Origin of the sequence: Pseudomonas sp. R25(2017), from assembly GCF_002112565.1 — a bacterium.
Taxonomy (GTDB): domain Bacteria; phylum Pseudomonadota; class Gammaproteobacteria; order Pseudomonadales; family Pseudomonadaceae; genus Aquipseudomonas; species Aquipseudomonas ekonensis.
The window spans coordinates 1-43464 of record NZ_NEHZ01000031.1; the positions used below are offsets into that span (position 1 = coordinate 1).

Annotated in this window: 41 protein-coding genes; 30 read left to right on the top strand and 11 right to left on the bottom strand. The window is 66.4% G+C overall.

Annotation, left to right across the window (positions count from 1 at the left end; all coding sequences use genetic code 11):
• The 6 genes from CAG31_RS27235 to ycaC all read left to right on the top strand — a co-directional run.
• Positions 1–1734: Ig-like domain-containing protein (locus CAG31_RS27235; protein ID WP_085586842.1), on the top strand; the 1734-nt coding region annotated here is incomplete at its 5' end.
• Between the two features lie 495 nt (positions 1735–2229).
• Entirely contained in the window at positions 2230–2601 is a 372-nt protein-coding gene (locus CAG31_RS27240; protein WP_085586843.1) for a DUF6124 family protein, read from the top strand.
• Positions 2602–2815: 214 nt separating this feature from the next.
• Positions 2816–3232 carry a DoxX family protein gene (locus tag CAG31_RS27245; RefSeq protein WP_085586844.1) on the top strand — a complete coding sequence of 139 codons (417 nt, stop codon included), beginning with the start codon at positions 2816–2818 and terminating at the stop codon, positions 3230–3232.
• Positions 3225–3851: an antibiotic biosynthesis monooxygenase gene (locus CAG31_RS27250; protein WP_085586845.1), complete on the top strand. Its 627-nt coding sequence runs from the start codon at positions 3225–3227 to the stop codon at positions 3849–3851. Before CAG31_RS27245 ends, CAG31_RS27250 begins: the two co-directional genes overlap by 8 nt.
• Before the next feature lie 45 nt (positions 3852–3896).
• Positions 3897–5735 carry an amidohydrolase gene (locus CAG31_RS27255; RefSeq protein ID WP_085586846.1) on the top strand — a complete coding sequence of 613 codons (1839 nt, stop codon included), beginning with the start codon at positions 3897–3899 and terminating at the stop codon, positions 5733–5735.
• Between the two features lie 69 nt (positions 5736–5804).
• On the top strand, positions 5805–6431 hold the full coding sequence (gene ycaC, locus CAG31_RS27260) for an isochorismate family cysteine hydrolase YcaC (protein WP_085586847.1): 627 nt from the start codon (positions 5805–5807) through the stop codon (positions 6429–6431).
• A 55-nt stretch (positions 6432–6486) separates the two neighbouring features.
• Here the strand turns inward: ycaC and CAG31_RS27265 are convergent, their stop codons facing one another.
• Positions 6487–7503 (bottom strand): alpha/beta hydrolase, encoded by a 1017-nt coding sequence (locus tag CAG31_RS27265; protein ID WP_085586848.1) that lies wholly within the window; start codon positions 7501–7503, stop codon positions 6487–6489.
• A gap of 158 nt (positions 7504–7661) precedes the next feature.
• Between CAG31_RS27265 and CAG31_RS27270 the strand changes: the two genes are divergently transcribed.
• Positions 7662–8561: a LysR family transcriptional regulator gene (locus tag CAG31_RS27270; protein WP_085586849.1), complete on the top strand. Its 900-nt coding sequence runs from the start codon at positions 7662–7664 to the stop codon at positions 8559–8561.
• Positions 8562–8832: 271 nt separating this feature from the next.
• On the opposite strand, the gene CAG31_RS28815 is transcribed toward CAG31_RS27270, so the two are convergent.
• The 3 genes from CAG31_RS28815 to gspG all read right to left on the bottom strand — a co-directional run bounded on the left by CAG31_RS28815 (position 8833) and on the right by gspG (position 11141).
• Positions 8833–9429 carry a hypothetical protein gene (locus CAG31_RS28815; protein ID WP_085586850.1) on the bottom strand — a complete coding sequence of 199 codons (597 nt, stop codon included), beginning with the start codon at positions 9427–9429 and terminating at the stop codon, positions 8833–8835.
• A gap of 75 nt (positions 9430–9504) precedes the next feature.
• Positions 9505–10692, bottom strand: a complete 1188-nt coding sequence (locus tag CAG31_RS27280; protein WP_085586851.1) for a type II secretion system F family protein — start codon at positions 10690–10692, stop codon at positions 9505–9507.
• Positions 10693–10706: 14 nt separating this feature from the next.
• Positions 10707–11141: a type II secretion system major pseudopilin GspG gene (gspG, locus tag CAG31_RS27285; RefSeq protein WP_085586852.1), complete on the bottom strand. Its 435-nt coding sequence runs from the start codon at positions 11139–11141 to the stop codon at positions 10707–10709.
• 216 nt (positions 11142–11357) lie between these two features.
• Here gspG and CAG31_RS27290 point away from each other — a divergent pair, with 216 nt between their 5' ends.
• The 21 genes from CAG31_RS27290 to CAG31_RS27390 all read left to right on the top strand — a co-directional run bounded on the left by CAG31_RS27290 (position 11358) and on the right by CAG31_RS27390 (position 35041).
• Complete coding sequence (locus tag CAG31_RS27290) at positions 11358–11981, top strand: lytic transglycosylase domain-containing protein (protein ID WP_085586853.1); 624 nt, start codon at positions 11358–11360, stop codon at positions 11979–11981.
• Positions 11982–12184: 203 nt separating this feature from the next.
• On the top strand, positions 12185–18031 hold the full coding sequence (mnxG, locus tag CAG31_RS27295) for a manganese-oxidizing multicopper oxidase MnxG (RefSeq protein WP_085586881.1): 5847 nt from the start codon (positions 12185–12187) through the stop codon (positions 18029–18031).
• 343 nt (positions 18032–18374) lie between these two features.
• A complete protein-coding gene (locus CAG31_RS27300) occupies positions 18375–20240 on the top strand; it encodes a cytochrome D1 domain-containing protein (protein ID WP_371856136.1) in 1866 nt (621 codons plus the stop codon).
• Positions 20241–20253: 13 nt separating this feature from the next.
• Positions 20254–20904, top strand: a complete 651-nt coding sequence (locus CAG31_RS27305; RefSeq protein ID WP_085586855.1) for an SCO family protein — start codon at positions 20254–20256, stop codon at positions 20902–20904.
• Positions 20901–21521 carry an SCO family protein gene (locus CAG31_RS27310; RefSeq protein WP_085586856.1) on the top strand — a complete coding sequence of 207 codons (621 nt, stop codon included), beginning with the start codon at positions 20901–20903 and terminating at the stop codon, positions 21519–21521. Before CAG31_RS27305 ends, CAG31_RS27310 begins: the two co-directional genes overlap by 4 nt.
• Positions 21522–21572: 51 nt before the next feature.
• Complete coding sequence (locus tag CAG31_RS27315) at positions 21573–23105, top strand: ABC transporter substrate-binding protein (RefSeq protein ID WP_256575604.1); 1533 nt, start codon at positions 21573–21575, stop codon at positions 23103–23105.
• Positions 23106–23120: 15 nt separating this feature from the next.
• Positions 23121–24074 carry a peptidylprolyl isomerase gene (locus CAG31_RS27320; protein WP_085586858.1) on the top strand — a complete coding sequence of 318 codons (954 nt, stop codon included), beginning with the start codon at positions 23121–23123 and terminating at the stop codon, positions 24072–24074.
• A gap of 233 nt (positions 24075–24307) precedes the next feature.
• Positions 24308–24841, top strand: coding sequence for a response regulator (locus CAG31_RS27325; RefSeq protein ID WP_085586859.1), 534 nt, complete (start codon positions 24308–24310; stop codon positions 24839–24841).
• Positions 24842–24925: 84 nt separating this feature from the next.
• Complete coding sequence (locus CAG31_RS27330; RefSeq protein WP_085586860.1) at positions 24926–26647, top strand: GspE/PulE family protein; 1722 nt, start codon at positions 24926–24928, stop codon at positions 26645–26647.
• Complete coding sequence (locus tag CAG31_RS27335; RefSeq protein ID WP_085586861.1) at positions 26628–27431, top strand: hypothetical protein; 804 nt, start codon at positions 26628–26630, stop codon at positions 27429–27431. The genes CAG31_RS27330 and CAG31_RS27335 overlap by 20 nt, the downstream gene beginning before the upstream one ends.
• A 1-nt stretch (position 27432) precedes the next feature.
• Positions 27433–27978 (top strand): pilus assembly protein, encoded by a 546-nt coding sequence (locus tag CAG31_RS27340; protein WP_085586862.1) that lies wholly within the window; start codon positions 27433–27435, stop codon positions 27976–27978.
• Positions 27965–28513: a GspMb/PilO family protein gene (locus CAG31_RS27345; RefSeq protein ID WP_085586863.1), complete on the top strand. Its 549-nt coding sequence runs from the start codon at positions 27965–27967 to the stop codon at positions 28511–28513. Before CAG31_RS27340 ends, CAG31_RS27345 begins: the two co-directional genes overlap by 14 nt.
• Positions 28513–29031, top strand: a complete 519-nt coding sequence (locus tag CAG31_RS27350; protein WP_085586864.1) for a hypothetical protein — start codon at positions 28513–28515, stop codon at positions 29029–29031. The genes CAG31_RS27345 and CAG31_RS27350 overlap by 1 nt, the downstream gene beginning before the upstream one ends.
• A complete protein-coding gene (locus tag CAG31_RS27355) occupies positions 29028–30875 on the top strand; it encodes a secretin N-terminal domain-containing protein (protein ID WP_085586865.1) in 1848 nt (615 codons plus the stop codon). Before CAG31_RS27350 ends, CAG31_RS27355 begins: the two co-directional genes overlap by 4 nt.
• Positions 30876–30877: 2 nt before the next feature.
• Entirely contained in the window at positions 30878–31348 is a 471-nt protein-coding gene (locus tag CAG31_RS27360) for a type II secretion system protein (protein ID WP_085586866.1), read from the top strand.
• A 5-nt stretch (positions 31349–31353) separates the two neighbouring features.
• The gene (locus tag CAG31_RS27365) at positions 31354–31728 is read left to right on the top strand and encodes a type II secretion system protein (RefSeq protein ID WP_085586882.1); all 375 of its coding nucleotides are present in this window, start codon (positions 31354–31356) and stop codon (positions 31726–31728) included.
• Entirely contained in the window at positions 31703–32242 is a 540-nt protein-coding gene (locus CAG31_RS27370; protein ID WP_085586867.1) for a type II secretion system protein, read from the top strand. The genes CAG31_RS27365 and CAG31_RS27370 overlap by 26 nt, the downstream gene beginning before the upstream one ends.
• On the top strand, positions 32239–32631 hold the full coding sequence (gene csgE, locus CAG31_RS27375; protein ID WP_085586868.1) for a curli production assembly/transport protein CsgE: 393 nt from the start codon (positions 32239–32241) through the stop codon (positions 32629–32631). The genes CAG31_RS27370 and csgE overlap by 4 nt, the downstream gene beginning before the upstream one ends.
• Positions 32628–33059, top strand: coding sequence for a curli assembly protein CsgF (locus tag CAG31_RS27380; protein ID WP_085586869.1), 432 nt, complete (start codon positions 32628–32630; stop codon positions 33057–33059). The genes csgE and CAG31_RS27380 overlap by 4 nt, the downstream gene beginning before the upstream one ends.
• A 29-nt stretch (positions 33060–33088) precedes the next feature.
• Positions 33089–33949 carry a CsgG/HfaB family protein gene (locus CAG31_RS27385; RefSeq protein WP_085586870.1) on the top strand — a complete coding sequence of 287 codons (861 nt, stop codon included), beginning with the start codon at positions 33089–33091 and terminating at the stop codon, positions 33947–33949.
• 720 nt (positions 33950–34669) lie between these two features.
• The gene (locus tag CAG31_RS27390) at positions 34670–35041 is read left to right on the top strand and encodes a DUF6124 family protein (RefSeq protein WP_085586871.1); all 372 of its coding nucleotides are present in this window, start codon (positions 34670–34672) and stop codon (positions 35039–35041) included.
• Positions 35042–35218: 177 nt separating this feature from the next.
• Here CAG31_RS27390 and CAG31_RS27395 read toward each other — a convergent pair whose 3' ends face one another.
• A complete protein-coding gene (locus tag CAG31_RS27395; RefSeq protein ID WP_085586872.1) occupies positions 35219–35410 on the bottom strand; it encodes an antitoxin in 192 nt (63 codons plus the stop codon).
• Between the two features lie 609 nt (positions 35411–36019).
• Here CAG31_RS27395 and CAG31_RS27400 point away from each other — a divergent pair.
• Complete coding sequence (locus CAG31_RS27400) at positions 36020–36391, top strand: DUF6124 family protein (RefSeq protein ID WP_085586873.1); 372 nt, start codon at positions 36020–36022, stop codon at positions 36389–36391.
• Between the two features lie 71 nt (positions 36392–36462).
• On the opposite strand, the gene CAG31_RS27405 is transcribed toward CAG31_RS27400, so the two are convergent.
• Both CAG31_RS27405 and CAG31_RS27410 read right to left on the bottom strand, forming a co-directional pair.
• Positions 36463–36732, bottom strand: coding sequence for a type II toxin-antitoxin system RelE/ParE family toxin (locus CAG31_RS27405; RefSeq protein ID WP_085586874.1), 270 nt, complete (start codon positions 36730–36732; stop codon positions 36463–36465).
• Complete coding sequence (locus CAG31_RS27410) at positions 36722–36928, bottom strand: antitoxin (protein WP_085586875.1); 207 nt, start codon at positions 36926–36928, stop codon at positions 36722–36724. The genes CAG31_RS27405 and CAG31_RS27410 overlap by 11 nt, the downstream gene beginning before the upstream one ends.
• A gap of 418 nt (positions 36929–37346) precedes the next feature.
• Here CAG31_RS27410 and CAG31_RS27415 point away from each other — a divergent pair, with 418 nt between their 5' ends.
• A complete protein-coding gene (locus CAG31_RS27415) occupies positions 37347–37544 on the top strand; it encodes a hypothetical protein (protein WP_085586876.1) in 198 nt (65 codons plus the stop codon).
• A gap of 117 nt (positions 37545–37661) precedes the next feature.
• On the opposite strand, the gene CAG31_RS27420 is transcribed toward CAG31_RS27415, so the two are convergent.
• The 4 genes from CAG31_RS27420 to CAG31_RS27435 all read right to left on the bottom strand — a co-directional run bounded on the left by CAG31_RS27420 (position 37662) and on the right by CAG31_RS27435 (position 43284).
• Positions 37662–39113, bottom strand: a complete 1452-nt coding sequence (locus CAG31_RS27420) for a curlin (protein WP_085586877.1) — start codon at positions 39111–39113, stop codon at positions 37662–37664.
• Positions 39114–39140: 27 nt separating this feature from the next.
• Positions 39141–39602: a curlin gene (locus CAG31_RS27425; protein WP_085586878.1), complete on the bottom strand. Its 462-nt coding sequence runs from the start codon at positions 39600–39602 to the stop codon at positions 39141–39143.
• Positions 39603–39673: 71 nt separating this feature from the next.
• Positions 39674–41902: an Ig-like domain-containing protein gene (locus CAG31_RS27430; protein ID WP_085586879.1), complete on the bottom strand. Its 2229-nt coding sequence runs from the start codon at positions 41900–41902 to the stop codon at positions 39674–39676.
• Between the two features lie 35 nt (positions 41903–41937).
• A complete protein-coding gene (locus CAG31_RS27435) occupies positions 41938–43284 on the bottom strand; it encodes a hypothetical protein (protein WP_085586880.1) in 1347 nt (448 codons plus the stop codon).
• Positions 43285–43464: the final 180 nt, after the last annotated feature.

Genomic DNA, 43464 nt, shown 5'->3' on the forward strand with positions numbered 1-43464 from the left:
CAGCACTTCGAGGCCCGGCGCGGGGAGACGCTGACGGCGAGCTACAGCATCCGGCGGGCCGAGACGGGCAAGGTGAGCTATTCCAATCCGCTGGGGTTCGTGATCGGCGTGGCGCTGCAGCTGCAGCCGCCGCGCATCCAGCAGGCCGAGGCCGACGGCCAGACCCTGCAGCCGGTGAAGGCCAAGGACGCGCTGACCGCCGTCATCCCCGCCGAAGGCCTGCAGCCCGCCGACCTCCTCAGCGTCACCTGGCAGGGCGCGCCGGGCAGCCACGCCGAAGGTTCCCACACCACCGAGGCCAAACCGATCAGCCAGAGCGGCTACAGCATCGCCCTGCCGCCCACGGTGCTGGCCTTCGCCCTGGGCAAGACCGTCACCGTGACCTACAGGATCGAGCGCGGCGGCAAGGTGTTCGACTCGCCGCCGCTGAGCCTGAAGGTCGGCACCTTGCCGGCGACGGCGCTGAACTCGCCGGTCATCACCGACGCCGACGCGGGCAACGTGCTGGACCTGGCGGCGCTGGGCAGCAAGGACGTGACGATCCGCGCACAGGACTGGGCGCTGATCGCCACGGGCCAGCAGGTGTGGATGAGCCTGCTCGGGCGCAAGGCCGACGGCGCGGCGCATGACCTGACGGTGTGGAACGGCGGCGCTTCCTACGTCAACGCCACGTGGTTCCAGCAGAAATACTGGAACCGGAGCGTGGCCAACAGCTACTTCAAGGCGCTGGCCGACGGCAGCCAGTTGACCCTGAAGTTCAAGGCAGCGCTGGACAAGAGCAACGTGGCGGCCAATGCGGTGGTGTTTGCGGATCGGGTGTATACGGTGAAGGCGGTGCCGTTGGTGGTGCCGACGCTGACCAACGTGCTGGACGCCAACAACGTCGAGGTGCCGGAAGGCACCTACACCGTCAGCACCACGCTGACCCTCAAGGGCACCGCCAGCAAAGGCTTGCAGGTCGAGGTCTACGACGGCAACGGCTCGACGGCTGTGTCCAAGGGCAAGGCCACCGCTGACGCCACAACCGGGCGCTGGGAGCTCAAGATCAGCGTGCCGGTGGGGGCGCGGCGGCTGTACGCCAAGTCGCTGTATCACAGTACGGCGACTTATTCGAATGTGCGGCTGCTGACGGTGACAAGTCCGATGTCCATCGACCCATCGCCTATGACATTGAATGGGTTCGCGCTAGTTACGCCTACGGGCTGGGAGGTCAATCCTGCGTACGATTTCCCGGGAAATACTTCCACTCGCACGCCGAAGACGGGGATTCCGCCCTACACCTACAGCTCGGCGAATCCCGCAATTGCAAAGGTGAGTAATACTGGCAAGGTAGAAGGGCTCCAAAATGGTCGCACGGTCATTAGCGTGCGGGACGCATCGGGTCAGACTCGTGAATACAGCGTTACAGTTTCGAATGTGTATCGCCTTGTGACGCGTGACACGACGCTGGCTGGTAACACGGCAACCCTTTGGGCTTCACTCGGTTGGGTTCGCATCACACAAGCACATGCATTGAGCTTTGCCAAACGATACCAACCACCTTATGAGCGTTACTTCCCCACGCACATAACATATAGAGACGGAGTAGCGCTCGGCCCTTTGGTTGTGTTTGATGGGTGGTGCTATGAATTCGCACCGATAATGTACCCCCAATTTCTGTGGCGCTCGGAGGCTTCTGCTTGCACTTCCGGTAACAACACAGCACAAATGTGGGGATTGCTACCCACTCCGTAAACTCTGAATGAGCCGTGCGCTTAAAACCCTTGCAAGCTCCGCAGCAGCAGTAACTTTTGCCATGTCTATGCTGAAAAAATGGGGACGGATTTATTTATACGTCCCCATTTCAATCGAAATGGCTATGCACTTCATTTTTCAGCCACTTCGTTTACTTCCGTTTAAAACCACTTCCACCACCCCACGCCACCTTGCGCCATTGCCTACAGCTACGCCAGAATCCGCTGGCTTGTGTGCCTTAGGGGCTGGTTTTATTGTTTGCCGGTCACTGACGAATCAGTGATCGGGTTTAGCGATCCGACTCCCCACAGACGCAACAATGCCCTGTCTCATATGCAGTCAACTGCCTGCATTTGCGTAATGGTGGCTGTGCGCGGGAGACCTTCGGGTCTACCCGGGGTTTCTGTGACCCGGATCGCTAACCTGCGTACAGCCGCCACCTTTACTTGTTTAGCGATGGGTTGTGGCGGCTCAATCAATCACGGAGCGCATGCCATGTTCAAACCCACCCCCAACCCACCCGAAACCGACCCCACGTCCCCCTACGAATCCCCCGACTCGCGCAAGCTCAACGAAGCCGCCGAGCGCGCCCTCGACCATTACCTCAACCCGATGTTCGTCCCTGAACCCGCGCTCAAGATCAGCAAGCTCTACGCCATCGCCCCCGCCGCCGACAACGAGGAACTGCTGGCCGACGCCTGCGAGACCCTGACTTCGGCCAAGGTTATGGCCAACAACTTTGCGGGGCTGCTGGACGGCCAGCACCGGCACACGGCGCAGGGCATCGCGCAACTGATCATGCTCGGCGAACTGGCGGTGAACCGGGTGCTGGACAGCCTGGAGCTGAAGGCCGACGCGGCCCTTTGACCAGACGCAAAAACCTGTGGGAGCCAGCCTGCTGGCGATAGCAGTGGGTCAGTCGAATGTGATGCCGGCTGACACGCCGCCATCGCCAGCAGGCTGGCTCCTACAGGGCTGTGTGCGCAACACAGATGCGGTGGGCCAAGAGAGCACGTCCATTCAATTTTTCTTCATCCCGGCGGTTCATCATCCAGCCCAATGATTGATCAAGGGCTGTGCCATGAACGCTTCGCAACGGGATGAACAGGCGCAAAGCCTCGGCTTGCTGTTCCTGCGGACGGCCGGCGGGCTGTTCCTGCTGTGGGTGCACGGCTTGCCCAAGCTGCTGCACTTCAGCGAGCAGTTGCAACTGATCGAAGACCCGTTCCGGCTCGGCCCCCACCTCACGTTGCTGCTGGCGATCTTCGCCGAAGTCCTCTGCCCGCTGCTGATCGTCGCCGGTGTCCTGGCGCGATTGGCCTGCTTGCCTATTCTGTTTGTGCTGCTGGTGGCGCTGCTGCTGGTGCACCCGCAATGGAGTGTGGCCGAGGGGCAGTTCGGCTGGCTGCTGCTGATCCTCTTTTCCACGGTGCTGATCGCCGGTCCCGGGCGGCTGGCGTTCGGTGCCCGTTTGTCCGGAGTGCTCCGTTATGCCTGAAACCCAATCCACCAAGAAACCGGGCACCGATGAAGTGGTGACCCTGATCATCAAGCATCGGGTCAAGGCCGGTTTCGAACAGCCCTATGAGGCCTGGCTGCGCAACATCGTCAGCGTGGCGGGCCGCGAGGAAGGCCACCTGGGCGTGGACGTGATGCGCAGCCGCCAAGGGGGGCTTGCGCTGTTCACCTGCGTGCTGCGCTATTGCTCCACCGAAGCGATGCAGCGCTGGCTCGATTCGCCCCAGCGCCAGGCGCTGGTGGAGGAGGCCGCGCCGATGCTGGCCGACGGCGACCAGACCGAGGTCAACCCGGTCAACGAGTTCTGGTTCGCGCCGCTGACCGACGCCGCTTCGCCGCCGCCGCGCTGGAAGCAGGCGGTGGTGACGCTGTTGGTGATTCTGCCGCACACCTTGCTGGTGCCGCTGATCTGGGGGCCGTTGCTCAAGCTCAACGCCTTTCTCTCCAACTACGTGGTGGCGACCTTCCTGATCACCCTGACCATCGTGCTGTCGGTGGTGTACGTGTGCATGCCCCGCGCCACGCGCCTGTTCGCGCCGTGGCTGGAAGCCGGCCGGGCTCACGGGCACCACGAATCCAACGCCAACCCGCCGCGCTGAGGCGGGCGGGTTCCGATCCGTTTCACTTATGTCGAAGGAACTGCGATGAACGCCGATCTGATTCTGTTCAATGGCCAATTTCATACCGTAGACCGGGAAAACCCACGGGCCAGCGCCGTGGCGATCAAGGACGGGCGCTTCGTCGCCGTCGGCACCGATGCCCAAGCCATGGCGCACAAAGGCGCGGGCACCCAAGTGGTGGACCTGAAGGGCCGCTGCGTGATTCCCGGCCTCAACGACTCGCACCTGCACCTGATCCGCGGCGGCCTGAACTACAACCTCGAACTGCGCTGGGAAGGCGTGCCGTCCCTGGCCGATGCGCTGCGCATGCTCAAGGAGCAGGCCGACCGCACGCCGACGCCGCAATGGGTGCGGGTGGTGGGCGGCTGGAACGAATTCCAGTTCGCCGAAAAGCGCATGCCGACCCTCGAAGAACTCAACCAGGCCGCCCCGGACACCCCGGTGTTCGTGCTGCACCTGTACGACCGTGCGCTGCTCAACCGCGCCGCGTTGCGTGTGGCCGGCTACACCCGTGACACGCCGAACCCGCCGGGCGGCGAGATCGTGCGCGACGCCAACGGCAACCCGACCGGCATGCTGGTGGCGCGGCCCAACGCGATGATCCTGTACTCGACCCTGGCCAAGGGGCCGAAGCTGCCGCTGGAGTACCAGGTCAACTCGACCCGTCAGTTCATGCGCGAGCTCAACCGCCTGGGCCTGACCAGCGCCATCGACGCCGGCGGCGGCTTCCAGAACTACCCCGACGACTATCAGGTGATCGAGCAACTGGCCAAGGACGGTCAACTGACCGTGCGCATCGCCTACAACCTGTTCACCCAGAAGCCGAAGGAAGAGCTCACCGACTTCAAGAACTGGACCGGCAGCGTCAAGCTGCACCAGGGCGATGACTTTTTGCGGCACAACGGCGCCGGCGAGATGCTGGTGTTCTCGGCGGCGGACTTCGAAGACTTCCTCGAACCGCGCCCGGACCTGCCGCAGACCATGGAGCAGGAACTGGAGCCGGTGGTGCGCCACCTGGTCGAGCAGCGCTGGCCGTTCCGCCTGCACGCCACCTACAACGAATCCATCAGCCGCATGCTGGACGTGTTCGAGAAGGTCAACCGCGACATCCCGTTCAACGGTCTGCCGTGGTTCTTCGACCATGCCGAAACCATCACCCCGCAGAACATCGAGCGGGTGAGGGCGCTGGGCGGCGGCATCGCGATCCAGGACCGCATGGCGTTCCAGGGCGAATACTTCGTCGACCGCTACGGCAAGCAGGCCGCCGAATCCACGCCGCCGATCAAGCGCATGCTGGCCGAAGGCGTTCCGGTGGGCGCCGGCACCGACGCGACGCGGGTGTCGAGCTACAACCCGTGGACCTCGCTGTACTGGATGGTCAGCGGCCGCACCGTCGGCGGGCTGGCGCTGTACGAAGAGGGCTTGCCCCGCGAGACCGCGCTGGAACTGTTCACCCACGGCAGCGCCTGGTTCTCCTCCGAGCAAGGCAAGAAGGGCCGGATCAAGGTCGGGCAACTGGCGGATCTGACGGCCTTGAGCGCGGACTTCTTCAGCGTCGAGGAAGAGGCCATCAAGTGGATCGAATCGGTGCTGACCGTGGTCGGCGGCAAGATCGTCTACGGCGCCGGCGATTTCGACACGCTCGGTCCTGCCGGCCTGCCGGTGCTGCCGGACTGGTCGCCGGTGGCGAAGGTCCCCGGCCACTGGCGCCCGAACGCGCCGTTGCAGGCGCAGGTGCACCAGTGCAGCGGCCCGTGCGCCGTGCACACCCACAGCCATGAGAAGGCGCGAATGTCCAACGTGCCGGTCAGCGACTTCGCCGGCTTCTGGGGCGCGTTCGGCTGTTCCTGCTTCGCGTTCTGACCCTGACAACCCGGCGTCGGCCCGCAGGACCGGCGCTGCCCGCAACAACCATCCACCGAGGAGTTTCACATGAGCAACGTTCCCTACAAACGCCTGAACAAAGACGATGCCGTTGTGCTGCTGGTTGACCACCAGACCGGCCTGATCTCGCTGGTGCAGGATTTCTCGCCCAACGAGTTCAAGAACAACGTGCTGGCCCTGGGCGACATCGCCAAGTTCTTCAAGCTGCCGACCATCCTCACCACCAGCTTCGACAGCGGCCCGAACGGCCCGATCGTGCCGGAGCTCAAGGCGCAGTTCCCGGACGCGCCGTTCATCGCCCGTCCTGGCCAGATCAACGCCTGGGACAACGAAGACTTCGTCAAGGCGATCAAGGCCACCGGCCGCAAGCAACTGATCATCGCCGGCGTGGTGACCGACGTGTGCGTGGCGTTCCCGACCCTGTCGGCCATCGCTGAAGGCTTCGAAGTGTTCGTGGTGACCGACGCTTCCGGCACCTTCAACGAAACCGTGCAACAGGCCGCCTGGGCACGCATGTCGGCCGCCGGCGCGCACCTGCTGAACTGGTTCGCCGTGGCCTGCGAGCTGCAGGGCGACTGGCGCAACGACATGGAGGGCCTGGCCAACCTGCTGTCCGAGCGCCTGCCGAACTACCGCAACCTGATCAACAGCTACACCAAGTTCACCTCGAAGTAAGCGGCAACGAAAATGCCCGCCATTGGCGGGCATTTTTTTGCGTGGTGAAAGGCTGTCAGTTCAGGTGGGTCTTGAGTTCCGCCGCAGCCTGGCGCACCGCCGCCTTGACTTCCGGGATCTGGCTCAGCGGGTTGAGCAGGCCGAAGTCGTGGATCATCCCGTTGTAGCGCACCGACGTCACCGGCACGCCGGCCGCATCCAGGTGACGGGCGTAGCCTTCGCCTTCGTCGCGCAGCACGTCGAATTCGGCGGTCTGCACCAGCGCGGCGGGCAGGCCCTTGAGCTGGTCGGCGCTGGCGTTGAGCGGCGAGGCATGGATCTGCGCACGCTCGGCCGGGTTGGTGGTGTAGTTGTCCCAGAACCACTGCATCATGCCCTTGGTCAGGAAGTGGCCTTCTGCGAACTGGCGGTACGAGCCGTTATCGAACCCGGCATCGGTCACCGGCCACATCAGCAGTTGGAAGCGCAGGGCCGGGGTGTTCTGTTCCTTGGCCTTCAAAGCGACCACCGCCGCCATGTTGCCGCCGACGCTGTTGCCGGCCACCGCCAGGCGCTTGCCGTCCACGCCGATCTCCCGGCCGTGCTCGGCCACCCATTTCGTGGCGGCGTAGGCTTGGTTGATCGCGGTCGGGTAGTGGGCTTCCGGCGACGGCGTGTAGTCGACGTACACCGCGACGGCACCGGAGCCGACCACCAGGTCGCGGATCAGGCGCTGGTGGGTCGGGAAGTCGCCCAGCACCCAACCGCCGCCGTGGAAGAACATGAACACCGGCAAATCGCCTTTGGCCTGGGCCGGGCGCACCACCTTCAGGTTGATCGTCTGGCCGTCGGCCTTGATTGCCTTGTCGCTGACTTCAACGCCGGACAGGTCGACCTTCACCGACGCCTGGGCGCCGGTCAGCACCGCGCGGGCGTCTTTGGGGCTCAGTTGCTCCAGCGGCTTGCCGCCGCCGGCGGCGAGGGCGTCGAGGAACGCCTGGGTGTTGTGCTCGACACCGGGGCTGCCGGCGGCGAACGCGTTGCCGATGGACAGGGCGAGGAGGGAGGCGGTGAGGGTGTGCTTGAGGCTCATGGTCAATTCCTTTTTCAATCGTTGGCGTTTTCTGTAGTGGGATCGGGCTGCTGCGGCGCTGGGTTCGGGCCTCAGCAACACCGTGGACACAGATTATTGAAGTGCCAGTAAGTGAAAAAGCGGCTATAAAGCGTTTGACTGTCCACCATGGAGTGACAATGAACCCCTTTGAAGACATGCGTATCTTTTGCCAGGTCATGGATTCCGGCAGTTTCACGGCGGCGGCCGATCAGTTGGGCCTGTCCAAGCAGTTCGTCAGCCGCCGGCTGATGCAGCTGGAGGAGCGCCTGGGCGTGCGCCTGCTCAACCGCTCGACCCGGCGCCTGGACGTCACGCCGCTGGGGCAAAGCTACTACGAATCGGCGCTGCGCCTGCTTGGCGAAGTGGAACAGGTCGAGCAAGGCATCGCCGGGCAGACCGCCGAACCGCGCGGCACCCTTCGCCTCAGCGCGCCGCTGTCGTTTGCCGTGGCGCATCTGGGGTGCTTGCTGCCGCAGTTCCTGCAGCGCTACCGGGAGGTCACGGTGGAGGTGGACCTGAGCGACCGACCGGTGGACCTGCTGGGCGAGGGCTACGACCTGGCGCTGCGCATCGGCGTGCTGGAGGACTCCACCCTGATCGCCCGGCGCATCGCGGCCATCGAGCGGGTGTACTGCGCCAGCCCAACCTACCTGGCCGAACGCGGCACGCCGCTCAAGCCCGAAGACCTGCATGGCCACGATTGCCTGCCGTACGGCCATGGCCGTTCGGTGCAGTGGCGGTTCAACGCGGGGCCGGGCAAGCCGCTGCTGGTGAATGTGGCGGGGCGGATGCGGGTCAACAACGGTGAATTGCTGCGGGACGCGGCGGTGGCGGGGATGGGGATCACGTATCTGCCGACGTTCATCGTGGGCTCGGCGCTGAAGGACGGGCGGCTGGTGCCGGTGCTGGACGAGTTCCGGCCCGAGCCGCTGACGCTGTCGGCGGTGTACCCGCAGCACCGCCAGACATCGCGGCCGGTGCAGGCGCTGATCGAGTTCCTGCGCGAGCGGCTGGATCCGGCGCATTGCGTGCTGTGAGCGAGCGGTGATGCTGGATGGGCCGGCCTCATCGCTGGCAAGCCAGCTCCCACAGTGTTTGGGTTCAACCTCGTATTTGAGAGCGACTCGTAACCTGTGGGAGCTGGCTTGCCAGCGATGGCGGCGGGTCAGGCACCGGTGATGTTGGATGGGCTGGCCTCATCGCTTGCAGGCAAGCTCCCACAGGTTTTTGTGGTGGCTGCAGATTCTGCATGCACCCCGCGCACTCTGTGGGAGCGGGCTTGCCCGCGATGGCGATGGTCAAGCCGGCTCAGTTGGCGCGTTTGTCGTCGCCGGGTTCGCCGCCGACGTGGACGCCACGGTCATCGCCGGGCTCTCCGGCAGCATGCAGGCCATGGTCATCGCCCACTTCACCGGCACGATGCACACCATGGTCATCGCCCACTTCACCGGCACGATGCACACCATGGTCATCGCCGACTTCGCCAGCGCGGTGCACGCCATGGTCATCGCCCACTTCACCGGCGCGGTGCACGCCGTGATCGTCGCCGGGTTCGGCGTGGGTGCCGCTGCGGCCGGAGGAGGCGGAGTCGCCCGAGTGGCCGGAGCCATGGTCGCTGCCGCTGTGGCCACTGTTGCCGCCACTGCCGCTGCCGCCATGACTGCCGCCGTTGCCGCTGCCGCCGCTTCCGCCATGGCCGCCACCGTTTCCGCCGCCATTGCCGCCACCGCCATTGCCGCCGTTTCCACCGCCACCGCCGCCACCACCTCCACCACCTCCACCACCGCTTCCCCCGTCCTTGGCCTGAACGCTGGCCACCCCGGACACGCTGTCCGGGATCAATACGGTGGAGGCCGACAGAACCGCGCCGATGGCCATGGCGAGCATGAGCTTTTGAATGTGCATATCGTTCTCCGTCTTGTGGGTCTGGGTTGGGAACGTGGATGTGCGTTGTCGCGTCAGTCCGACCCGTTCCCGGGGTCAGTGGATGCTTGAGGCCAGCTCGAAGATCGGGATGTACATCAGGATCACGATCACGCCGATCAGCAGGCCGATGAACGTCATGAGCAGCGGTTCGAACAGGCGCACGAACCATTCGATCCAGCGGCTGATCTCCTCGTCGTAGAAATCGGCGCTGCGTTCCATCATCTGGCCCAGGTTGCCGGACTGCTCCCCGGCACGCAGCAGGCGCAGGGACACGGGCGTCACCAGGCGGTTGAGCTCCAGCGCGGCGGACAGCGACTGGCCCTCGCGCACCCGCTCGCAGGCCTGATCCAGCCGCGTGCGCGAGGCCACGGTGAGCAGGCCGCGCACCATGCCCATGGCGGTCACCAGCGGGATCCCGCCTTGCAGCAGAATCCCAAGCGAACGGTAGAACCGCGCCAGTTCATACATGACGATCCGCTGGTGCACGGCAGGCAACCGCTCCACCCACCGATCCAGCGCCCGGCGGAACGCCGGCTGCTTCTGCAGCAGCGCAAGCGCCACGACCAGCGCCGCCAAGGCACCGAAGAATTCGCCCTGGTGCGCATGCAGGAACATCCCGCTGCCCATCAGGATCTGCGACAGCCACGGCAGGTTCGAGCCCAACCCTTCGAACACCAGGCTGAAGCGCGGCACCACGTAGCCCATCAGGAACAGCACCACGCCGCCGCCCACCACCAGCAGCAGCAACGGGTAGATCGAGGCGCTGACGATCTTCTGCCGCACCTCGTCCATGCGCTGGCGGTAGCTGACGTAGCGGCCCAGCGCGTCGCCCACCGCGCCGGTCTTCTCGCTGGACTGCACCAGCGCCACGTACAGCGGCGGGAATACCGCCGACAACTGGCCCAGCGCCTGGGAGAAGGATTTGCCTTCGTACAGCAGGCGCACCAGCTCGCTGAGGGTCTTGCGCGCGGCGGGGGCGGTCTCTTTCTCCGCCAGGCTTTCCAGCGCGTCGATCAGCGGCAGGCCGGCGTTGAGCAGGGTGGTCAGCTCCTGGCTGAACAGCACCAGGTTGAACGTCTCGCGCTGGCTCAGGCGCAACGACCGCCAGTGCCGCTCGGCGTGCAGGCTGACCACCCGCAGGCCCTGGTCCTCGGCGATGCGCCGCGCTTCGCTCTGGCCCGGCGCCTCGACGCTCAGCGACACCACTCCGGCCTTGCCCACCGCCTTCAGATGAAAACGCATGGTTCGCGCTCCACTTATTGCCAGTTGGTGACTTCGGCGTTTTCGCCGTCGCCGCCGGGCTGTCCGTCCTTGCCCATGGACAGCAGGTCATACTCGGCGTTTTCGCCGGGGTAGCGGTAGGTGTAGGCGCGGCCCCACGGATCCAGCGGCAGTTTTTTCTGGATGTACGGGCCGGTCCACTTCGCTTCGTCGCTCGGGGCGGTCACCAGCGCCTGCAATCCTTGTTCGGTGGAGGGGTAGTGACCGACCTCCAGCCGGTACAGGTCCAGCGCCTTGCCGAGGCCTTCGATCTGCGCCTTGGCGACCTTCACTTCGGAGCGGCCCAATTGGGCGAAGTACTTGGGCGCGACGATCCCGGCCAGCAGGCCGAGCACCACCAGCACCACCAGCAGTTCAAGCAGGGTGAAGCCGTGCTGGGCACGCGGTGACGAACGCAAACAACGTTTCATGATGACCTCCGTGGGCGGGCAGCCGGGTCGCTGCGAGGGCTTGCCCCAGGCTTATGCAATAGCCGTGCTCAGCCCCGGAACTTTGCCCCGGAACTTTGGCCGGGGCTTGCGCCACGGGCCTTGCGCAAGTCGGCACAGTGCTTGCGTAAGACGGTTCCAGGACCGGTGAGTGGGGCATTTCCCCCAATTTTCAGCGCCGCTCCGGGGAGGCCCACCATGAAACCGTTCGCCACCGGATTGCTCGCCGCAGGACTGCTCGGCGGCCTGTTCCTGACTGCAGTCGCACGCGCCGATGTGTTCGTCTCCGTGGATGCCAAGGGCAGCTACGTGCTGTCCAACGTCCACCGCCCCGGCCGCACCTACGAGCGGGTGATCCACGAACCCGGCAACACGCTGGCCGGCGCCGACCGGCAGCCGCAGATGATCGCCGCCCAGCCCTACGCGGAACTGGTGTCGGCGGCGGCCACGGCCAATCACCTGCCCGAAGCGTTGCTGCACGCGGTGATCAACGCCGAATCGAACTACAACCCCGGCGCCACCTCGCCCAAGGGCGCGGGGGGGCTGATGCAGTTGATGCCCGACACCGCGCGGGAGCTGGGGGTGAAGGATGTCTACGACCCCAAGGCCAACATCCAGGGCGGCGCCCGTTACCTCAAGCGCCTGATGACCCTGTTCGACAACGACATCGCCCTCGCCGTGGCCGCGTACAACGCGGGGCCCGACGCGGTGCTCAGTCGCGGCCGGGTGATCCCGCCGTTCGCCGAGACCCAGCGTTACGTGCCCAGCGTCCTGCGTCAGTACCGGCGTCTTCAGGGGCTGGCAGACGATGCGCCGCTGTAGGCCGGCGCACCGGCCTTTCCCCAACTTCGGGGCAACGGGCGAGGCCCGGAAAACCGGGGAAACGGGTGGGGAATATTCCCCGGTTCTTCAAGTCGTTGCGGCAAGTGCTTGAGAAACAAACCAATTTTTTGTGGCACGCGGATTGCTCCCAAGGCTTTGTCGAGAATCATTCCCTGCGAGCACCCACTGCGAGGTCTGTGATCATGGTAGGCATCCACCACGCTCCGTCCCTGTTGAACTGGATGCTGTTGCTGGCCTCGATGCTCAGCGTCGAACTGGCCGGCGCGGCGGTGCGCTGCGAGCGCAACCTGGTGGCCAACGTGGTCGCGTTCGATCAGCCGCTGATGTTCAACCGCCTTGGGGCGCAGAACGTCAACGGCATGATGTTCGCCCTGCGCCGGGACGTGGTCGACGACCGCAACGTGTCCCTGGCCCAGGGCGGCGCGGCGGTGCCGGGCAAGGTCTCGCTGCGGCCCGACAAGCGTCCGCGGCCGCTGGTGCTGCGGGTGGCGGCGGGGGATTGCCTGACCGTCAACCTGCAGAACCTGCTGGCGTACCAGGCCAACCCGAACCACCACTCCGCCGAGGGCGGTGAGGACGAGGGCGAAGAGGCATTGGAGAACGCCAACGCCGGCGAGGCCTTCAAGGCCGACGAGCAGGTGGCCGACCGGCATGTCGGGTTCCAGGTGAACGGTTTGCAGGCGGTGAACGGCATCGACGACATCGCCTCGTTCACCGGCCGCAACGGCAACAGCCTGGTCGCCCCCGGCGCGAGCCGTTCCTACACCCTGTTCGCCGAGCGCGAAGGGGCCTTCGACGTCAGCAGCCGCGGCGCGACCTTCGGCGGCGAAGGGGCGGCCGGCAACAACGCCAACGGCCTGTTCGCCCAGGTGGTGGTCGTGCCCAAGGGCGGCCGCACCTACCGCAACACCGTCACCGAAGAAGAGATGCGCCTGGCCAGCACCGGCCGCACGCCGGCCGGCCACCCCGTCGTCGACTACCAGGCCCGCTACCCGCAGCGCGAACCCTGGCTGCGCGAAGGCAAAGCCGGGGCGCCGATCATCGCCATGGTCGACGGCAGCGAAATCATCTCCAGCGAAAGCGACGCCATCGTCATGGGCAGCAACCCCGACGGCAGCTTCCCGGCGGTCACCTATCCGCTGGAGTCGATGGGCAAGCGCAACCCGGCGCTGCCCAACCGGCTGGAGCCGTTCCGCGATTTCGCCGCGCAGTTCCAGGACGAGACCGCCGTCACCCAGGCCTTCCCGGCGTACTTCGCGGATCCGGTGATGGGCCATGTGCTGGAGCCGACCCGCGACTCGTTCATGATCAACTACGGGGCCGGCGGCATGGGCGCGGAAGTCATCGCCAACCGCCTGGGCGTGGGGCCGATGCACGATTGCCTGTCGTGCGCCTATGAAGAGTTCTTCCTGAGCTCGCACACCGTGGGCGACGTGGCGATGCTGGTGGACGTGCCGGCCAACGCCGGCCTTGAGAACATCGCCCCCGGCCAGACCCCGCGCGCCGATCAGGTGGGCGTGAAGGCGACCATGGCGCTGTACCCGTCGGAGCCGTCGAACGTCAACCACAGCTACATCGGGGACTTCGTCAAGTTCCGCAACACCCACAACGGTTACGAGCACCACATCTTCCACCTGCACGGCCACCAGTGGCTGTTCAACCCCAACGACGACAACTCCGATTACGTCGATGCCCAAGGCATCGGCCCGGGCGCCGGCTACACCTACGAAATCGCCAACGGCGGTTCGGGCAACCGCAACCGGGTGGCCGGGGACGCGATCTTCCACTGCCATTTCTATCCGCACTTCGCCCAAGGCATGTGGGCCATGTGGCGGGTGCACGACGTGTTCGAGGAAGGCACCCGGCTTGAGGTGTCGCAGCAGGGCGCCGACGGTTTCCACAGCGAGCCTTATGCGCTGCGCAGCGGCAAGCCGGCGGCCGGGGCGCGGGCGTTGCCCGACGGCGAGATCATCGCCGGCACGCCGATCCCGGCGGTGGTGCCGCTGCCCGGCAAGGCCATGGCGCCGATGCCCGGCAAGGTCGTGGTGGTGCCGAAGGTCGGCGAGACCCTGGTCGCCGGCCACGATGAGGATGACGACGAGGAAGAAGCGGACGATGACGGAGACGGGCACCACGGCGGCACCGCAGCAGGCCAAGCGGTCGGGTCGCTGGCCCTGGTGGACCGCAGCGAGGCCAACCGCAACGCCGACGGCAGCCTGAAGAACCCCGGCTATCCGTTCTGGATCGGCGGCATGGAAAGTTCGGTGGGCCAGCGTCCGCCGACCCCGCCGCTGGACATGCTCGACGCCGCCTCCGCGCAGGCGCTCAAGGCCAGCGGCAAGGCGCTGTGGGCTAACCTCGACCCGAACCAGTCGGGCGGCTGGGACGGCGGCCTGCCGCGCCATGCACTGGACGGCAAGTCCGCAGGCGGCGAGGCGCACACCGTGACCACTTCGCTGGACTTCTCCAAGGAAGTGGTGCGGGCCAAGCCGATCTATCTGCCGGAGGAGGGCACCGAGGTCGAGCAGGCCGCCATGGCCTTCCACGCGAAAAAGGATCACCCAAGCTTTGCCTTGCTGCCCGGCAACCAGGTGGTGGCCAAGGCCTTCCGCACCAACGGCGCCCTGCCGGTGGCCGGTGCGCCGTACTACGAGCCGTGCATGGACGACCGCCAGAAGCGCCTGACCAGCAGCGCCGGCAGCGGTGAGTTCGCCAGCGGCGAGCGCCTCGACGGGCTGTCGTTCGTCGGCTCGTCGACCTTCACCGCCGACCGCCCGCGGGTCTACAAGGCCGCCAACATCCAGTTCGACGCGGTGTACAACAAGGTCGGCTACCACTTCCCGCAGGCGCGCATCCTCGCGCTGTGGGAGGACGCCTGGCCGGTGATCACCAAGCAGCGTCCGCCGGAGCCGCTGGTGATGCGCATGAACACCTTCGACTGCGTGCAGTACCAGCAGACCAACCTGGTGCCGGCCGTCTATGAGATGGACGACTATCAGGTGCGCACCCCGACCGACGTGATCGGCCAGCACATCCACCTGCCCAAGTGGGACCTGACCGCCGCCGACGGTTCCTCCAACGGCTGGAACTATGAGGACGGGGTGCTTTCCCCCGGCGCCGTGCAGGAACGCGTGCACGCCATCCGCGCCTTCAACGGCTGCGAAGGCAGCGACCCGCGCGACGGCACGCCGGCCTGTCCGAAGGCCCGTGCGCATCCGTTCTTCGGCCAATACGGGCGCAGCGACTGGCTGGGCGCGCGCACGGCGATGCAGCGCTGGTTCGTCGACCCGGTGGTGAACACCAAAGGCGTGGACCGCGGCCTGGGCACGATCTTCACCCACGACCACCTCGGCCCGTCGACCCATCAGCAGATCGGCCTGTACGCCACCGTGCTGGCCGAGCCTGCCGGTTCCACCTGGTTCCACGCCGAGACCGGCGAGCCGCTGTACAGCGGGGCGCGGCAGGACGGCGGGCCGACCTCGTGGCAAGCGGTGATCAACACCGGCGACCTCGACGGCGACGGCCTCAACGACAGCTTCCGCGAGTTCTTCCTGGAGTACAGCGACTTCCAGCACGCCTATGAAGCCGGCGTGTACGTGGGCGCCGGTCCCAACGGGATTCCCGATGCGCAGGAGTTCCCGGCCACCGCCGACAGCTTCCGCTTCGCGATCAATCCGCCGGTGCGCAACAACGCCGGCAACCTGCTCGAAGCGGTGGTCGAGGCCCGCGGCGGGATCAAGCCCGGCTGCCCGAGCCGGCCGTGCCCGCAGGCGATCTCGGTGGATGACCCCGGCATGTTCGTCGTCAACTACCGCAACGAGCCGCTGGCCCTGCGGGTGTTCGACCCGAACAAGGTCGGCCCCGACGGCAAGCGCGGCATGCAGGCCGACGGCCTGGGCGGCGACCTGGCCTACGCCATGCAGAGCCGCACCGACCGGGCGATCCCGGCGATGAACCTGGCGCCGAACCAGATCGCCTCCGCCACCGGGCCCACCGGCGGCACCACGCTGTTCCCGCCGCACATCAACAAGGGCGGCGCCGAGCCCGGCGATCCGTTCACGCCGATGCTACGCACCTACACCGGCGACAACGTGCGGCTGCGGGTGCACGCCGGCGGCCATGAGGAAGAGCACAACGTCACCCTGCACGGCGTGAAGTGGCTGCAGAGCGGTTCCGGGTTCGGCAACAGCTCGAACTCCGGCTGGCGCGCCTCGCAGATGGTCGGGATCTCCGAGCAGATGGGCTTCATTGCGCCGGTGTCGATGCTCTCCAGTTCCGCCGCCACCACCGGGGACTACCTGTACTCGATGGACGCCTCGATCGAAGGCTACTGGAACGGCATCTGGGGCGTGATGCGCAACTACACCGCCCAGCGCAACGACCTGTTCGCGCTGCCGAACAACTCCAAGCCCACCGGCATGCGCAACACCGTGGCGTTCGACGGCACCTGCCCGCGGATCAGCGCCAACCCCAACGGCATCGGCACCCGGCCCACCGTGCAGCGCAACTATGAAGTGGTCGCGGCGCTGGCCAACGACATCCTGCGCAACCCGCTGGCGCTGGCCATCGGCGATCCGGCCGGGCTCGGCCAGCATGTCGGCGGGCCGCTGAACCCGGCCGGCGGCACGCTGGTGTTCAACTCGCGGCCGGTGAGCATTCCGCAGGTGACGGTGACCGACCCCGAGGACGGCGAGACGATCACGATCGGCGGACAGAGCGGGCCGATCCATGACCCGACCGCGATCCTCTACGTGCGCAAGTCCGACCTCGACCCGGCCACCGGCAAGCTCAAGCCCGGCGTGCCTGTGGAGCCGCTGGTGCTGCGGGCGGCGGCCGGCGACTGCATCAACATCACCCTGGAGAACCGCCTGCCCAGCGTCATGCCGGACCTGGCCCAGACCGCCATCCTGCAAGGCCTGGCCAAGCGTGACCGCAACGGCGGCGACGGCTCGACCACGTTCAACAACAACCTGCTGCGGCCGTCCAGCCATGTGGGCCTGCATGCGCAACTGCTGGCCTACGACATCACCAAGTCGGACGGCGTGAACGTCGGCGCCAACCCGATCCAGACCGTGCCGCCGCGCATCGGCAACAGCGGCGCGTACCCGACCCGTACCTATCAGTACTACGCCGGGCACCTGGAGCGCGAAGGCAAACCGGTGACGCAGCTGGGGCGCAACGTCGACAACATCAACGCCACGGCGGTGGAGTTCGGCGGCCTCAACTTCACCCCGGCGGACGTGATCAAGCAGCCGCAGAAAGGCTTGGGCGGGGCGATGAGCGTGCTGCCGATGGGCGCCACCTGGGTCGAGGACGCCCGCAAAGCGGCGGCCACGGTGACGGTGGCGGGGCAGACGGCCTACCGCGACTTCGCCATGGTCTGGCAGCGCGCCCTCAACCTGCGCTGGGCCAACGGCCGGCCGGTGGAAGGCATCGCCTCCGAAGGCATGGGCGTGCCGAACGATCCGAAGGACAACGCCGGCATGGCCATCAACTACAAGGCCGAACCGATGTGGTACCGCTTCGGGCTGGCGCCGGACGCACCGTTCGGCCGCGCCGACGGCCACGGCTACGGCGACGTGCCGAACGCGCACATGGCCTACAGCAACGCGCTGGTGGGCGGCGATCCGCAGACGCCGGTGTTCTACGCCAAACCGGGGCAGCCGTTCCGTACCCACATCCTGATGCCCACCGGCGGCAGCCGCGGCTCGACCTTCCAGCTCGACGGGCATCTGTGGTCGGTCAACCCGTTCCTGTCGGAGAAGAGCGATGTCGGCGGCTACCCGATGAACGCGCCTGGCGTGGGTTCGGTGAAGTTCGGCTACAACCCGATGTCGATGTACATCGGCGCCCGCGAGAGCGTGCTGCCGGCGGCGCACTTCAGCTTCATGCTGCCGAGCGCCGGGGGCAGCAACGCGATACCGGGGGATTACCTGTTCCGCGACAACGCCTCGTTCGGCAACACCGCCGGGCTGTGGGGCCTGCTGCGGGTGACCAACGAGCCCGAGCCGGCGCCCGCAGGGCAATAGCGGCGCCGCACAGGTGGCTTTTCTGTAGGAGCGAGCCTGCTCGCGAAGGGCACGACGCGGATCTGGATGGTGCGGCAACTGGCGCCATCGCGGGCAAGCCCGCTCCCACAGGGTGCGGCGGTGGGCAGGGGCTTTTCTGTAGGAGCGAGCCTGCTCGCGATGGGCACGACGCGGAATCGGATGGTGCGGCAACTGGCGCCATCGCGGGCAAGCCCGCTCCCACAGGGGGGCGGCGGTGTGCGAGGGGATTCTCTGTAGGGGCAGGGCGGTGTGCAGGCGGTTGGGTTTGGCCATGAGGCGGAGGGAGTGCGGTATGAGCTGGATCATCAGAATCAGTGCGTGGATGCTGGCGCTCGCCGGTGCGCTGGCGCAGGCCGACGAGGTGCAGACCCTGGCCCGGGACGGGGTGAAGGTGGACTTCGCGCTCCGGCCGCTCGCCGAGGACGGCACACTGCATGAAGGCGAGTTCGCCGACGTGCAGTTCCGCATCACCGACGCCGCCTCCGGCCAGCCGCTGTCCGGCGTGGCGCCGGGGGCGTGGATCGATCCGCAGGCCGTCGCCGCCGACCAGGCCCAGGGCCGCGACCGCAGCTGCAAGTCGCGGGTCGGGGTGTTCCTCAAGTCGAACATCGGCGCACGGCCGCTGCTCGACCTCAACAGCTATTTCGTGCTGGTGATGAACCGCGACGCCAGCCTCGCCGTGGTCGACCCGTCGGTGTCGGTGGGCGGCATCACCAGCACCCTGGCGCGGATCGAACTGGCCGGGCCGCCGATGGACTGGGTCACGCCGAAGGACAACAAGCAGGTGTTCGTGTCGATGCCGGCGGCGGGACAGGTGGCGGTGATCGACAGCGAGCGCTTCAAGGTGAGCGGTTCCGTCGCCGCCGGCCGCCAGCCGGTGCGGGTGGCGCTGCAGCCGGACGAGCGTCTGCTGTGGGTCGGCAACAACGCGGCCAAGGCCGATGAGTCCGGCGTCACGGTGATCGACACCCAAAGCCTCAAACCGCTCAAACACCTGGCGACCGGCCGCGGCCACCACGAAATCGCCTTCAGCAAGGACAGCCGCTTCGCGTTCGTCAGCAACCGCGACGACGGCACCCTGAGCGTCATCGACGTCGCCAGCCTCAGCCTGCTCAAACAGGTCAAGACCGGCGCCAGTCCGCTGTCGGTGGCCTATTCGCCGCTGTCCGGCGCGGTGTACGTGGCCGACGGCAAGGACGGCACCGTGACCGTGATCGACAGCGCCAGCCATGCGGTGCGGCGGGTGATCAAACTGCAGCAGGGCCTGGGCCCGATGGGCTTCGGCGCCGACGGCCGCTTCGGTGTGGTGCTCAACACCGTGGAAAACCGCGCCACAGTGATCGACGCCGCCAACGACGCGGCGATCCATGACCTGGAGGTGTCCGCCGAACCCTATCAAGTGGTGTTCACCCGGGCCTACGCCTACGTGCGCGGCCTGGCGTCGCCGAAGGTCACGATGATCAACCTGGCGTCCCTGGGCGAAGGGCGCCAGCCGATCAGCCAAGGGTTCGAGGCAGGTCCCCAGCCGCCGCGGCTGGCCGGGGATCTGCCGCTGGCATCGAGCCTGGCGGTGGCGCGGGACGACAACGCGGTGTTCGTGGTCAACCCGGTGGACAACACCACCTATTTCTACGCCGAAGGCATGAACGCGCCGATGTCCGGCTACCCCAACCGGGGCCAGTCGGCCCGGGCCGCGCTGGTCGTCGACCGCAGCCTGCGCGAGGTGTCGCCGGGGCTGTACAGCGCGCGGGTCAAGCTGCCGGCGGCCGGGCGCTTCGACGTGGCGTTCCTGCTCAACCAGCCGAACCTCATTCATTGCTTCACCGCGCAGGTGGAGCCGGACAGCGCTCAATCCCGGCACGCCGGAACGCCCAAGGTCGAGTTCCTGCTGGACAAGACCGCCGTGGCGCTCAACGACCCCTACGTGGTGCGCTTTCGCATCGTGCAGGGCAAGCAGAACACCGCACGCGCTGGGGTGAAGGACGTGCAGCTGCGCTACTTCCTCGCGCCCACTTCGCGCCCCCGCACGGTGGCGGCGCTGGAAGTCGCCGACGGGATCTACGAAGCCCCCGTGACCCTCGACCGCAGCGGCGCGTGGTACCTGCATGTGCGCGCCGCCTCGCTGGGCGCCGGCTTCGACGACAAGACCTTTGCCAGTGTCCGGGTGCTGCCCGGCAAGACTCAGTGACGAGGACGCCACCATGAAGCGATTCGCATCCCGCAGCCTGCTCACCCTGTGCCTGCTGAGCGTCGGCATCCACCCGGCCAGCGCCCATTCGACGGACGAGCACGCCGGCCACAAGGCACCCGCCGCCAGCGCCCAGGAACACGCCCAGGTCAAGTTCGCCGACGTGCCCCTGGTGGACCAGAACGGCAAGACCGTGCACCTGGAACAGGACCTGGTGCACAACAAGATCGTGGTCATGAGTTTCATCTACACCAGTTGCACCACGGTCTGCCCGGTGGTCTCGTCGATCATGGGCAAGGTGCAGAAGCAGCTCGGCGCCCGGGTCGGCGGCGAAGTGCAGTTGGTGTCGATCAGCATCGATCCGCAGCGCGACGACCCCAAGCGCCTGCAGGAATACGCCCGCACCTTCCAGCGGGGGCCGGGCTGGAGCTGGCTGACCGGCTCGCCCCGGTCCATCGACGCCACCCTCAAGGGCCTGGGCAGTTTCAGCGGTGACTTCAAGAACCATCAGCCGCTGATCCTCGTCGGCGACGGCAACAGCCGCCACTGGATGCGCTACTACGGCTTCACCGATCCGGCCCTGCTGGCCAAGGAAGTGGAGAAACTCAGCGGCCTGCGCACCCACGCCAAACACACGGCCATCGCCATGGAGCAACAGCCATGAGAACCCTCGACTGGATCACCCTGACCGTGTGCTTCTGGATCTTCAGCCTGGTGGCGTTCGCCCACGAGGGCCATGTGCAGCCAGCCCCCGCCACGGCCAGCGCCGCCCCGGCCAAAGGCACCCACGACGCGAAGACCTGGTTCACCGACACCCTGCTGACCGACCAGCACGGCCAGACCCAGCGCTTCTACAGCGACGCCCTGCAGAACCGCGTGGTGCTGCTCAACGTCATCTTCACCAGCTGCAACGACGCCTGCCCGCTGATCACCCGCAAGCTCAAGGAAGTGCGCGAGCTGCTGGGCGACAAGGCCGACGACGTCACCTTCATTTCCCTTACCAGTGACCCGCTGCGCGATACGCCGGCGGTGCTCAAGGCTTACACCTTGAAGCAGGGCGCCGATGACCCTCACTGGCTTTTTCTCACCGGCGACAAGGCGCAGATGGATCTGGTGCTCGGCCGCATCGGCCAGATCGTGCCGACCCCGGAGCAGCACTCCACCCAGTTGATCGTCGGCGATGTGGCCAACAAGCGCTGGAGCAAGATCCGCCCCGACGCCCCCGCAGCGGCCATCGCGCAGCGCTTGCAGCTGCTGACGATGCCCGTGGCCGGACGCTGAGGCCTGGCCATGAAAACCGCTCCCGCAGGATTTCCAGTCGCGATCCTCCGCATGCTTGTCTTGGTTCTGCTCACCGGAACCAGCCTGGGCGCGGGTGCGCTGTCGCTGACCGACGAGGAAAGCGCCGGCAAGCGCCTGTACCGCGAAGGCCTGTCGGCCAGCGGCGAGCCGATCATGGCGCGGGTCGGCGCGGCGGATGTGCTGCTGCCGGCCACCAGCCTGCCGTGCGCCAACTGCCACGGCGCCGACGGCCTCGGCCGGCCCGAGGGCGGGGTGCGCCCGCCGGAGCTGAACTGGGCGCGGCTGACCAGCGCCTACGGCCAGCAGGTCAACGGCCGCCGCTATCCGGCCTACGATGACGCCAGCCTGGCGCGGGCGATCCAGCAGGGCCGCGACCCCGGCAACCATCGGCTGGATGCGAGCATGCCGCGCTTCCTGTTGTCGATGAAGGATCAGCGCAACCTCACCGCGTACCTCAAGCGCCTGGCCGACGAGCGCGACCCGGGGCTGGAGGCGGACACCCTGCACCTGGGCACCCTGTTGCCCAGCCAGGGCCCGCTGGCCGAAGAGGGCGCGACGGTGGCGGCGGTGCTCAACGGCAGCGTGGCGCGGATCAACGAGGCGGGCGGCATCCATGGCCGGCAGTTGCGTCTGACCGTGGCCGACCCCGGCCCCGACCGGGCCAGCGCCGAACAGGCCCTGCAACGGCTGATCGACGACGAGCACGTGTTCGCCCTGATCGCGCCGCTGGCGCCTGCGCTGGACAGCGAACTGGCGCCGCGCCTGGAACAGGCCGGCCTGCCGCTGATCGGGCCGCTGTCGCTGCAAGGCCCGATGCCGTCGAGCCCGCAGATCTTCGAACCGTTGCCGGGCCTGCGTGAGCAGCTGATCGCGCTGGCCGACTACGCCACGGCCAGCCTGCGGGTGCTGCAAGGGCCGACGCTGATCGCCTATCCCGACGACCCGGGCCAGGCGCAGGCGGCCCAGGCCCTGGGTCGCTACCTGCAGAACCACGGCTGGCAGAAGGTGCAGGTGCAGGCCTACGACGCGGCCGCCGGTACGGTGCCGCTGGGCTCGCGTTCGGTGTTCTACCTGGGCAGCGGCGGCGGGTTCAGCCGCTTGGCGAACGGGCTGCAGAAGGCCGGGCAGGTGCCGTACCTGTTCGCCGCGTCGAGCCAGGTGGCCGGGGACCTGTTGCAGGTGCCGGACGGTTTCTCGCGGCGGGTGTTCCTGGCCTATCCGTTCGTGCCCAGCGACTGGACCCAGGCCGGGCGCCTGGCGCTGACCTTGCTGCGCGAGCATCAGGGCCTCGGCGCCCAGCACGCGGTGCTGCAAGTGGGCGCCTACGCCTCGATGCTGCTGTTCAGCGAAGGCATGAAGCAGGCCGGGCGCGACGCCAGCCGCGAAAAACTGGTGGCGGCGCTGGAAGGCCTGCACGACTTCGACACCGGCCTGACCCCGCGCATCAGCTTCGGCCCCGGACGCCGGTTGGGGCTGAGCGGGGCCCATGTGGTGACGATCGATTTGCCCGACCAGCGCTTTTACTTGGTGGCGCCCTACAGACCTGTTGTCGACACACCCTGACCGGAGCGATGGATCATGAAGCTCAAGACGATGCTGTTGCTGTTCGCAGGCTGGCTCCCGGCGGCGTTCGCCAGTCAGGAACCGGTGGCCGCGCGGGTCAACGGCGAGGCCATTTCCGAATTCCGCCTGGAGCGCTACTTCACCGAATACCTGGAAGACCAGGGCCGCGCCGTGGCGAGCATCCGCAATCCCAAGGCGTACAGACAGTTGCGGCAAGCGGCGTTGCAGATGCTGATCGACAAGGAACTGCTGTGGCAGGAGTCGCGCAAGCGCGGGGTGCAGGTCGATGAGCAAACCGTGCGCCAGCAGGTCGAGCAGACCCGTCAGGCCATCGGCGGCACGGAGAAATTCTCCCGGCGCCTGCAAGAGGCCGGCTTCGACGAGGCCTCGTTCACCGAGTACACCCGCCGCGAACTGGCGGCCCAACGGATGTTCGCCGAACTGACCCGCACTGACGATCCAGCCGAGCAAGAGGTGCGCGCCTTCTTCGAGGAGCACCGCGCCGAGATGGGCACGCCGGAGCAGGTGCAGGCCCGGCACATTCTGGTGAAGGTGGCGCGGGAGGCCGATTCCGCCACGGTCGAGGCGGCGCGTCTACGCTTGATGCAGATGCGCGAGGCGGTGGTGCGGGGCGAAAGCTTCGCCAGCGTCGCGCAAAAGGGCTCGCAAGATGCCACGGCCAGCCAAGGCGGACAGTTGGGCTACTTCGCCCGCGGGCAGATGGCGCCGGCGTTCGAGGCGGCGGCGTTTGCCTTGAGGCCCGGGGAACTCAGCCAAGCGGTGCGCACACCGTTCGGCTGGCATTTGATCATCGTCGAGAACCACAAGGAGGCGGCCGATGTCCCAGAGGAGCAAGGGCTGGAAACGGTCAGGGCCTACCTTGCCCGACAGCGACAGACCCAGGCTCGTCGTCAGGCGCTCGCGCAATTGCGGGCGCAGAACAGGATCGAACGCATTGACGACGACTGAAGGTTCCCCCCCAATAGTGGGGAATGGCTTCGATGCCCATTCAGGTGCTTCCCCGTTTCTGGGGAACGGGGTACCGGGACGAGCGGGCATTTCCATTCAATTCAAGGACATGAAAACAGAAAATGACCGGCACCCGGCCTGGCATGAAGTGTGCGTTACCTCTGGCGAGGCGCACTCCACCAGGCCCGGCCCGAGGTTTCCACTGCCGGACCTGCGGTTTCAAGGAGTCCACCTTGGTTAACAAAGTACTGGTTGTCGAAGACGAACAGCAGTTGGCGGAAAACCTTCAGGTTTACCTGTCGACGCAGGGGCTGGACGTCCGGATTGCACATGACGGCGCGGACGGGATCGGCCAGGCCGAGACCTTCGCCCCCGATGTGATGGTGTTCGATTACCGCTTGCCCGATATGGAAGGCTTTGAGGTGCTCGACGCCGTCCGCCGGAACAGGACGTGTCATTTCGTGCTGATAACGGGTCACCCGACCGCTGAAGTCTGTGAGCGGGCGCGGCAACTGGGAGTCAGCCACATCCTGTTCAAGCCGTTCCCGTTGGCGGAACTGGCGCGGGCGATCTGTGACCTGCTGGGGATCGAGCGCAGCGCGAGACCCGGTGCGAGCCCTTCGCAAGGGTTCGTCGAACGACGCCAGAGCAAGACCGAGAGCTTCCCGTTGCAGTTGTTCGATGGCAGTTGGGTGCTGGCGGATCGCCGACGAAGCAAGTCGGACGCCCTGGCACCGGATGACGACCAAATGCTCACCGGGGAGTAGTGGCGCGATCAGACGTTCCGGCACCCGCCGCAATGGCCTGCCGCGCCGACTGGGCCCCCGGCCCCGGGCGTTGGAGAGCAAGCCATGGATCGTCTGTCCGTTGTCGTCGAACCGCCGTTGGCCGAGCCGGTGCCGCAAGCGCAGGCCCCGGCACGCTTCACCGCTGAGCAACTGGCCCAGGCCCGGGCACGGTCCGCCGGCTCCGGGGAACGGATGCTCGACGCCCTGGCCGGCCTCAGCGAACTGGCGCCCATGCCGTTCATCGCCAGCCTCGGCGCCACCCTGCATTATCCGGTGCTCGACACCGACAGCCTGTTTTCGGCCGTCCCGGTGTTCGACCGGGTCACCCTCGCGCAATGCCTCAAACGTGAATTCATCCTGCTGCGCCACCGCGACGAGGTCATCGGCGTGTTCGCCGACCCCTTCGACAGCGCGCGCCTGGCCTGGATCGACGAATGCCTGCACGGCGCGCCGCTGTACCTGGTGCACGCCGACGACCTGAGCGCCTACCTGGCCCGCCACGAAGAAAGCTTCCACGCCGTGGAGTCGCTCAACGCCCAGGCCGACGCCGGCACCCAGACCGACACCTTGCAGAGCCTGTCCCTGACCAGCATCAGCGAAGACGCCAGCGTGGTGGTGAAACTGGTCAACTCGACCCTCTACGACGCGCTGAAAATGCACGCCAGCGACATCCACCTCGGCACCACCGGCAACGGGCTGGTGATCAAGTACCGGATCGACGGCGTGCTCAACAACATCAGCAAGATCCAGGGCACCGAGTTCGCCGAGCAAGTGATTTCCCGGGTCAAGGTCATGGCCGAACTGGACATCGGCGAGAAGCGCGTGCCCCAGGACGGTCGCTTCAAGATCGGCATCAGCGGCCGGCAGATCGACTTCCGGGTGTCGATCATGCCGAGCATCTTCGGTGAGGACGCCGTGCTGCGGGTGCTGGACAAGCAGGACCTGGCCGACAAGGTCTGCGGCGTGCAGCTGCAGGCCCTGGGCTTCGAGGACGAGACCCTGCGCCAACTGCGAAGGCTGGCCGCCGAACCCTACGGCATGGTGCTGGTGACCGGCCCCACCGGCAGCGGCAAGACCACCACCCTCTACGCGATGATCACCGAGATCAACCACGGGGTGGACAAGATCATCACCATCGAAGACCCGGTGGAATATCAGTTGCCGGGCGTGCTGCAGATCCCGGTCAACGAGAAGAAGGGCCTGACCTTCGCCCGCGGCCTGCGGTCGATCCTGCGCCACGACCCGGACAAGATCATGGTCGGCGAGATCCGCGACCCGGACACCGCGCAGATCGCCGTGCAGTCGGCGCTCACCGGGCACCTGGTGTTCACCACCATCCACGCCAACAACGTGTTCGATGTGATCGGCCGCTTCACCCAGATGGAGATCGACCCCTACAGCCTGGTCTCGGCGCTCAACGCGGTGCTGGCCCAGCGCCTGATCCGCCTGGTGTGCACGAGCTGCGGCGCGCCGGTGACACCCAGCGAAGAAGAGCTGCGCGCCTCGGGCCTCGACCCGCACAAGGTCGGCCATTACCGCTTCGTCCACGGCAAGGGCTGCGGCCATTGCCGGGGCAGTGGCTACCGCGGGCGCACGGCGATCGCCGAACTGCTGCACCTGGACGACGAGCTGCGGCAGATGATCGTCGAACGCCAACCCATCACCCGGATCAAGGCCCTGGCCTGCGAGCGCGGTCTGCGCCTGCTGCGCGAATCGGCGCTGGAACTGGTGGAACACGGCCGCACTACGCTGGAGGAGATCAATCGTGTCACTTTTATCGCGTGAGCGTTTTGTCGCCGTGCTCGGCGCCAGCGGTGTGGGCCTGGGGCAGCGGCGGGGCAGCGAGACCCTGTGGCTGGGCAGCGTCGGCTACATCGACGAAGGCTTCCAGAGCTACGCGGTGGCGCTGGACACCCTCGACTGCCTGCTCGGCGAACACGCCAAGGCCGGCGCCGAGCTGTGCGTGGTGGTCTCCGGGCACTTCAGCCGTTTCTGCCTGGTGCCGTGGAGCGAGCAGATCTGCACCCCCGAGGAACTGCGCGGCTTCGCCCAGCTGTGCTTCGAAGACCTGTTCGGCGCGCCGACCCAACCCTGGAGCCTGGTGCTGTCCGCCGAGCCTGCGGGCCACGACCGCATCGCCAGCGCCTTGCCGCAGGACTTGCTGGAGCGTCTGCGTGCACTGGTCGCCGGGCGTGGCTTGCGCCTGCGTTCGGTGCAGCCGTACCTGATGACGGCGTTCAACCGCTTCGACCGCAGCCTCGACGCCGGCGATTTCTTGTTCGTGGTCGCCGAACCGCAGCGCAGCGTGTTGCTGCTGGCCCGGGAAGGGCGCTGGACGGCGGTGCGTTCGGTGGGCGGCAGCGACAGCGATGCGGCGCTGGCCGCGCTGGTGGGCCGCGAGCGGCAATTGCAGGCCAGCGCCAGCGAGCGTCCGTTCAACGTCTACCTGCACGCCCCGGCGCGCCTCGATGCGCAGCCGGAGATCGACGGGGTGCAGGTGCGCACCCTCGAAGACGACTCGATGACCGTGCGTGACGGCTTGTACGTCATGTCCCGGGCGGTGGCCTGACATGCGCGCCCTGAATCTGGATTTCCAGCCCCGTCCCCGTTCCGGCCCGTTGGGCTGGAGCCTGCTGGGCGGCGGCGCGCTGCTGGCGCTGGTGTGCTTCGGCGTGCAGCAGCACCTCGGCGCCCAGGCCGAACAACAGCAAGGCCATTTGCAGCACACCCAGCGCAAGCTCACCGGCGACAGCGGCGTGAAGGCCAGCCTGACCCCGGCCGAGACCCGCGAACAGGCGCAGAACCTGGCCGAGATGCGCAAGGTGTCGCAGCAGCTGCGCCGCCCGTGGGAACGCCTGTTCGCCATGCTCGAAGCCATGCCCCGGGGCGACATCGCCTTGCTCAGTCTGACCCCGGACGCACGCAAGGGCCAGGTGCGCATCAGCGCCGAGGCCCGGGACCTGCAGGCGATGCTCGATTTCCACAAGCGTCTGGAGGCCAGCGACGAGCTGTCGGACGTGTCGCTGCTGAGCCACGAAATCGTCGTGAAATCGCCGGAGCACCCGGTGCAGTTCAACCTGTCGGCGACCTGGGAGATGGGCGATGCGAATCCCTAGACTGATCGTCCACGAATACCTGCAAGGCCTCGGCGTGCCGGGCGTGGCCGGGTTGGCCCTGTTGCTGGTGGCGCTGGCCTGGGCCCTGGGCGGCCTGCTGCCGGGCTGGCACTCGCTGCAACAGTTGAGCCGCCAGACCGAGGAGGCCACCGAGTACCTGGCCAAGGTCGAGGACGGCAGCATCGCGCCGCCGGTGGTGCCGCAGCGCCAGCTCGACGACTTTCGCAACAAGTTGCCGGCCCAGCCCCAGGCCACCGTCGCCATCGACCGCATCTACGCCCTGGCGGCCCAGGAGCGCATCACCCTGGCCCGCGGCGAATACGCCCTGGGCGTCGATCCCAAGACCCATCTGGCGCGCTACCAGATCCTGCTGCCGGTGCGCGGCAGCTATCCGCAGCTGCGCCGTTTCCTGCATGCCTTGCTCGGCCAGTTGCCGGCGGTGGTGGTGGAGGACGTCGAGTTCCAGCGCAAGAAGATCGCCGACACCGACCTCACCGGCCGGATCCGTTTGACCCTTTACCTGTCGAGGTCGTGATGGACACCAAACGCATCGTCGGGTGGGTGGCGTTCTTCGGCGTGGCGGCGGCGCTGGCCTGGCTGCCGGAATACTTCGGCCCGGGCGAAGACAGCGAGTCGGCCGACCTCGCGGTGGCCACCCCGGCCAAGACTGCTGGCCGGGGCGCGCCGACCGCCGGTGGCGCGAAGGCCGACGCCGCGCCGATCAAGGACCTGGGGCCGGCCGGCGACCTGTTCGCCGCTCAGTCCTGGAAGCCTGCGCCGACCCTGGCCACGGTCACCGAGCAACCCGTCAACCCGGCCACGGCGGTGCAAGCCCCGAGCCTGCCGCCGGTGCCGTTCCAGTTCGTCGGCCGGTTGCATGACCGCAGCGACCTGCAGGTGTTCCTGCAGGACGGCGAGAAGATCTACGTCGTGCGCAACGGCGATGTGATCGACGACACCTGGAAGATCACCGGCATTTCCGACCTGGAACTGAGCCTGGTCTACCTGCCTTTGCATTTGTCGCAGACCTTGTCTGTGGGGAGTACGCAATGAACAGATCCCGTTTGCTGATGAGCCTGGGCCTGTGCGCCGGGCTGGCCGCGTGCAGCTCGGCCCAGGTGGCCAACAAGGAGGCCGCCGACCTGATCGACCAGGGCCAGTACGAGGCGGGCCTGGCCCGGATTGAGGAAGGCCTGCGGGAGAACCCCCGCGACACCGAGCTGCACTTGGCGCTCAACAGCGGCCGGGCCAAGGCCATCACCGCGTTGCTGACCTCCGGCGACACCGACCGTTCGCGGCGGGACTTCGCCTCGGCCCGCACCGCCTACAACCGGGTGCTGACCATCGAGCCGAACAACCGCCGCGCCCAGGACGCCCTGCGCCAGCTCGACTACTTGCGCAGCATGGACGAGAAGCTCGAACTGGCCCGCGGCGACCTGCGCCGGGGCGACATCTACGGCGCCGACCGGCAGGTCAAGCAGATCCTCGAACTCGACCCCACCAACGAGGGCGCGCTGGAGCTGCAAGGCAACATCCGCCTGGTGCAGAGCCGCAACGTCGTGCAGTACCCGCAGCTGCGCACCCGGCTCGACCGGCCGGTGACCCTGGAATTTCGCGAAGCCAACCTCAAGACCGTGTTCGAGGTGCTGTCCCAGGTCGCCGGCCTGAACTTCATCTTCGACAAGGACCTGCGCCCGGACCTCAAGGCCACGATCTTCGTGCGTGACGTGCGCATCGAAGACGCCGTGCAACTGCTGCTGCAACAGAACCAGCTGCACCAGAAAGTGGTGAACGAAAACACCTTGCTGATCTACCCGGACTCGCCGCAGAAGCTCAAGGATTACCAGGAGCTGGTGATGCGCACGTTCTACCTGACCAGCATCGACGCCAACACCGCGCTGAACATGATTAAGACCATGCTCAAGACCCGCGACGTGTTCGTCGACGAGCGCCTCAACACCCTGACCATGCGCGACACCGAAGACGCGGTGCGCATGGCCGAGAAACTCTTGCAGTCCCAGGACCAGTCCAACCCCGAAGTGGTGCTGGAGGTGGAGGTGATGGAAGTCGCCCGCCAGCGCATCCTCGACCTGGGCCTGCAATGGCCGAGCACCTTCGGCGTGGTCAACAGCGACGGCTCGCCGGTGACCCTGCTGGGCCAGCTCAAGGGCATCAACTCCGACCGCATCTCCATCGCGCCGTCGCCCCAGGCCAAGATCAACGCCCAGGACAACGACATCAACACCCTGGCCAGCCCGGTGATCCGCGTCAGCAACCGTGAGCAGGCGCGCATCCACATCGGCCAGCGGGTGCCGATCATCAGCGCCACCTCGGTGCCCTCGACCCAGGGACCGGTGATCACCGAAAGCGTCACCTACCTCGACGTCGGCCTGAAGCTTGAAGTGCAGCCCACCGTGCACCTGAACAACGAAGTGGCGATCAAGATCGCGCTGGAGGTCAGCAACGCCACGCCGCTGGAGCCGACCCGCCAGGGCACGATCCCGGTGCAGGTCGACACCCGCAACGCCCAGACCTCGCTGCGCCTGCACGACGGCGAGACGCAGATCCTCGCCGGGCTGGTGCGCAACGACCACGGCGCCACCGGCAACAAGATCCCGGGCCTGGGCGACATCCCCGGCCTGGGCCGGCTGTTCGGCAGCAACAAGGACACCGTCGGCAAGTCGGAACTGGTGCTCTCCATCACCCCGCGCATCGTGCGCAACCTGCCGTACCAGAGCCCGTCGGACATGGAGTTCCCCACCGGCACCGAAACCAGCATGCACATCCAGGCGCCGGACCGCTCGATGCAGGCGGCCACCCCAGCGCCTTCCGTACAGCCTCGTGCACTGGGCGGGGCGGCGGTCGCCACCACCCGCGTCACCGTCGAGAAGCCTTGATCATGAACACCGAGCGCGGTTTCACCCTGATCGAAGTCGTGGTGACGCTGGCCCTGATCGGCCTGCTGGCGGGCATGGCCGCGCCCCTGACCGAAACCTTGGTGCGTCGGGGCAAGGAGCAGGAGCTGCGCACGGCGCTGTACCAGATCCGCGACGGCATCGACGCCTACAAGCGCGCCTTCGACGCCGGCTACATCGAGAAGTCGCTCAACAGCAGCGGCTACCCGCCGAACCTCAAGGTGCTGGTGGACGGCGTGCGCGACGTGCGCAGCGCCAAGGGCGCCAAGTTCTACTTCCTGCGCCGCATCCCGCGTGACCCGCTGGTGCCGGCCAAGCGTGACGACGAAGGGGGTTGGGGCCTGCGCGCCTACAACAGTTCGGCCCAGAACCCGCGCGACGGCGAAGACGTGTTCGACGTCTACTCCAAGGCGCGGGGCAAGGGCCTCAACGGCATCGCCTACCGCGAGTGGTGAACCTCATGCGCCGGGAACAGGGCTTTACTTTGCTGGAACTGATGGTGGTGATGGCGATCATCGCGACCCTGATGACCATCGCCTTGCCGCGCTACTTCAACAGCCTGGAGGCCTCGAAGGAAACCACCCTGCGCCAGAGCCTGTCGGCCATGCGCGAGGCGCTGGACCACTACTACGGCGACACCGGGCGCTACCCCGACTCGATCGACCAGTTGGTGGAGCTGCGTTACCTGCGCAACGCGCCGCTCGACCCGATCACCGAGCGCAAGGACCAATGGGTGCTGGTCGCGCCGCCGGACGGCGTGGCGGGCGGCGTGGCCGACATCAAGAGCGGAGCCACCGGGAGGGCGCGTGATGGCAGCCAGTATTCGGAGTGGTGAGCGCGCGGGGCAGGGTGGGTTCACCTACCTGGGCGTGCTGTTCCTGATCGTGCTGATGGGCATGGGCCTGGCCAGTGCCGGCGAGCTATGGTCGACGGTGTCGCGGCGCGACCGGGAGCAGCAGCTGCTGTGGGTGGGCAGCCAGTACGCCCAGGCGCTGCGCAGCTACTACCGCAGTTCGCCGGGGCTGGCGCAGTACCCCAAGGAGCTGGCGGACCTGTTGCAGGACGAGCGCTTTCCCGAGCCCCGGCACCACCTGCGCCGGTTGTACCCGGATCCGGTGGGCGGCGGCGAATGGGCGCTGCAGCGCGGCTTCGACGGGCGCATCACCGGGATCAACAGCCCCTCCACCGAGACGCCGCTCAAGCAGGCGGACTTCCCGGCGCAGTGGTCGGACTTCGAAGGCATGACCCGCTACTCGGACTGGCAGTTCGTCGCCGAAAAGGCCTTCCTCGACGGCACCAACGGCCCGGCCAAGAACCCGTCGGCCCTGCCGCAGGCGCTGCAGCCATGAACGGCCGGTTCTGCTGTGCGCTGATCCTCGTCCTGGCGGCGTGCTGCGCCCAGGCCGGCGAAGAAGACGAAATGATGGGCTTCATCGTCGACGACACGATCTCGCACATCGGCCATGACTTTTACTACCTGTTCAGCGAACGCCTGCGCGACACCAGCCCCATGGACTTCAACCTGGTGGTGCGCGAGCGGCCCGACGCGCGCTGGGGCAGCCTGGTGACCGTGGAATATCAGCAACGCCTGGTCTATCGGCGCTTCCTGCCGCCGAACACCGTGGAACTGAAGGACGAGGCCTACGAGGCCGCCGACTGGGTTCGACGCCAGGTTGTCCAGCGCAAGCTGGAGACCTTGTTGCAGGACACCACCGACCTTGAGAAGGACGAACTATGAACACGACAACGTTCTCACGGCGCCGCGCACCCTGGATCGCAGGATGGCTGATCGGCCTGGCCGGCTGCGCCGCCGTCCAGGCCACCGAACTGGTCTACACGCCGGTCAACCCGTCGTTCGGCGGCAACCCGCTCAACGGCACCTGGCTGCTCAACAACGCCCAGGCCCAGAACGACCACGACGATCCGGATCTCAAGCGCCGCACGACCGTGGCCGGCACCTCCGCGCTGGAGCGCTTCACCAGCCAATTGCAGTCACGGCTGCTGGGACAACTGCTGGACAACATCTCCACCGGCAACACGGGGAGCCTGTCCACCGACGCATTCATCGTCAACGTCATCGACGACTCCGGGGCACTGAGCATTGAAGTGACCGACCGAGCGACCGGTGAGGTTTCGGAAATTCAGGTTAACGGCCTCAACCCATGACGGGATGAGCGTTCCGGGGAGTGCAGGACATGAAAAAAATAATTGCGCTAGGGCTGATGTTGGCGGCATTGCAAGGGTGTGGTCTGCGCGAGCCGATGCCGGCCGAGCAGGACACCGAAACCCCGACCCTGACCCCCAGGGCCTCGACCTACTACGACCTTCTGAAAATGCCGCGGCCCAAGGGCCGCCTGATGGCGGTGGTGTACGGCTTCCGTGACCAGACCGGACAGTACAAGCCGACCCCGGCCAGCTCGTTCTCCACCAGCGTCACCCAGGGCGCGGCGAGCATGCTGATGGACGCCTTGCAGGCCAGCGGCTGGTTCGTGGTGCTGGAGCGCGAAGGGCTGCAGAACCTGCTGACCGAGCGCAAGATCATCCGCGCCTCGCAGAAGAAGCCCAACACCCCGGTCAACATCCAGGGCGAGCTGCCGCCGTTGCAGGCGGCGAACATGATGCTCGAAGGCGGGATCATCGCCTACGACACCAACGTGCGCAGCGGCGGGGAAGGGGCGCGCTACCTGGGGATCGACCTGTCCCGCGAGTACCGGGTCGACCAGGTGACCGTCAACCTGCGGGCGGTGGACGTGCGCAGCGGGCAGGTGCTGGCCAACGTGATGACCAGCAAGACCATCTACTCCGTGGGCCGCAGCGCCGGGGTGTTCAAGTTCATCGAGTTCAAGAAGCTGCTGGAGGCCGAGGTCGGCTACACCACCAACGAACCGGCGCAGCTCTGCGTGCTGTCGGCGATCGAGGCGGCGGTGGGGCACCTGCTGGCGCAGGGCATCGAACGGCGGCTGTGGCAGGTGGCGGGGGACAACTCGGCGCCTTCGCAGGACGAGACGCTGAACCGTTACCTGACGCAGAATAAGGTGGATCCTGAGGCGGAGTGAGCTTGGGCTTGGCGGCTCTCGGCTCTCGGCTCTCGGGTCGAGCGCTCGACGGCAAGAGCCAGCCAGGCCTCTACCGAACCACCCTGTCCCCTGTGGGAGCACCTGTCTTGATCTGAGCCTGCGTTGTCCGCACTGACGCCATCGCCAGCAGGCTGGCTCCCACAGGGAAAGGTGTGCACACCCCGGAACACTGTGGGAGCGGGCTTGCCCGCGATGGCGGCCCGACAGCCGACCTACCTCTACCTGACTGCACCCGATTCCTTGCGGGAACCAGCCTAACCTCTCCCTGACCACCCCAATCCCCTGTGGGAGCCAGCCTGCTGGCGATGACGGCCGAAAGCCGACCAGTCCTTGGCCGATGCACCCACAGCCGGACTGCATTTCAGTTCCAGATTGTTTAAAGGATGTTGCTGATTTGCAGATCCTTCCCACAAGGTTTTCAGGTTGTCCCTCGGAAGGCCGGGCCCTAGCCTGTGTCTGTCGCTGAGTTCAGCGATCGGGATTGGAAACCCCGGGTAAAACAGAACGCAGCGGTCGCCTTTCATGACGTATGCTTGCGCACCTTTTGGGTGTGCACTCTGTTATGGCGGCTGTGCGTGGGGGGCCTTCGGGTCGTCCGGGTTTCTCTGTTTCCCGGGTTTCCAACCTGCGTACAGCTGCCACCCCTTCGTCCGGAAACCGAATGGGCCAGCTCCGACTCATCAAACAGAGTAAGACGCCATGTTCAAACCCACACCCAACCCTCCCGTAATCCCCACCACCGATCCCGCATCCCCCTACGAATCCATTGACTCCCGCAAGCTCAACGAAGCCGCGGAACGCGCCCTCGACCACTACCTCAACCCGACCGCCCGGATCATGGCCGCCCCCAGCGATGCGGATCCCATGTACCTGCCCAACCCGGTCTACGACACCGAATCCCTGCTGGCCAACGCCAGCGAGAACCTGGGCTCGGCCTCGGAGATGCTCAACAACTTCGCCGCCACCCTGGACAACGGCCACCGCCGCACCGCGCTAGGCATTGCGCAATTGGTGATGTTGAGTGAGGTGGCGGTGGGCCAGGCGCTGGATAACGTCGAGCCTAAGACCTGAATGCGTTGACCTGACAGCAAGGTGAGCAAGGTCCCTCGCCACAGAGACCGGGATGCACAGTCAATCTGGACGTAGCGGCTTCAATGGCCTTGAAGAGCTTCATGGCCGCTGCGTGGTGGCGGTCGCTGAGGTGTTCAAGAATCTGCAGGCGCTCAGCCCCGTGCTTCAGGCTGCCGCTCAATCGGCATCGTGGGTTTTGCGCTTCGCTTCCATCAGGGCATGCATTTCGGCCATCACCTGCTCGTGCGCAATGCTCGGGCGCGGGTCATCGATGGAAGCCTGCACCTCGGCCCTGAACCACCGGTCATAACTGGCCGCCTGTTCGTCAGGCTCAAGGTCTGAAACGACTGGGCACAGTGGATCGGTCATAGGGCCTCCGGGCGCAATGCCCGGCAGTCTATTCGGTAACGGGCACGCTGTCGTCGCTGACGGGATGAGTTGCATGGAGGAAACGCTCCGTGAGGTTCAGGTGGATGCCTGCCGATCCTGGACGGCGCACTTCCGAGGGGCAACCTGCAAATTCGGTCGGAAAAATCCGCATTTTTCTCGAATCCACCCTTCTTCTGTAGGAGCCAGCCTGCTGGCGATGGCGGCCTGAAAGCCGACCAGCCCTTGGCTGAAGCACCCCCAGTCAGACTGCATTTCAGTTCTAGATTGTTTAAAGGATGTTGCTGATTTGCGGATCCTTCCCACAAGGTTTTCAGGTTGTCCCTCGGAAGGCCGGGCCCTAGCCTGTGTCTGTCGCTGCCAACTCAGCGACCGGGCCTGGAAGTCCGAGGAATGCAGAACGCAAAAGCGCCATTCATGACGTATGCTTGCGCACCTTCACGGTGTGCGCTCTGTCATGGCGGCTGTGCGTAGGAGACCTTCGTGTCTGCCGGGTTCTCTGCTCCCGGATTTCCAGCCTGCGTACAGCTGCCACCCCTTCGCCTGGAAATCGAATGGGCCAGCTCCATTTTTCAGCAGAGGTCTTCACCTATGTTCAAACCCACACCCAACCCTCCTGTAACCCCCACCACCGATCCCGCATCCCCCTACGAATCCATCGACTCACGCAAACTCAACGAAGCCGCGGAGCGCGCCCTCGACCACTACCTCAACCCGACCGCCCGGATCATGGCCGCCCCCAGCGATGCGGATCCCATGTACCTGCCCAACCCGGTCTACGACACCGAATCCCTGCTGGCCAACGCCAGCGAGAACCTGGGCTCGGCCTCGGAGATGCTCAACAACTTCGCCGCCACCCTGGACAACGGTCACCGCCGCACCGCGCTGGGCATCGCGCAACTGGTGATGTTGAGTGAGGTGGCGGTGGGCCAGGCGCTGGATAACGTCGAGCCTAAGACCTGAATGCGTTGAGCTGACAAGGATCCCCTGTGGTGAGAGAGCAAGCTCTTTCGCCACAGTGGCTGACAGCGGTGTCAGGGATCTTCCTGACGCGCATGCAAGACGCTCAAGACTCGCACGTGATCCGCCACTTGATAGATGACCAGATAGTTGGGGTGCACAACGATTTCCCGTGTGCCGGCAACCCGACCTGATCGATAGAGACAAGGATGCACAGTCAGTTTGGAGGTAGCGGCTTCAATGCCCTTGAAGAGCTTCATGGCCGCTGCGTGGTGCCGGTCGCTGATGTGTTCAAGAATCTGCAGGAGTTCAGCCCGTGCTTCAGGCTGCCACTCAATCTGCATCGTGGGTTTTGCGCTTCGCTTCCATCAGGGCCTGCATTTCGGCCATCACCTGATCGTGGGCAATGCTCGGGCGAGGGTCATCGAGGGAGGCTTGGACCTTGGCCCTGAACCACCGGTCATAACTGGCCGCCTGCTCTTCGGGCTCAAGGTCTGAAACGACTGGGCACAGCGGGTCGATGAGGGTCGGGTCGGTCATAGGGCCTCCGGGCGCAATGCCCGGCAGTCTATTCGGTAACGGGCACGCTGTCGTCGCTGACGGGATGAGTTGCATAGGGGAAACGCTCCGTGAGGTTCAGGTGGATGCCTGCCGATCCTGGACGGCGCACTTCCGAGGGGCAACCTGCAAATTCGGTCGGAAAAATCCGCATTTTTCTCGAATCCACCCTTCTTCTGTAGGAGCCAGCCTGCTGGCGATGGCGGCCTGAAAGCCGACCAGCCCTTGGCTGAAGCATCCACAGCCGGACTGCATTTCAGCTCTGGATTGTTTAAATGATGTTGCGAATTCGCGGATCCTTCCCACAAGGTTTTCAGGTTGTCCCTCGGAAGTCCGGGCCCTAGCCTGTGTCTGTCGCTGAATTCAGAAATCGGGATTGGAAAACTTCGGGTAAAGCAGAATGGCCAAATCAGAAAAGACTCATGCCATGGCCGCCCATGTTCAACTGGAACTGGCCAAAAAAATTGATTGGATGGAGGAGCACCTGACGCTTGAAGCGCTGGCGGATGTGGACGCCGGGCGTGTTATCGATCATCAGGTCGTACACGTCTGGGCCGACAGTCTGACGACGGATAGCCCACTGCGTGCGCCACGCTGAGGGAGTTGATTCGGATGGCAAGCACGCGCCTCGTTCGCTTCACCTGATGTCGGTACGATCACTCTTGCGAAAGCCGCGATCGCACAACGCAATCGCGGCTTTTATTACGCCCAACCCTTACTGCTGCAACACCGTCGCCTGGTTCGCCGACCCGAACTGCTGGATGTTCGCCGTCTGGGTCATCCCGCTCTGATCCACGGTGGCGATGTTGCCGGTGCCGCCTTGGGTCACGTACGCCACGTTCATCGTGTCGGCCTGTTTCACGCTGATCTGGTTGTCGCTGCCGTAGAGCTGCGCGGTGTAGGCCTGGTTGCCGGAGCCGGACTGATCAAACTCGGCGCTGTTGCCCGAGCCGTTCGACGAGCCCTGGATCAGGTTGGTGGTGCCGCGCTGGTCGGCGATGAGGATGTTGTCGCTGCCGTTCTGGTCGAAGTACAGCTCGTTGTAGGACTCGGCCTGGCTGACGGTGGTCTTGTTGCCGGTACCGGTCTGGTGGGTGGTCATGGTGTGGCCGACGCCGTCCTGGGTGAAGCTGGCGATGTTGCCGTTGCCGGCCTGGGTGACCGTGGCGCGCTGGTTGCTGCCGAACTGGCCGCCGTGCTGCGGGCCTTTCCAGTTGCTGGCGTAGACCTTGTTGTCGTTGCCCGCCGAGGTGGCGTTGAGCACGTGGCCGTCGCCGTTCTGGTAGGTGAAGTGGACATTGCCGTTGCCCACCTGGTACAGCGCCAGCGTCGAGTTGACCGACTCGAACTGGTCGGCGTAGATGGCGTTCAGGTTGCCGACCTGGGTGACGGCGGCGGTGTTGTTTTCGCCGTAGCTCTGGTCCACCACGGTTTCGTTGCCGTCGCCGTACTGGTTGATGGTGGCCTGGCTCGCCAGTTGCGAGTCCTGCCAGATTTCGGTGCCGTTGAGGGTGCCGAACTGGTTGATGGTGATGGTGCCGCCGGTGCCGTTGCGCTGGTCGCCGTAGGCGTAGTTGGAGTCGCCGGCCTGGTTGATGCCGATCGTGCCGCCGTTGTGGGTGACCTGCTCGGCGGTGCCGTAGTTGGCGGTGCCGTACTGGGTGATCACCGAGCTGTTGCCGCTGCCTTCATACAGCTGCTCGATGTTGGCTTCGTTGCTGTCGCCGTACTGGAAGGTCTTGCCTTCGCTGCCGTTCTGCGAGTCCTGGTAGATGAACGAGAAGTTGCCGCTGCCTTGCTGTTGCTGCAGCGCCGTGTTGGGCGAACCGAAGCCCAGGGACTGGCTGGCGTGCGCGGTGTTGAAGGTGCCGACCTGTTGTTGGGTGATGGTGCCGTTGTCTTCGTAGAGCTGTTCGGCGTAGCCGGCGTTGTAGTCGCCGACCGCGTCCTGGGTGATGGTGCTGGTGGCGTGATCCTGCACGGCGGCGGCGTTGTTGCCCTCACCGAACTGGGTCTGGGTGGCGGTGCTGAACGGGGCCTGGGTCTGCTTCACATCGGCGATGTTGGCGGTGCCGGCCTGGCTTTGGGTGGAAAGGCTGTCGTCGGCCATGGCCTGGGCACTGATCATGACCAGGATGGCGGCGGTGAGGGGCGTCAATTTGAACATGATGAACTCTCCGATGATTGCAGTGCTTTAGCGGTATTGCTTGACCGAGACGCTCATGCCGTTGCCCGACTGGGTCACGGCGCTTTGCAGCCCCGTGCCGGCCTGCTCGATGCTGGCGTCGTTGTTGTTGCCGTTCTGCGAAATCTGCGCGCGGTTGTGGCTGCCGGCCTGGGTGATCGAGGCGGCGTTGCCGGAACCGTTCTGGGTGATCTGCGCCATCAGGTCGCTGCCCTGTTGCAGGATGTACGCCTCCTGGTTGCTGCCCGACTGCACGATCCGCCCGAGCAGTGACTGACCGTTCTGCGAGAGCAGGGCGATGTTGGCCTGGCCGTTCTGGTCGATCAGCGCTTGCTGGCCCACAGGTGGGGGCAGTTCGCCGAGGTCGGCCGAGGGGGCCAGGTCATCGTTGTCCATCAGGTCGTCGGCGCGCGCGCCCGCACCGCCGCACAGGGCGAGCAGGCACAGCAGGGCGGCGGTCGGCGTGTTCATGGCGTTGTCCTGTGTCGTTCAGGCGGTCCGGGGGCTTGCCCCATCCACCCGCAGGCGGATGGGGCGAAGGCCTACAGCGTGGTCACCGACACCGTGCGCACGGTGCCCTGGGACGAGCGGATGGTGGCGGTCGGGTTGGCCGACGGCACCACGTTCGTGTTGTTGAGCGTCAGCCGCCAGCGACCGGTGACCGGCACCGTCGTCGTGCCGAGGGTGACCAGCCCGGTCGGGGTGGTGACCTGCACGGTGATGGTGTTGCCGGTGGTCACCGATGAGGTGCCGGCGAAGTCCCAGTTGAAGCGGTTGCCGGAGCGCGCCTGCACCGTCGAGGTGGTGATGGTGAAGGTCTCCGCCGCCGGCCGTGGCGACACTTGCACGGTGACCGTCGCCGGCGTCGACTGGGCGCCGAAGCTGTCCCGGGCGATGTAGGTGAAGGTCGTGGTGAAGGCCGTGGTCACGGTGGCCGGCGGGGTGTAGGTGATCACGGTGCCGTCGGTGCTCACGGTGCCGCGCCCGGCCGGTGGCTGGGTCAGGCTGGCGACGCCCAGCGGCACGTTGCCTTCCGGATCGGTGTCGTTGGCCAGCACGTTGATCGGGATCGCCACGCCCAACGTGGCGACGCTGTCGGCGACGGCGGTCGGCGGCCGGTTCGGTGCCACGCTGACGGTCACGGTGGCCGGGTTCACCGAGGCCAGGCCTTTGCTGTCCTGGGCCTTGTAGGTGAAAGTCGCGGTCAGCGGCGCGTTGACCACCGCAGGCGGCGTGTAGACCACCGAGGTGGTACCGTTCAGAGCGACGGTGCCTTGGCCGGCGGCCGGTTGGGTCAGCGCGGTGATGGACAGCGGCACGTTGCCGTCCGGGTCGCTGTCGTTGGTCAGCAGGCTGAGGGTGATGGGCACGCCGAAGCTGGTGCTGCCGGTGTCGGCGACCGCCAGCGGCGCTTGGTTTTCACCGGTGTCCGGTGCGCTGCCGACCACCACGACCGGCTCGGTGTCGCTGCCGCCGGCGGCGGATTTCACCGTCACGGTGGCGGGTGGCTGGGTCAGGTCGGCCACGGTGATGCGCTGCAGGGTGCCGGTCTTCGACAGGCGGCCGTAACCCTGGGCGACCATGTCCGGCACGGCCACCTCATCGGAGGACGTGGCCTCGATCAGCAGGCTGTGGTTGGCCCAGCTGTAGCGGGCGGTCTGGATCTTCACCACGTCGGTGAGCTTGCTCGACACCGCCGTCGGCCGGGTGGTGCCGGTCGGGTTGGTGGCGGTCACGACGACCACCGACGGCAGGGTGCCGGTGCCCAGGCGCTGGCCGAAGAACAGCCCGTTGTTGTCGCCCAGCAGGTTGGTCTGGCACGGCGACGGCGGGGTGCCCGGCACCAGCGCCACGCTTTCGCGAAAGCACAGGGTGGAGCTGGCGTCGGCCTTGGCGAACACTTCGGCGCGTATGCCTGCCGAGGTGCGGCGGTAGGTGGCGCGGTCGATGGCGACGTGGGTCTGCTGACGGTTGTCCAGCACCTTGCCCGCCACGGTGAACAGGTTGGTCTGGATCGTGCCGGCCGGCCCCGTGATGCGCACGAAGTTGGTGTTGAACGGGCTGCCGGTCACCGCTTCGGTGAGGTTCGGGTCGCCGACGAAGGTCTCGATGCTGCCGGTGTCCGGGTTCACTTCGGTGTACGGGCCGTTGACGCTGCGCAGGAACGGGCCGATGGCTCCGTTGAGCGCACCGCTGAAGTCGCCCGGCGCGCCGATGCCGATGTCTTTGGTGATGTTGATCGCCCGCCGTCCCGGTGCGGTGACGTTGACCGTCTCCACGCCGTAGGGGTGGGTGATGGTGTAGGTGCCGGCGACGGGCACGTTCACCCGGATGCGGATCCGCGCGAAGCTTTGCTGATCGCCGTCGACGGGGTTTTCCGAGGCGAACGCCGCTTCGATCCCCGCCACGTAGGCGTCCATGCCGTAGCCGGCGCCGTTGTTGGCGATGTTGGTCTCGGCCAGGAACCAGAAGGCTTCCGGCGGCCAGTTGTCGGGGAACACCATGGGCTGGGTGTCGTCGAAGACGCCAGGCTCCGGCAGCAGGGTGCACATGTAGGCCGGCGGCACGCTGGCCGGCACCCGCGAGCTGGCGGCCCGGGACTGGCACAGTTCCATCGAGAGCAGGTTGTTGTCCTGGTACCACATCGGGAATTTCCCGGTGGCGAAGGTGTAGGGGCCGGGATCGACGGCGGCGAGTTGCGCGAACGCACTGCCCGACAGCGAGATTGTCAGCCCGAGCGCGTTGAGCGCGAAGCGTGGCCACTTGTTCATGATGCCTCCTGATGCGGATCTGGGCATGTGAGCGTTCATTGCACGATGACCACTTCTTCGGTATCGCTGCCGCCGTTGGACGACGTCACCCGAACCTTGGCCGGCGGAATCGGCGAGATCCCGGTGGTGAGGGATTTCACCGCGCCGTCGCCGCCCAGGGCACCGATGGCGGCGCCGCCGGCGGTGCTGGCAGTGAGCACCGGCGGCGAGGTTTCGTCGCTGGTCGAGGCCACGAGGGTCAGTTGCCCGGAGCTCAGGCTGTATTCGGCGCGCTGGATCACCACCAGGTCCGTCAGGGCCATGGGCAGGGTGGTCGGGGTGCTGCTGGCGATGGCCAGGTGGTTGTCGGCGGTCACTTGCAGGGTGGTCGGCAAGGTCGGGTTGGCCGGTGACTGCGCATACCAGCTGCCGGTGCTGTCGGCCTCCGTGAGGTTGAGCACCGGGGTGCTGCTGGTGACGGCGACGGTGGCGGGCGCGGGCGGGGCCTGGACGAAAACGTCCTGCTGGGCCACCGGGGCGCTGGCGCCGGGGGTGCGCGAGTAGGTGCTGCGCTGGGTGATCAGCGGCGTCGGGCGGACCACCGTGGACAGCTTGCCGGAAATGGCGAACGTGGTGGTGCGCAGGTCGATCCCGCCGGGCCCTTCGATGCGGATGAAGTTGGTGTTGAACGGGCTGCCGGTGACGGCCTCTTCCAGGTTCGGGTCGCCGATGAACTGCTCGGCGGCGCCGGTCACCGGGTTGGTCTCGGTGTAGGGCCCGTTGACGCTGCGCAGGAACGGGCCGACGTCGCCCTTGAGCGCGCCGTCGTAGGTCTTCGGCGAGCCGATGCCGATGTCGCGGGTCATGTTGATCGCCCGCCGGCCGGGGGTGTCGACGTTGAACACGTCCACGCCGTAGGGGTGGGTGATCACGTAGGTGCCGGCGGTGGGCACGTCGACCCGGATGCGGATGCGGGCGAAGCTGATCTGGTCGCCTTCCGCCGGATCGCCGCCGCCGAAGGCGGCCTCGATGGCCGAGACGTAGGTCAGGTCGATGCCCCGCGCGGCATCGACGATGCTCCCGTCAGCGGTGAACCAGAAGGCTTCATCGGGGAAGTTGCTGGGGAAGGACAGGGGTTGCGCGTCGTCGAAGATGCCCGGCGCCGGCAGCAGCGAGCACATGTACGACGGCGTGCCGGGCACGCTCGGCACGCGAGAGCTGAGCGCTTTGGACAGGCACAGATCCAGGGTGCGGCCGTGGGTGTCCTGGTACCAGGCGGCGAAATTGCCGTTGGCCGGTGCGTAGGGGCCGGGGTCGACAGCGAACAGAGCGGCTTGGGCGATGCCCTGGGCCAATGCGCTCACGACCAGGACGGTCGCGGTTTTGGACAGTAAAGGGTGCATGAGTTAATCCCTCTATCGAAGTGCCTGCCCCGTGGGGTGGGTCAGTTGCAGGGGCCTCTACAACTTCCATACCAATGCACCCTCACACAGCCGCAAAGCCCCGTGCCAAGGGCCTTTGAGGGTGGGTGGGAGAGGGTGGCGAGGCACGCAGGGCAGGGCGACAGTCCCCAAGGTTGGGGG

Coding starts and splice junctions, on each gene's coding strand:
- CAG31_RS27255 (WP_085586846.1), top strand. CDS start 3,897: ATGAACGCCGATCTGATTCTGTTCAATGGCCAATTTCATACCGTAGAC.
- CAG31_RS27240 (WP_085586843.1), top strand. CDS start 2,230: ATGTTCAAACCCACCCCCAACCCACCCGAAACCGACCCCACGTCCCCC.
- CAG31_RS27320 (WP_085586858.1), top strand. CDS start 23,121: ATGAAGCTCAAGACGATGCTGTTGCTGTTCGCAGGCTGGCTCCCGGCG.
- CAG31_RS27430 (WP_085586879.1), bottom strand. CDS start 41,902: ATGAACAAGTGGCCACGCTTCGCGCTCAACGCGCTCGGGCTGACAATC.
- csgE (WP_085586868.1), top strand. CDS start 32,239: ATGAACGGCCGGTTCTGCTGTGCGCTGATCCTCGTCCTGGCGGCGTGC.
- CAG31_RS27425 (WP_085586878.1), bottom strand. CDS start 39,602: ATGAACACGCCGACCGCCGCCCTGCTGTGCCTGCTCGCCCTGTGCGGC.
- CAG31_RS27340 (WP_085586862.1), top strand. CDS start 27,433: ATGCGCGCCCTGAATCTGGATTTCCAGCCCCGTCCCCGTTCCGGCCCG.
- CAG31_RS27395 (WP_085586872.1), bottom strand. CDS start 35,410: ATGACCGATCCACTGTGCCCAGTCGTTTCAGACCTTGAGCCTGACGAA.
- CAG31_RS27405 (WP_085586874.1), bottom strand. CDS start 36,732: ATGCAGATTGAGTGGCAGCCTGAAGCACGGGCTGAACTCCTGCAGATT.
- ycaC (WP_085586847.1), top strand. CDS start 5,805: ATGAGCAACGTTCCCTACAAACGCCTGAACAAAGACGATGCCGTTGTG.
- CAG31_RS27435 (WP_085586880.1), bottom strand. CDS start 43,284: ATGCACCCTTTACTGTCCAAAACCGCGACCGTCCTGGTCGTGAGCGCA.
- CAG31_RS28815 (WP_085586850.1), bottom strand. CDS start 9,429: ATGCACATTCAAAAGCTCATGCTCGCCATGGCCATCGGCGCGGTTCTG.
- CAG31_RS27290 (WP_085586853.1), top strand. CDS start 11,358: ATGAAACCGTTCGCCACCGGATTGCTCGCCGCAGGACTGCTCGGCGGC.
- CAG31_RS27380 (WP_085586869.1), top strand. CDS start 32,628: ATGAACACGACAACGTTCTCACGGCGCCGCGCACCCTGGATCGCAGGA.
- CAG31_RS27420 (WP_085586877.1), bottom strand. CDS start 39,113: ATGTTCAAATTGACGCCCCTCACCGCCGCCATCCTGGTCATGATCAGT.
- CAG31_RS27360 (WP_085586866.1), top strand. CDS start 30,878: ATGAACACCGAGCGCGGTTTCACCCTGATCGAAGTCGTGGTGACGCTG.
- CAG31_RS27300 (WP_371856136.1), top strand. CDS start 18,375: ATGCTGGCGCTCGCCGGTGCGCTGGCGCAGGCCGACGAGGTGCAGACC.
- CAG31_RS27415 (WP_085586876.1), top strand. CDS start 37,347: ATGGCCAAATCAGAAAAGACTCATGCCATGGCCGCCCATGTTCAACTG.
- CAG31_RS27310 (WP_085586856.1), top strand. CDS start 20,901: ATGAGAACCCTCGACTGGATCACCCTGACCGTGTGCTTCTGGATCTTC.
- CAG31_RS27270 (WP_085586849.1), top strand. CDS start 7,662: ATGAACCCCTTTGAAGACATGCGTATCTTTTGCCAGGTCATGGATTCC.
- CAG31_RS27265 (WP_085586848.1), bottom strand. CDS start 7,503: ATGAGCCTCAAGCACACCCTCACCGCCTCCCTCCTCGCCCTGTCCATC.
- CAG31_RS27315 (WP_256575604.1), top strand. CDS start 21,573: ATGCTTGTCTTGGTTCTGCTCACCGGAACCAGCCTGGGCGCGGGTGCG.
- mnxG (WP_085586881.1), top strand. CDS start 12,185: ATGGTAGGCATCCACCACGCTCCGTCCCTGTTGAACTGGATGCTGTTG.
- CAG31_RS27250 (WP_085586845.1), top strand. CDS start 3,225: ATGCCTGAAACCCAATCCACCAAGAAACCGGGCACCGATGAAGTGGTG.
- CAG31_RS27365 (WP_085586882.1), top strand. CDS start 31,354: ATGCGCCGGGAACAGGGCTTTACTTTGCTGGAACTGATGGTGGTGATG.
- CAG31_RS27385 (WP_085586870.1), top strand. CDS start 33,089: ATGAAAAAAATAATTGCGCTAGGGCTGATGTTGGCGGCATTGCAAGGG.
- CAG31_RS27330 (WP_085586860.1), top strand. CDS start 24,926: ATGGATCGTCTGTCCGTTGTCGTCGAACCGCCGTTGGCCGAGCCGGTG.
- CAG31_RS27280 (WP_085586851.1), bottom strand. CDS start 10,692: ATGCGTTTTCATCTGAAGGCGGTGGGCAAGGCCGGAGTGGTGTCGCTG.
- CAG31_RS27345 (WP_085586863.1), top strand. CDS start 27,965: ATGCGAATCCCTAGACTGATCGTCCACGAATACCTGCAAGGCCTCGGC.
- CAG31_RS27350 (WP_085586864.1), top strand. CDS start 28,513: ATGGACACCAAACGCATCGTCGGGTGGGTGGCGTTCTTCGGCGTGGCG.
- gspG (WP_085586852.1), bottom strand. CDS start 11,141: ATGAAACGTTGTTTGCGTTCGTCACCGCGTGCCCAGCACGGCTTCACC.
- CAG31_RS27410 (WP_085586875.1), bottom strand. CDS start 36,928: ATGACCGACCCGACCCTCATCGACCCGCTGTGCCCAGTCGTTTCAGAC.
- CAG31_RS27305 (WP_085586855.1), top strand. CDS start 20,254: ATGAAGCGATTCGCATCCCGCAGCCTGCTCACCCTGTGCCTGCTGAGC.
- CAG31_RS27370 (WP_085586867.1), top strand. CDS start 31,703: ATGGCAGCCAGTATTCGGAGTGGTGAGCGCGCGGGGCAGGGTGGGTTC.
- CAG31_RS27390 (WP_085586871.1), top strand. CDS start 34,670: ATGTTCAAACCCACACCCAACCCTCCCGTAATCCCCACCACCGATCCC.
- CAG31_RS27245 (WP_085586844.1), top strand. CDS start 2,816: ATGAACGCTTCGCAACGGGATGAACAGGCGCAAAGCCTCGGCTTGCTG.
- CAG31_RS27400 (WP_085586873.1), top strand. CDS start 36,020: ATGTTCAAACCCACACCCAACCCTCCTGTAACCCCCACCACCGATCCC.
- CAG31_RS27355 (WP_085586865.1), top strand. CDS start 29,028: ATGAACAGATCCCGTTTGCTGATGAGCCTGGGCCTGTGCGCCGGGCTG.